This window comes from Mesorhizobium sp. M5C.F.Ca.ET.164.01.1.1 (genome assembly GCF_004792125.1).
Lineage (GTDB): Bacteria > Pseudomonadota > Alphaproteobacteria > Rhizobiales > Rhizobiaceae > Mesorhizobium > Mesorhizobium wenxiniae.
Genome location: NZ_SRTG01000005.1, coordinates 57,672 through 114,960, shown reverse-complemented (window position 1 = coordinate 114,960; position 57,289 = coordinate 57,672). Strand labels below are relative to the sequence as shown.

General features: G+C 62.6%; 56 protein-coding genes (2 of these 56 only partly in view). 20 read left to right on the top strand and 36 right to left on the bottom strand.

Annotated elements, in window-relative coordinates:
* Together EN807_RS24785 and EN807_RS24780 are read left to right on the top strand one after the other, a co-directional pair.
* On the top strand, positions 1–16 hold the final stretch of the coding sequence (locus tag EN807_RS24785) for a DUF899 domain-containing protein (protein WP_135937041.1). Its footprint begins 755 nt before the window's first position; only the last 16 of its 771 coding nucleotides appear in the window; its start codon lies beyond the left edge, outside the window; its stop codon occupies positions 14–16.
* Positions 17–53: 37 nt separating this feature from the next.
* A complete protein-coding gene (locus tag EN807_RS24780; protein ID WP_246684344.1) occupies positions 54–323 on the top strand; it encodes a hypothetical protein in 270 nt (89 codons plus the stop codon).
* Positions 324–362: 39 nt separating this feature from the next.
* On the opposite strand, the gene EN807_RS24775 is transcribed toward EN807_RS24780, so the two are convergent.
* Genes EN807_RS24775 through ehuB form a run of 5 tightly spaced genes read right to left on the bottom strand, consistent with a single transcriptional unit; the run spans position 363 to position 4,168 of the window.
* A complete protein-coding gene (locus EN807_RS24775; RefSeq protein WP_065006322.1) occupies positions 363–1,085 on the bottom strand; it encodes a GntR family transcriptional regulator in 723 nt (240 codons plus the stop codon).
* Positions 1,082–1,861, bottom strand: coding sequence for an ectoine/hydroxyectoine ABC transporter ATP-binding protein EhuA (ehuA, locus tag EN807_RS24770; protein WP_065006323.1), 780 nt, complete (start codon positions 1,859–1,861; stop codon positions 1,082–1,084). Before ehuA ends, EN807_RS24775 begins: the two co-directional genes overlap by 4 nt.
* Complete coding sequence (gene ehuD, locus EN807_RS24765) at positions 1,858–2,517, bottom strand: ectoine/hydroxyectoine ABC transporter permease subunit EhuD (protein ID WP_135937039.1); 660 nt, start codon at positions 2,515–2,517, stop codon at positions 1,858–1,860. The genes ehuA and ehuD overlap by 4 nt, the downstream gene beginning before the upstream one ends.
* Complete coding sequence (gene ehuC / locus EN807_RS24760; RefSeq protein ID WP_065006325.1) at positions 2,514–3,242, bottom strand: ectoine/hydroxyectoine ABC transporter permease subunit EhuC; 729 nt, start codon at positions 3,240–3,242, stop codon at positions 2,514–2,516. Before ehuC ends, ehuD begins: the two co-directional genes overlap by 4 nt.
* Positions 3,243–3,298: 56 nt before the next feature.
* Positions 3,299–4,168, bottom strand: a complete 870-nt coding sequence (gene ehuB, locus EN807_RS24755; RefSeq protein ID WP_065006326.1) for an ectoine/hydroxyectoine ABC transporter substrate-binding protein EhuB — start codon at positions 4,166–4,168, stop codon at positions 3,299–3,301.
* Positions 4,169–4,460: 292 nt separating this feature from the next.
* Between ehuB and EN807_RS24750 the strand changes: the two genes are divergently transcribed.
* The 6 genes from EN807_RS24750 to EN807_RS24725 all read left to right on the top strand — a co-directional run bounded on the left by EN807_RS24750 (position 4,461) and on the right by EN807_RS24725 (position 11,839).
* Entirely contained in the window at positions 4,461–5,603 is a 1,143-nt protein-coding gene (locus EN807_RS24750; RefSeq protein ID WP_246684341.1) for a M24 family metallopeptidase, read from the top strand.
* A 67-nt stretch (positions 5,604–5,670) separates the two neighbouring features.
* A complete protein-coding gene (locus EN807_RS24745) occupies positions 5,671–6,819 on the top strand; it encodes a Xaa-Pro peptidase family protein (RefSeq protein WP_135937037.1) in 1,149 nt (382 codons plus the stop codon).
* A gap of 10 nt (positions 6,820–6,829) precedes the next feature.
* Positions 6,830–8,086, top strand: a complete 1,257-nt coding sequence (locus tag EN807_RS24740; protein WP_065006328.1) for a sarcosine oxidase subunit beta family protein — start codon at positions 6,830–6,832, stop codon at positions 8,084–8,086.
* Positions 8,087–8,101: 15 nt separating this feature from the next.
* Entirely contained in the window at positions 8,102–8,398 is a 297-nt protein-coding gene (locus EN807_RS24735) for a sarcosine oxidase subunit delta (protein ID WP_065006329.1), read from the top strand.
* Positions 8,395–11,349: a sarcosine oxidase subunit alpha family protein gene (locus EN807_RS24730; RefSeq protein WP_065006330.1), complete on the top strand. Its 2,955-nt coding sequence runs from the start codon at positions 8,395–8,397 to the stop codon at positions 11,347–11,349. Before EN807_RS24735 ends, EN807_RS24730 begins: the two co-directional genes overlap by 4 nt.
* Positions 11,342–11,839 (top strand): sarcosine oxidase subunit gamma, encoded by a 498-nt coding sequence (locus EN807_RS24725; protein WP_065006331.1) that lies wholly within the window; start codon positions 11,342–11,344, stop codon positions 11,837–11,839. The genes EN807_RS24730 and EN807_RS24725 overlap by 8 nt, the downstream gene beginning before the upstream one ends.
* Positions 11,840–11,881: 42 nt before the next feature.
* Here EN807_RS24725 and EN807_RS24720 read toward each other — a convergent pair whose 3' ends face one another.
* The 10 genes from EN807_RS24720 to EN807_RS24680 form a co-directional block, all read right to left on the bottom strand.
* Positions 11,882–12,919 carry a phosphotransferase family protein gene (locus tag EN807_RS24720; RefSeq protein WP_189522572.1) on the bottom strand — a complete coding sequence of 346 codons (1,038 nt, stop codon included), beginning with the start codon at positions 12,917–12,919 and terminating at the stop codon, positions 11,882–11,884.
* A 169-nt stretch (positions 12,920–13,088) separates the two neighbouring features.
* Positions 13,089–14,300: an acyl-CoA dehydrogenase family protein gene (locus tag EN807_RS24715; RefSeq protein ID WP_135937036.1), complete on the bottom strand. Its 1,212-nt coding sequence runs from the start codon at positions 14,298–14,300 to the stop codon at positions 13,089–13,091.
* A gap of 189 nt (positions 14,301–14,489) precedes the next feature.
* Positions 14,490–14,939, bottom strand: a complete 450-nt coding sequence (locus EN807_RS24710; RefSeq protein WP_135937035.1) for a lipocalin-like domain-containing protein — start codon at positions 14,937–14,939, stop codon at positions 14,490–14,492.
* Between the two features lie 450 nt (positions 14,940–15,389).
* Complete coding sequence (locus EN807_RS24705; protein WP_246684334.1) at positions 15,390–15,677, bottom strand: SMP-30/gluconolactonase/LRE family protein; 288 nt, start codon at positions 15,675–15,677, stop codon at positions 15,390–15,392.
* Positions 15,678–15,709: 32 nt separating this feature from the next.
* On the bottom strand, positions 15,710–16,672 hold the full coding sequence (locus EN807_RS24700; protein ID WP_135937034.1) for a 3-keto-5-aminohexanoate cleavage protein: 963 nt from the start codon (positions 16,670–16,672) through the stop codon (positions 15,710–15,712).
* Positions 16,669–17,616 carry a 3-hydroxyacyl-CoA dehydrogenase gene (locus EN807_RS24695; RefSeq protein WP_135937033.1) on the bottom strand — a complete coding sequence of 316 codons (948 nt, stop codon included), beginning with the start codon at positions 17,614–17,616 and terminating at the stop codon, positions 16,669–16,671. Before EN807_RS24695 ends, EN807_RS24700 begins: the two co-directional genes overlap by 4 nt.
* Positions 17,617–17,626: 10 nt before the next feature.
* On the bottom strand, positions 17,627–18,433 hold the full coding sequence (locus EN807_RS24690; RefSeq protein ID WP_135937032.1) for an SDR family oxidoreductase: 807 nt from the start codon (positions 18,431–18,433) through the stop codon (positions 17,627–17,629).
* A 257-nt stretch (positions 18,434–18,690) separates the two neighbouring features.
* Positions 18,691–18,909, bottom strand: coding sequence for a hypothetical protein (locus EN807_RS36775; RefSeq protein ID WP_246684332.1), 219 nt, complete (start codon positions 18,907–18,909; stop codon positions 18,691–18,693).
* Positions 18,910–19,022: 113 nt separating this feature from the next.
* Positions 19,023–19,277 carry a hypothetical protein gene (locus EN807_RS36770; protein ID WP_246684331.1) on the bottom strand — a complete coding sequence of 85 codons (255 nt, stop codon included), beginning with the start codon at positions 19,275–19,277 and terminating at the stop codon, positions 19,023–19,025.
* Between the two features lie 133 nt (positions 19,278–19,410).
* Entirely contained in the window at positions 19,411–20,082 is a 672-nt protein-coding gene (locus EN807_RS24680; RefSeq protein WP_135937031.1) for a GntR family transcriptional regulator, read from the bottom strand.
* A gap of 145 nt (positions 20,083–20,227) precedes the next feature.
* Between EN807_RS24680 and EN807_RS24675 the strand changes: the two genes are divergently transcribed.
* From EN807_RS24675 to EN807_RS24635, 9 genes are all read left to right on the top strand, one after another.
* Positions 20,228–20,815 carry an amino acid synthesis family protein gene (locus EN807_RS24675; protein WP_135937030.1) on the top strand — a complete coding sequence of 196 codons (588 nt, stop codon included), beginning with the start codon at positions 20,228–20,230 and terminating at the stop codon, positions 20,813–20,815.
* A complete protein-coding gene (locus EN807_RS24670) occupies positions 20,808–22,616 on the top strand; it encodes an alpha/beta fold hydrolase (RefSeq protein WP_135937029.1) in 1,809 nt (602 codons plus the stop codon). Before EN807_RS24675 ends, EN807_RS24670 begins: the two co-directional genes overlap by 8 nt.
* Positions 22,613–23,665, top strand: coding sequence for an LLM class flavin-dependent oxidoreductase (locus tag EN807_RS24665; protein ID WP_135937028.1), 1,053 nt, complete (start codon positions 22,613–22,615; stop codon positions 23,663–23,665). The genes EN807_RS24670 and EN807_RS24665 overlap by 4 nt, the downstream gene beginning before the upstream one ends.
* Positions 23,662–25,137: an aldehyde dehydrogenase gene (locus EN807_RS24660; protein WP_135937027.1), complete on the top strand. Its 1,476-nt coding sequence runs from the start codon at positions 23,662–23,664 to the stop codon at positions 25,135–25,137. The genes EN807_RS24665 and EN807_RS24660 overlap by 4 nt, the downstream gene beginning before the upstream one ends.
* A gap of 65 nt (positions 25,138–25,202) precedes the next feature.
* The gene (locus tag EN807_RS24655; RefSeq protein WP_128204273.1) at positions 25,203–26,207 is read left to right on the top strand and encodes an ABC transporter substrate-binding protein; all 1,005 of its coding nucleotides are present in this window, start codon (positions 25,203–25,205) and stop codon (positions 26,205–26,207) included.
* A gap of 69 nt (positions 26,208–26,276) precedes the next feature.
* On the top strand, positions 26,277–27,137 hold the full coding sequence (locus EN807_RS24650; RefSeq protein WP_127313930.1) for an ABC transporter permease: 861 nt from the start codon (positions 26,277–26,279) through the stop codon (positions 27,135–27,137).
* Between the two features lies 1 nt (position 27,138).
* Entirely contained in the window at positions 27,139–27,939 is an 801-nt protein-coding gene (locus EN807_RS24645; protein WP_135937026.1) for an ABC transporter permease, read from the top strand.
* Complete coding sequence (locus tag EN807_RS24640) at positions 27,936–29,015, top strand: ABC transporter ATP-binding protein (RefSeq protein ID WP_135937025.1); 1,080 nt, start codon at positions 27,936–27,938, stop codon at positions 29,013–29,015. Before EN807_RS24645 ends, EN807_RS24640 begins: the two co-directional genes overlap by 4 nt.
* Before the next feature lie 465 nt (positions 29,016–29,480).
* Complete coding sequence (locus EN807_RS24635) at positions 29,481–30,377, top strand: arginase family protein (RefSeq protein ID WP_135937024.1); 897 nt, start codon at positions 29,481–29,483, stop codon at positions 30,375–30,377.
* Positions 30,378–30,433: 56 nt separating this feature from the next.
* On the opposite strand, the gene EN807_RS36765 is transcribed toward EN807_RS24635, so the two are convergent.
* From EN807_RS36765 to EN807_RS24590, 10 genes are all read right to left on the bottom strand, one after another.
* Entirely contained in the window at positions 30,434–30,817 is a 384-nt protein-coding gene (locus tag EN807_RS36765) for a hypothetical protein (protein ID WP_246684329.1), read from the bottom strand.
* 6 nt (positions 30,818–30,823) lie between these two features.
* Entirely contained in the window at positions 30,824–31,294 is a 471-nt protein-coding gene (locus tag EN807_RS36760) for an alpha/beta fold hydrolase (RefSeq protein WP_246684328.1), read from the bottom strand.
* 204 nt (positions 31,295–31,498) lie between these two features.
* Positions 31,499–33,370, bottom strand: a complete 1,872-nt coding sequence (locus EN807_RS24625) for a CocE/NonD family hydrolase (RefSeq protein WP_246684327.1) — start codon at positions 33,368–33,370, stop codon at positions 31,499–31,501.
* A gap of 20 nt (positions 33,371–33,390) precedes the next feature.
* The gene (locus EN807_RS24620; protein WP_135937165.1) at positions 33,391–34,383 is read right to left on the bottom strand and encodes an oligopeptide/dipeptide ABC transporter ATP-binding protein; all 993 of its coding nucleotides are present in this window, start codon (positions 34,381–34,383) and stop codon (positions 33,391–33,393) included.
* Between the two features lie 56 nt (positions 34,384–34,439).
* Positions 34,440–35,402 carry an ABC transporter ATP-binding protein gene (locus tag EN807_RS24615; protein ID WP_135937023.1) on the bottom strand — a complete coding sequence of 321 codons (963 nt, stop codon included), beginning with the start codon at positions 35,400–35,402 and terminating at the stop codon, positions 34,440–34,442.
* The gene (locus EN807_RS24610) at positions 35,399–36,295 is read right to left on the bottom strand and encodes an ABC transporter permease (protein WP_135937164.1); all 897 of its coding nucleotides are present in this window, start codon (positions 36,293–36,295) and stop codon (positions 35,399–35,401) included. Before EN807_RS24610 ends, EN807_RS24615 begins: the two co-directional genes overlap by 4 nt.
* Positions 36,296–36,323: 28 nt before the next feature.
* A complete protein-coding gene (locus EN807_RS24605; RefSeq protein ID WP_127313924.1) occupies positions 36,324–37,301 on the bottom strand; it encodes an ABC transporter permease in 978 nt (325 codons plus the stop codon).
* A gap of 58 nt (positions 37,302–37,359) precedes the next feature.
* Positions 37,360–38,970 carry a gamma-glutamyltransferase gene (gene ggt, locus EN807_RS24600; protein WP_127313923.1) on the bottom strand — a complete coding sequence of 537 codons (1,611 nt, stop codon included), beginning with the start codon at positions 38,968–38,970 and terminating at the stop codon, positions 37,360–37,362.
* A complete protein-coding gene (locus EN807_RS24595) occupies positions 38,967–39,827 on the bottom strand; it encodes an alpha/beta hydrolase (protein WP_135937022.1) in 861 nt (286 codons plus the stop codon). The genes ggt and EN807_RS24595 overlap by 4 nt, the downstream gene beginning before the upstream one ends.
* 12 nt (positions 39,828–39,839) lie before the next feature.
* Complete coding sequence (locus EN807_RS24590; protein WP_135937021.1) at positions 39,840–41,441, bottom strand: ABC transporter substrate-binding protein; 1,602 nt, start codon at positions 41,439–41,441, stop codon at positions 39,840–39,842.
* A gap of 121 nt (positions 41,442–41,562) precedes the next feature.
* Here EN807_RS24590 and EN807_RS24585 point away from each other — a divergent pair, with 121 nt between their 5' ends.
* A complete protein-coding gene (locus EN807_RS24585; RefSeq protein ID WP_135937020.1) occupies positions 41,563–42,465 on the top strand; it encodes an IclR family transcriptional regulator in 903 nt (300 codons plus the stop codon).
* A 14-nt stretch (positions 42,466–42,479) separates the two neighbouring features.
* Here the strand turns inward: EN807_RS24585 and EN807_RS24580 are convergent, their stop codons facing one another.
* The 11 genes from EN807_RS24580 to EN807_RS24535 form a co-directional block, all read right to left on the bottom strand.
* A complete protein-coding gene (locus tag EN807_RS24580) occupies positions 42,480–44,402 on the bottom strand; it encodes an adenylate/guanylate cyclase domain-containing protein (RefSeq protein WP_135937019.1) in 1,923 nt (640 codons plus the stop codon).
* Between the two features lie 15 nt (positions 44,403–44,417).
* Positions 44,418–45,245 (bottom strand): FecR domain-containing protein, encoded by an 828-nt coding sequence (locus tag EN807_RS24575; protein WP_189522571.1) that lies wholly within the window; start codon positions 45,243–45,245, stop codon positions 44,418–44,420.
* A complete protein-coding gene (locus EN807_RS35705; RefSeq protein ID WP_189522570.1) occupies positions 45,242–46,516 on the bottom strand; it encodes a tetratricopeptide repeat protein in 1,275 nt (424 codons plus the stop codon). Before EN807_RS35705 ends, EN807_RS24575 begins: the two co-directional genes overlap by 4 nt.
* A gap of 365 nt (positions 46,517–46,881) precedes the next feature.
* Complete coding sequence (locus EN807_RS24570; RefSeq protein ID WP_135937017.1) at positions 46,882–48,069, bottom strand: magnesium transporter; 1,188 nt, start codon at positions 48,067–48,069, stop codon at positions 46,882–46,884.
* Between the two features lie 347 nt (positions 48,070–48,416).
* Positions 48,417–49,229 carry an SDR family oxidoreductase gene (locus EN807_RS24565; RefSeq protein WP_135937016.1) on the bottom strand — a complete coding sequence of 271 codons (813 nt, stop codon included), beginning with the start codon at positions 49,227–49,229 and terminating at the stop codon, positions 48,417–48,419.
* Positions 49,226–50,227, bottom strand: coding sequence for a TIM barrel protein (locus tag EN807_RS24560; RefSeq protein ID WP_135937163.1), 1,002 nt, complete (start codon positions 50,225–50,227; stop codon positions 49,226–49,228). The genes EN807_RS24565 and EN807_RS24560 overlap by 4 nt, the downstream gene beginning before the upstream one ends.
* A 40-nt stretch (positions 50,228–50,267) precedes the next feature.
* The gene (locus tag EN807_RS24555; RefSeq protein WP_135937015.1) at positions 50,268–51,041 is read right to left on the bottom strand and encodes an SDR family NAD(P)-dependent oxidoreductase; all 774 of its coding nucleotides are present in this window, start codon (positions 51,039–51,041) and stop codon (positions 50,268–50,270) included.
* Positions 51,042–51,045: 4 nt separating this feature from the next.
* The gene (gene ugpC / locus EN807_RS24550) at positions 51,046–52,143 is read right to left on the bottom strand and encodes a sn-glycerol-3-phosphate ABC transporter ATP-binding protein UgpC (RefSeq protein ID WP_135937014.1); all 1,098 of its coding nucleotides are present in this window, start codon (positions 52,141–52,143) and stop codon (positions 51,046–51,048) included.
* 10 nt (positions 52,144–52,153) lie between these two features.
* Positions 52,154–53,056, bottom strand: coding sequence for a carbohydrate ABC transporter permease (locus EN807_RS24545; protein ID WP_135937013.1), 903 nt, complete (start codon positions 53,054–53,056; stop codon positions 52,154–52,156).
* Entirely contained in the window at positions 53,049–53,984 is a 936-nt protein-coding gene (locus EN807_RS24540) for a sugar ABC transporter permease (protein ID WP_135937012.1), read from the bottom strand. The genes EN807_RS24545 and EN807_RS24540 overlap by 8 nt, the downstream gene beginning before the upstream one ends.
* A gap of 60 nt (positions 53,985–54,044) precedes the next feature.
* On the bottom strand, positions 54,045–55,310 hold the full coding sequence (locus EN807_RS24535) for an ABC transporter substrate-binding protein (RefSeq protein WP_135937011.1): 1,266 nt from the start codon (positions 55,308–55,310) through the stop codon (positions 54,045–54,047).
* Positions 55,311–55,347: 37 nt separating this feature from the next.
* Between EN807_RS24535 and EN807_RS24530 the strand changes: the two genes are divergently transcribed.
* A complete protein-coding gene (locus tag EN807_RS24530) occupies positions 55,348–56,646 on the top strand; it encodes an ROK family transcriptional regulator (RefSeq protein ID WP_135937010.1) in 1,299 nt (432 codons plus the stop codon).
* A 124-nt stretch (positions 56,647–56,770) separates the two neighbouring features.
* Positions 56,771–57,289: the 5' portion of a hypothetical protein gene (locus EN807_RS24525; protein WP_246684325.1), read on the top strand. It continues 48 nt past the right edge of the window; the window shows 519 of its 567 coding nt (coding positions 1–519); the start codon lies at positions 56,771–56,773; its stop codon lies beyond the right edge, outside the window.

The window sequence follows — 57,289 nt, the reverse complement described above, 5'->3', positions numbered from 1 at the left end:
GTATGGCCAGGGCTGACATCTCGATGACACTCCACCCCAACCACACGCAGAAGATGCCGCCAGCAGACAGCGGATCTGCCCCAAGCGACAATGTCGCTGGCCGCGGCGCGGCCGACTGGCTATCCCTGGCGGCCGCGCCAGCATTCGCAATCATGGCGCTGCTGACGGCCGGTACCGGTGATGCGGGCATGATCTGCTCGGCCGCGCAAGATGCGTCACCGCTGAGTGGAATGGTCGTGATGTACTTGCTGATGAGCGCCTTCCATTCGGCGCCTTGGCTGAAGCTGGTCGCCAGCCGACGAAGCGCTGTCCGCCGGTCGTGATCCGGCGTTCGCCGATCAAGCGGCGACTTCGCGCAGCCCCTATGTGGCGATATTGGCCTCGCCTGCATGACGCATCATGCGGCGAAAGCTCATTGAGATATGAGCTCGTCTTATGTGCCCGATGGACTCCCAGTCGCCGATCTCGGCGGCGGCAAGGACCTCTTCCATTTCGCGGCGGAACGCAGTGAACTCCTCCACAAGGCCCAACTGCGGCATCATCTTCAGGACGACGCGTGCAACTTGAAAATACAGGCGCTCGCTGATCTCGCGCAGCGGCTGGTTGCCGGTCATCGCGGTGAGCTCATAGAAAAAATCCATGTTGAGGCGCAGGAAAGCGCGCTGATCGGGATTGAGCACATCGGAATCGCAGCGCGCAATGAGTGCCCTTATCCGGTCAAGATCGTCCGCCGTGCGCGGGATCGGCGAAAGCTTGCCGACGAGGAGCGCCAGTTCCAGGCGCAAGTGATAGACCTGCTGCAATTCCTCGATGTCGACGTCGGTGACGATCGTGCCGACACCATGGACGGATTGAACCAGCCCCTCGGATTCGAGGCGCGCCAGGACACGCCGAACCGGCGTGCGGCTGATCTGGAATTCCTGGGCAAGTTCTTCCTCGGAGAGATGGCTGCCCGGCGCGTAGTCGAGCAGGCAGATACGGTCGCGCAGTATCCGGTAGATACGCTCGAACCGCTCCCGCGCCGAGAGCGGGCGCGGCGGCGCGGCGGTCACGGCTATGGGCGTGGCATCCGTCTCAAGCGTCATCCGGCCTCCAGGACAGCGTGCAGGAACTGCCGCGTCCGCTCGTTCTTGGGGGCGCCGAACAACTCGCTTGGCGGCCCCTGCTCGCAGATCTTGCCGGCATGGAAAAAGCAGACGCGATCGGAGAATTCCTTGGCAAATCCCATCTGGTGGGTGACCATCAGCATGGTGAGGTCATGTTCCCTACCGAGTTTTCGGATGACTTCAAGCACTTCGCCGACGAGTTCGGGGTCGAGTGCCGATGTCACCTCATCGAACAGCATGATCTTGGGCCGCATGGCGCAAGCGCGGGCGATGGCGACGCGCTGCTGCTGGCCGCCGGAAAGCTGCGAGGGATAGTGGTCCTTCTTCTCCGACAAACCGACCATGTCGAGCAACTCGGCCGCACGCGCCTCGGCATCGGCCCGCTTCATGCCGAGCACGGTTATCGGGGCCTCTATGCAGTTCTGCATCGCCGTCATGTGCGGGAACAGGTTGAACGATTGGAACACCATGCCGATCTTGGCGCGGATCTTGCGGATGTGCGCGAGGTCGGCGGGAACAAGCTTGCCGTTCCTCTCCATGTGGGTGAGCGGCTCGCCTTCGACCCAGATGACACCGTCATTGATCGTCTCCAGCGTCATCAGCATGCGCAGCACCGTGGTCTTGCCGGAACCTGACGGGCCGATGATCGAGACCTTTTCGCCGCGTGCTATTTCCAGATTGAGCCCGTCGAGAACGGTCAGCGCGCCGTAGCGTTTCGAAACATTGTCGAAGCGGACCATCGGTTGTTCCATCATCGCATGGTCCTCCGGTTGAGCAGGCCTTCGAGGGAGCGAATGAGCGCGGCAGAAACCAGGCTCATGGCAAGGAAGAACAGGCCGACCAGCGTCATCGGCTCAGTGTAGCGGAAGGTTTCGGAGCCGATGATCTTCGCCGTCTGCATCAGCTCCAGTACGGCGATTGCGGAAAGCAATGGCGTCTCCTTGAACAAGGCAACCAGATAGTTGCCGAGTGCCGGAACGATCGGCGGAATCGCCTGCGGAATGATGATGTCGCGGAACGTCGTCCAGGCCGACAGATTGAGCGCGACCGAGGCTTCCCACTGGCCGCGATGGATGTTGTCGAAACCGGCGCGATAGACCTCGGAACAATAGGCAGCGTAGTGGATGCCGATGGCAAGCACCCCGGCGGTGAAGGCGTCGAGCACGACGCCGAATTTCGGAAAGACGAAATAGAGAAAGAATATCTGGATCAGCAGCGGGGTCGCACGGATCAGTTCGACCAGCACCGAAATCGTCCAGCCGGTCCACGGCACGGCGATGCGCACGACCGCCAGCACCAGGCCAAGCGAGGCGGCAAGCGCAAAGCCGATCAGCGTCGCCTCGATGGAGACGATGGCAGCGTGGGCGAGCACCGGCAGGATTTCAAAAGCAAATGCCCAGTCCCAGATCATGCTGCCTTCCCCCGCGCCAGTCCGAGCGAAGCCCGCCTTTCGAGAAGCCGCATGCCGATGGTCACAACCAGCGACATTGCCAAGTACATCAGAAGGACGAGGGTGAAGATCGGAATGGTCTTAAACGTGTTCTGATTCATTTGCTGCGCCTTGAAGGCGAGGTCCGAGAGCGTGATCAGCGAGACCAGCGCTGTCGATTTCAAAAGCTCGATGAACAGGTTGCCCCAAGGCGGAATCATGGCGACGAAAGCCTGCGGCAGGATGATCCGGCGCAACATCTGGGGGCGGCTCATGTTCAATGCGGTACACGCCTCCCATTGGCCGCGGGCGACGGACTGGATCGCGCCGCGCACGACTTCCGATCCGTAAGCTCCAACGTTCAGGCCGAGCGCCAGAACGGCAACCAGAAATGCGTTGAGCGTGACACCGAATTGCGGAAGCACGAAAAACAGCCAAAACAATTGCACCAGCGCCGAGGTGCCGCGGAAGATCTCGACATAGACCGTGGCCAGCCATCTGAGCGGCGCCGGGCCATACATCCTTGCCAGCGCCGCCAGCACCCCCATGACTATTGCCAGCAGGCTGCCGAGGATGGCGATCTCGACGGTCAGGACCGCGCCTTGCAGCAGTCCCGGCATAAACACTTTATAAGATTCCTGTGTTGCCAAGGCACCGATCACGACAAGCGCGACGACCAGCATGGCAAAGAGCGTACGGATTCCCATGCGGATTCCCCCAGGAAAAAAGGGGCGGCGCTTTCGCGCCGCCAGCAGTTGGGAACCTATTTGCCCGCGCAAAGCTCCGCAGTTGTCTTGTTCGGGAGGTAGTCCTTGCCGAAGCCGAGCGGCTCGACCAGCGCGATATGCTCCGGCGAACCGAGGAACGTCTTCAGCTCGGCGTTGAACGCCTCCTGCAGATCGGTATCTTCCTTGCGGAAGCCGAAGCCGCCATGGCCTTTCACCGATTTTCCGGCAACCTCGCCGAAGGGCTTGGTCGATTCGACGCCGTCGGCCTTCTTGGCCATGTCGGCGATCGAAAGAGCGGTCAGCGCAGCAGCATCGGCGCGGCCCGACTGGACGGCCGCGACCAGGCTGGACTGGTCGGGCAAGGCGACGATCTGCCCTTGGGCGACGCCTGCGTCCTTGGCATAGCCGCCCTCGACGGCGCCGGCCATCACGGCGAGCTTGAGATCCGGGTTGTCCTTGATGCTGGCAAAGTCCTTCACGCCCTTCGGATTGCCTTTTGCCACCAGCATGGCCTGACCGATGCCGTAGGACGGCTCGGAGAAGTTGATCTCGGCGCAGCGCTTCGGATTGATGAACATGCCAGCGGCGATGATATCGAAGCGGCCGGCCTTGAGACCCGGAATGAGCGAACCGAATTCGGTCAGCACGCCGTCAACCTGCGCGATGCCCATCTTGGCGAGCACCGCCTTGGCAACTTCCGGCGCTTCGCCGGTCAGCTTGCCGTCAGGCGTGGCGTAACCGAATGGCGCTTCGTTGGCGAAGCCGACGCGGATGTAGCCGTCCTTCTTGGCCCGTTCGAGGGTGGTTTCCGCATGAGCGGGCAACGAGGTCAATGACGTGGCGGCAAGCGCGAGGCAGGCGGCGGCTTTGACGACCATGCGGCGCGATATCGATGATTTGAGCATGCTTTTCTCCCATTGAACAACTGATGAATGGTTCCCAGGATGCGTCTTCTTCGAGATCGACACCCGCTTGGCAAGACGTATACAACTGCCCTAGACATCGTGCAAGCGAAGATATAAAAACGCTATGAACTCGGTGATAATTCATGGTCAAACAACAAATTATCGCCTAGTTGTGCACAATTTGAGAAAGTTGCCCCGTGTGAAAAGGGCAAAACAGCGTACCGGTAGGCGAGATTTCGGTGGCGAGCGCGAGCGGTTTCGGGACTTCACGCAAGCGGAGTATGCGCAGCGTCTGACCGGCGTGAAGAGACGCATGGAGAAGGCCGGCTTCGACCTCATCGTCTGTCAGGATCCCGCCAACATGTGCTGGCTTACCGGATATGACGGATGGTCGTTCTATGTTCCGCAATGCGTGGTCGTCCATCTGGAGGAAGACCGGCCGATCTGGTTCGGCAGGGCGCAGGACGCCAAGAGCGCACGCCTGACCACCGGCCTGCCGGAGACGAACATCGTGCCGTTCTCGGAACGGCTGGTGCAGCAGCCCGTCGAACATCCCTATGACGAACTCGCCCTGCTGATCCGGTCTCGTGGCTGGGGAAACGCCCGCATCGGCGTGGAGACGGACGCGCATTATTACACCGCGCGCTGCCATGCCCATCTCGTCAGCGGGCTGCCTGACGCGCACTTCGCCAACAACCACGATCTCGTCAACTGGGCGCGGCTGGTCAAATCCGAAGCCGAGCTGGTGCTGATCCGCGAGGCCGGTGCGATCTGCACGCACGCCATGAACCGCGCCATCGAAAAAATGCGGCCCGGCGTGCCCCAGAACCATGTCATTGCGGAAATCTATCACGCACAGGTCATGGGCGTGCCTGGAGCGGGCGGCGACTATGCGGCGATCTGTCCGCTGATGCCCATCGGCGAGGGCACCAGCACGCCGCATCTGACCTGGTCCGACGCACCGCTGCCTGACAGCGGCCTCGCCATTCTGGAGATCGCCGGGGTGCGGCGGCGCTATCATGCGGCGCTGACGCGGACCGTACATTTCGGCAAGCCGCCGCAAGCCATCCTCGACATGGCCAAGGCGATCGTCGAGGGCGTCGACGCCGGCCTCGAGAAGGCGCGCCCCGGCTACACCGCCGAAGAGGTGGAAGCCGCCTGGCAGGCAGTCTTGAGGAACAACGGGCTGAAGAAGGAAAGCCGCGTCGGCTATCCGGTCGGGCTCGCCTACCCGCCCGATTGGGGCGAACGCACCGCAAGTCTTCGCCCCGGCGACACCACCGAGATGCAGACCGGGATGTGCTTCCATTTCATGGCCGGCGTTTGGCTCGACGATTTCGGCATCGCCATCTCGGAATCCTTCGTTGTCACGGATCGCGGCGGCGAACGCCTCTGCGACGTGGCGCGCCAACTCATCGTCATCGACGGGCCATGAGGACGGGAAGCCGGAACTGACGAAAGATCATGCCGGCAACGAACCGGCAACCAGATGAGGACGCCTGATGGACCGTAATCCGTTTTCCGAAGCCGAAATCGCCGGGCGCCTTGTCAGGGTGCGCACGGCGCTGGCCGAGCGCGAGCTCGACGCGGCGGTCTTTGCTTCGCCGGAGAACGTCTTCTACCTCACCGGGCTCGATCACTGGGGATATTTTGCCCCTCATCTGCTGATCGTCCCGCTCGAAGGAAAACCTGTTCTGGTCACCCGCTCGATGGAAAAGGTGACGATCGAGAAACAGGTGACGGCAGCGGAATTCCGCGGCCATTCCGACAGCGAAACGGCGGCCGATCTTGCCGCGCGGATGCTTGCGGAACTCAGCCTGTCCGGCAAGCGGATCGGCCTCGAATACTGGACGGCTGGGCTCAGCCATGGGCTTGCCATCGCACTCCAGACGCAGGCCGATGCCAGATGGAGCGATGTCTCCGGCCTGATCGACAGGATGCGGCGGGTGAAGAGCGCAGAGGAACAGGCGCTGATGCGTCAAGCGGCACAAGTGACTGACGCCGCCGCAACCGCCGCGATTGCGGCGATCTCGGACGGCGCCTCCGAACAGGAGGTCGCGGCCCAATGCGTTGCGGCGATGATCCGCACCGGCGGTCATGCTCCGGGCTTCGGACCTTTCATCCGCCCGGCCGCGCGCCTGGGCGAAGAGCACACGACATGGGGCGACGGGATTTACCGCAGGGGCGAGCCGGTCTTCGTCGAACTGTCCGGCTGCATCTCGCGTTATCACGCGCCGCTCGGCCGGCTCGTTCGCATCGGCTATATCAGCGACGAAGATGCCGCGATGGCGGAAGTGACCGCCAAGGCGTTCGATGCCGTCGTCAAGGCACTCAGGCCCGGCGCCAGAGCGCGCGACATCTACGCCGCCTGGCAGGCCGTCGCCGACGAGGCCGGTCTTTACCACTATCGCCGCCATCACTGCGGCTACCTCGTCGGCGCCGGCCAGCCGCCATCATGGACCGGCGGCAATTCGGTGACCGGCTTGAGGCACGATTCCGACCTAAAGATCGAGACGGGGATGAGCTTCCATATCCTGTCGTGGCTGATGGGCACCGGTCGCGGCGATGACTTTGTCTCCAACACCGTACTTCTGACGGATGCGGGCGCCGAAGTGCTCACCCGCACGCCGGCCGGTCCGATCGTTCGATAGGCCCGCACGCATGGCGCGCTACTCGGCATTTTCGATTTTCCGCAACGCGCTGTCCGGCCAGAAGAACTGGCAGCGCGCCTGGCGGGCAGCGGAGCCAAAACCCTCCTACGACGTGATCGTCATCGGCGGCGGTGGACATGGCCTCGCTACCGCCTTCTACCTCGCAGAGAACCACGGCATCCGCAATGTCGCGGTGCTCGAAAAAGGCTATATCGGCGGCGGCAATGTCGGCCGCAACACCACCGTCATCCGCTCCAACTACCTGCTCGACGGCAACACCCAGTTCTACGAATTCTCGATGAAGCTCTGGGAGAACATGTCGCGGGCGCTGAATTTCAACGTCATGTTCTCGCAGCGCGGCCAGCTCGTCACGGCGCATTCGGCCGATCAGCTCGACGGCTTCAGCCACCGCGCCAATGTCATGCGACTGAATGGCATCGATGCCGATATCCTCGATCGCGACGACGTGCGCCGTCTCGTGCCCTATCTCGATTTTTCCGACACCGCCCGCTTTCCGATCCATGGCGCTATCTTCCAGGGCCGGGCCGGCACGGCGCGCCACGACGCCGTCGCCTGGGGCTATGCGCGCGCCGCGGACGGCCATGGCATCGACATTATCCAGAACTGCGAAGTGACAGGCTTCCTCCGCGACGGCGACAGGATCGTCGGCGTCGAGACGACGAAAGGCCGGACCGGCGCCGGCAAGATCGGCCTCGCTGTTGCCGGTCATACATCCGTGCTCGGTGCCAAGGCCGGCCTTGAACTGCCGATCGAAAGCCACGTCCTGCAGGCCTTCGTCACCGAACCGCTGAAGCCGTTGGTAGACCATGTCGTCGCCTATGGCGCCGACCATTTCTATGTCAGCCAGTCGGACAAGGGCGGGCTGGTCTTCGGCGGCAATCTCGACGGCTACAATTCCTACGCCCAGCGCGGCAACCTCGCCGTCGTGCGCGAGGTGGCGGAGGCGGCGATCGCGCTGATGCCGTGCATTTCGCGGGTCCGTCTGCTGCGCCATTGGGGCGGCGTCATGGATATGACGCCCGATGCCAGCCCGATCATCTGCCCGACGCAGATCGAGGGCCTCTATCTCAACGGCGGCTGGTGCTATGGCGGCTTCAAGGCGACGCCGGCTTCCGGCTGGTGCTTCGCCCACACGATCGCCACCGGCAAGCCGCATCCTTTGGTCGCAGCCTACGGGCTCGATCGTTTCCGCACCGGCCACACGCTCGATGAGGCTGGCGCCGGCCCTTCAGCCTGGCTGCAATAGGAGGCGGAAGACAAAATGCTGCGCATCGAATGCCCCTGCTGTGGTCCGCGCGACCATGACGAGTTCCGCTACGGCGGCGATGCCTCGGTCACGCGTCCGGCCCACGACGATCCCGATCCGGAGGCCTGGTACCGTTACGTCTATGTCAGGGCAAACCCGGCGGGCCTGCACCGCGAGTTCTGGCACCACGTGATCGGTTGCCGCCAATGGCTGGTGGTCGAACGCGACACGCGCAACCACGCCATCGCATCCGTCGACCTCGCCAGGAAATTGTCGGCCAGGAAATTACCAGTCAGGAAATCACCGGCATGAGTTCGAACCACAAGCGGCTGGCGATGGGTGGCCGTATCGACCGCGAGCAGCCGGTCGATTTTACCTTCGACGGCCGGAAGCTGGCTGGATATCGCGGCGACACGCTCGCGTCCGCACTGCTCGCCAATGGCGTCACCCTGGTCGGGCGCAGCTTCAAATATCATCGTCCGCGCGGCATCTTTTCCGCCGGGCCCGAGGAGCCGAACGCGCTGGTTACGCAGGGAATCGCAGGCAGGCGCCAGCCGAACCTGCCGGCAACGACGCTGGAACTCGCAGACGGCATGATCGTGGAAAGCCAGAACCGCTGGCCCGCGCTCGCCTTTGACGTGCAAAGCGTCAATGGCCTGTTCGCGCCGTTCCTTTCGGCCGGCTTCTACTACAAGACCTTCATGGGCCCGACGCGCCGCGCCTGGATGTTCTACGAGCATTTTATTCGCAAGGCGGCCGGGCTCGGCAGAGCCGGCACCGACCCTGATCCCGACCGCTACGACATCAGTCATTCCTTTGCCGATGTCGCAATCATCGGCGGCGGCCCGGCGGGATTGTCGGCGGCGCGCGCTGCCGCAGCGGCGGGCGCGCGGGTCGTGCTGATCGAACAGGATTTCCTGCTCGGCGGCCAGCTTCTGGCGGAGCCGTCCGACAGCGCAGCGGCCGTATGGTTGAGACAGGCCGAGGCCGAGCTGGAGAGCTCCGAAACCGTCACCCTGATGAAGCGGACAACCGCATTCGGCATCTATGACGGAAATGTCATCGGACTGGTCGAGCAACGCGACCCAACCGATCCGCAGCCAGCCGGCGAAGTGCTGCAGACATTCACCATGCTTCGCGCTCCCTCGATCGTTTTCGCCACCGGCGCCATCGAGCGACCAATGGTCTTCTCGAACAACGACCGGCCCGGCGTCATGCTTGCCTCGGCCGCCCGTACCTATCTCAACCGTTTCGCCGTCCTGCCCGGCAAGACAATAATCGTCGCCACCAGTAATGACGGCGCTTGGCGCGCCGCCTTCGACCTTGCCGATGCCGGCGCGGAGGTAACGGTTGCCGATCTGCGTGCAGCGCCGCCCGCCGCACTTGCCGCAGAAGCCGCACGGCTCGGCGTGGTGGTGCGGGCCGCAACGCGCATTGTCGACCTGCGCGGCGGCCATGCCGTCAGGCGTGTAACGCTCGACGGACCGGACGGCCAGTCCGAGGCCGCCTGCGACCTGGTCTGCGTGTCCGGTGGCTGGTCGCCAACCGTGCATCTCACCTCGCACCTCGGCGTCAAACCTCAATACCGCGACGACATTGGCGGCTTCGTACCGGGCGCGTTTCCGGCGGACCGGTTCGGCGCCGGCTCGATGATGGGAAATTATTCGACCGCCGATGCCATCGAGGACGGTCATCGTGCCGGCATCAAAGCAGCATCGTTCTGCGGCGAGTCGGCGCCGGTGCCCGCTCCGTCCAAACTCGATCTCCGCGAGACCGCCACAGCCCCGCTTCGCGAAATCCCTTCTCTCGGACGTGGAAAGGCCTTCGTCGATTTCCAGATGGACGTGACGACCGGCGATATCGAGCTCGCCCATCGCGAGGGTTACGAATCGGTCGAGCACCTGAAGCGCTACACTACGCTCGGCATGGGCACCGACCAGGGCAAGACCAGCAACTTTCCGGCGCTTGCCGCGATGGCTACCCTGCGCAACGCGACGATCCCCGAGACCGGCGCTACGACCTTTCGACCGCCCTACACGCCGGTCGCCCTCGGCGCGCTCGCCGGACGCGCCATCGGCCTTCATTTCAAGCCGATCCGCCGCACGCCGATGCTTGCCTGGCACATGGCGAACGGCGCCGAGATGCTGGAGGTCGGGCTCTGGATGCGGCCCTATTTCTACAGGCAATCCGGTCGCGACGTGAACGAAGCCTATGTTGCCGAAATGCGGAATGTGCGCCAGGCGGCGGGCCTGATGGACATCTCCACCCTCGGCAAGATCTACGTCCAGGGCCCGGACGCGGCGATTTTCCTCGATCGCGTCTACGCCAACGGTTTTGCCAAACTGCCCGTAGGCCGCGCCCGTTACGGCGTCATCCTGCGCGACGACGGCATCGTCTTCGACGACGGCACCACGACGCGGCTGGCGGAGAACCGGTTCTTCATGACAACCTCGACCGCCAAGGCCGCCGACGTGCTGTCGCGTCTCGAATTCCTGCTCGATACGGCCTGGCCGGATTTGCGCGTAGCCGTGACCTCGGTGAGCGATGAATGGGCGGCGATGTCGGTTGCCGGACCGAAAAGCCGGGCAATTCTGAGTGCGGCGTTTCCCACTCTCGACGTTTCTGACGCGGCGCTTGCGCATATGGGATTGCTGGAAAGCGAATGGGAGAGCCATGCGCTCCGCATCCTGCGTCTCAGTTATTCCGGCGAGCGCGCCTACGAGATCTATGTTGGCGCAACTGCCGGTGAACAGCTCTGGACCCACCTGCTCGAAGCCGGCAGGCCGTTCGACCTGAAGCCTTACGGCGTCGAGGCGCTTGGCGCGCTGCGCGTCGAAAGGGGCCATGTCGCCGGACCTGAAATCGATGGGCGCACGACGCTCGACGATCTTGGCCTCGGCCGCATGGCGGGCAAGCGTACCGGCTTCGTCGGCGACGTGCTGCGACGGCGCCCCGCCTTCCAGGCGCCCGACCGCCAGCGCCTGGTCGGACTGGAATGCATTGAGGAGGGAAAACGCCTTCGCGGTGGCGCCATCCTGTTTCTGCCGGGCGAGAAACCCTATGGCCACGGGCACGGGCGCGTTACCTCCGTCACCTTCAGCCCAGAACGCGGCCACTATGTCGGGCTGGCCTTGCTTGCCGGCGATGTCGCTAGCGAAGGAAGCGAGGTCGTGGCCGTCTATCCGATGAAAGCCGAAACGGTCCGTGCCCGAATCGTCTCGCCGGGATTCCTCGATCCGCAGGGGGAGCGACTGCATGGCTAGCCCGGATTTCAGTCTGTCCCTCGCCGATTGCCCGCTTATCCAGGTCGAGGGCTGGGACGGGACGCTGGGGCAATTCGAATCGAGCCTCTCGGCATCGCTCGGCACCAAGCTTCCAGCCTTGGTCGGAGAGACGGTTCGCCACAAAGGTCTCCTCGTCATCCGCGTCGCGCCTCGCCGTCTTTGGCTGGCTCTCGACGACGGTATTGAAGCGCCTTCGCTTGCCGTCGACCCGGATCTCGGCTGTTCGGTTTCTCTCGGCGAGGGTCGCGTGCGTTTCAGCATGGCCGGGGCGGACATCGCACGGGTTCTCTCCAGATGCATCGCCGTAGACTGGCGCGCGCCGGCGGCCGCCCCGGGCCGCGCCGTGCTGACATCCTTGCATCATGTTCCCGTGCTCTTCCTGCGCACCGGCGAGACCGCAGGCGAACTCATCGTGCCGCGAAGTTTTTCGCGAAGCCTCTCGGACTGGATTGCCGGATGGGATTGCTGACGCCTGCGGGTTGGGAAAGGGACCTGGGCCCGAACGCTCCCCTCAGGCAGCGCTCCACGGTCTTGCCCCTCGGATGATCTCTTGGGCGCGTACGGCAAAGCGACCGGCGAGAGGCCACTTGCCGGCGGCGTCGGCCGACGCCGCGCTGCCTGCCCGCGCCCGGTCGGCGATGCCGACGAAGATCACCGCGAAACGGAACAGCGAAAAAACCAGGTGGAAGCGTTGCAAGGGCGCAGTGGGTACAGCATGCGCGAAATAATGGTCGAGGAATTCGCGCTGGCTGGGGATGCCGAGTGCATCATGATCGAGGCCGAGGATCCCGCCATATTCGTCCGGGGTCGAATGCCAGGTCATCGAGCAAAAGCCGAGATCGGCGAGCGGATGGCCGATCGTCGACAGCTCCCAATCCAGAATGCCGATCACCTCCGGCTTGTCGGGATGGAACAGCAGATTTCCGAGGCGGAAGTCGCCATGGGCGATCGACACGCGCCCATCATCCGCGGGCATATGCTGCGGCAGCCAGTCGGCGACCGCTTCGAGTGCCGGAATTCTGTCGCTTGGCGATTCCCTGAGCTGCCTGGTCCAGCGGCCAATCTGGCGCTCGAAATAGTTGCCGGGCCGGCCGTAGTCGCCGAGACCAACCTCGTCGGGACGGACAGCATGCAACTTGGCCATCGCTTCTGCCATGCCGAAATAGATGCCGCGTCGCTCCGCGGGCGAACGGCCAGGCAGCGAACAGTCGTGGAAGACGCGACCAACCAGCCGCTCCATCAGGTAGAACGGCGTGCCGAGTGGCTCGGCGGCGTCGTGATAGATCACTGGCCGGGGCACCGGGACGTTGGTCGGTGCGAGCGCTTCAAGCACGCGGAACTCGCGATCGACGGCATGCGCCCCGCGCAGGATCGGCCCGGCCGGCCTCTTGCGCAGCACCATGCGATGCACACCATAGTCGACGAAGTAGGTGGGGTTGGACTGTCCGCCGCCGATCCGCTCGAGCGTCATTGCGGCATCGCCGAAGCGGTTCGCGAGAAAGTCCTTCAATACCGCAGGATCGAAATCCGTATTCAACGGCTGCGCCATCCTTTCCTCCCGAGACGCCAGCCTTAGAGGCCGTTTCGAGATTCGCTCTGGCGAGTCATATGATGGTGGTTTCGAGAACCGGAGCGCAGCGGACATTTGGGTCCGTGAGCACCGGAAGCGCAGAAAACGCCATCAGATGGCCGCCAGAGTAGAGTTTCCAAACGGTCTCTTATGCCTCGCCTTCGACAGTCCACTGCCAGAAGCCCCTCTCTTGCTCGTTGAGGAAACGGTTCAGTACCATCTTGTGGACCTCATCGGCACCGTCGACCAGCCGCGCCTGGCGAGCATAGCGGTAGATCCATTCGAGCACCGTGTCCTTAGAATAGCCACGCGCGCCATTGATCTGGATCGCCACGTCGGCCGCGTCATGCAGCACATTGGCGACCTGGACCTTGGCCATCGACACTTCCTTGCGGGCAAAGCCGCCGCGGTCCAGTTCCCACGCAGCCTTCATCACCAGGATGCGGCCGATCTCGATGCGCATGGCGAGGTCGCCGAGCTTCAGCTGGACGCCTTCGCGGTCGGCGAGACGCTGGCCGAAACCGTGGCGCTCGGCAGCGTAGGCGCGCGCGATCTCAATGCAGCGCTTGGACAGTCCGAGCCAGCGCATGCAGTGGGTAAGTCGCGCCGGGCCGAGCCGCACCTGCGTCACCTTCATGCCCCTGCCTTCGCCGACCAGCATGTCTTCGACAGGGATTTCGAGCCCATCGAACTCCAGCTCGCAATGCCCGCCATGCTCCTCCGGGCCCATGATTTCGATGCGGCGCAGGATGCGCCAGCCCGGCTGGTCCTTGTGGAACATCAGGGCCGACAGGCCATGGCGCGGGTCGTCCGAGGTTCGCACGATCAGGATGAAATGGCTGGCCTCCTCCGCGCCGGTGATGAACCATTTGCGGCCGGTCACCACATATTTGTCGCCGCGCCGCTTCGCACGCGTCATAATCATCGAAGGATCCGAGCCGCCGCCGGGGTGCGGTTCGGTCATGGCAAAGGCCGAGCGCACCTTGCCCTCGACGATCGGCTTCAGCCATTTTTGCTTTTGCGCCGGTGTGCCGAGCGCCTCCAGAACCATCATGTTGCCATCGTCGGGCGCTGCCGAATTGAACACCACGGGTCCGAAGATCGACCGGTTCATCTCCTCGTAGCAGACCGCCATGTCCATCTTGCCGAGACCGGCGCCGCCGGATTCGGGCTTGAGTTGCAGGCACCACAGGCCCGCCATTCGCGCCTTGGCGCGAAGCACCTCCAGCAGCGGCAAGGCGATGTTTCCATGCGCGTCATAAGACATCTTGTCGGCTTCGAGCGGCAGGATCTCGCGCTCGACGAAGTCGGCAATGCGGACGCGGTAATCTTCGGTCTGGGCTGGAATATCGAAATTCATGGGAAAAACTCACAGCGATGAAACGAGGCGGCGCCATCGACCATGGACGAGCTCGCCGAAAAGCATTGGGTCGCCACCTGATGGTGAAAATCTGACGGCTTTGTATCCAACACAGGCTCAGCTTTAGGTGGAGAACCGCCGTTCGACGAAGGTTCAACTGAACGGCTCAAATGCGGACCTTCCGGGCGTTCAATGCGACGACGTCGATGTAATCTTCTCAAATCTAACGGTATGAACGCAATCTTTCCCATCCAGCGGGTTCTGTGCCGGGGCCGATCTGTAGAGGAGCGTTCGACCGTCGGTCTCTAGATACCGGACTTGTTCGGTACCCTCCCAGCTTTGGTTCCAGCTCATGTCAATATGATGGACGATCCGGTCATGCTCGACAGAGTATGTCCCGGCATAGGCAAACATGGAATCGTAGAGTGCAACCTTTTCATTCGAAGTGGGGACTAGCGCCGCAGGCGTGCTGCGATCTGTTCGAAGGACGAAAACCATCATCCTGTCATCTGCTGAATAGGAGATTATGCCACGGGGATTCTGCCCCAGGGCATCGAGCACTTCGCCGGTTTCAAGGATCTCATAGACCCATGATGTCATTCTCCAAGATCCAAGTAGCAGCGTCTTCAGTTGCGACATGACAGCCCCCTAGAGAAGGACTTCGGAGCGTAGCACGAGTCCTTAGACGTTGCACGGGCAAGGCCCAAACACGCTCCGCCTACCTTTCAAATCGTTTGCATCAAACGAGTACTGGCCACTGTCGCCTGTGATCCTGGTCAGCGCCTCCGACAGCACATCGAGAAGGATCTGCGCGTCGGGGTGATCAGGATCCGTTTTTACAATGATCATGTGCTCGACGTCCAAACTGTAGCTGTGGCGACTTGCTGGCACGACTGGCGGCCATGGCTCAGATTGCCGGGAAGGAACGACCGCTGAGGGCTCAATCGAGCCGTCCGCGATGGTTGTTGCGGACGGCCAGAGTGGGTCGAAACCGGTATTTGGCTCCGATACCAGCATCAGATTTTCACCACTAGAAATCGAGCGAGCGTTCGTTTCCTTATTCGCCTCTATCCCTTTTTGCAGCCGCCGTCATCCGGCGAAGCGTGGTTCGGCAGCGCCTTTGATTCCAAGGCCGGTTATCGCGAACAGGCTGCCGCTTAGAACGCCATCGCCGGGGAAGCGCGGCAGCGGCGGTTTTGCCATCGAGGTCACGTACAGGGTGTCGAGCTTCGGTCCGCCTAACATCACGCTAGTGATCTTCTTGACGGGCATGTCGATGGTGCGATCGACGCTGCCGTCGGGTGCGTAACGCAGCAGCCGCCCGTCGTAGACAAGGGCATTCCAGGGAAAGCCTTCGGCATCGACGGTTGACCCCATCGGCGCCACCATGCGGCGACAGGCGAGCCGCCTCAGAACGCGACCTTGTCGCCGCCCTTCAATGACAGGATCTCGCGCGCCTCGTCGGGCGTCGCCACCTCCATGCCGAGGCCTTCGATGATCTTGCGGGCAAGTACCACCTGCTCGGCGTTCGATTTGGCAAGCTTACCCTTGCCGGCCCACAGACTGTCCTCCAGCCCGACCCTGATGTTGCCACCGAGGGCTGCCGACTGCGCGGCGATGCGCAACTGGCTGGCGCCGGCGCCGAGCACCGACCAGCGGAACTGGTCGCCGAACAGCCGGTCGGCGGTGCGCTTCATATGGGCGACGTCTTCGGGATGCGTGCCGATGCCGCCAAGCAGACCGAACACCGACTGCACGAAGAACGGCGGCTTCACCAGCCCGCGATCGGCGAAGTGCGAGAGATTGTAGAGATGGGCAATGTCGTAGCACTCGAACTCGAAGCGCGTGCCGTTGTCGTAGCAGGTCGCCAATATGTATTCGATATCCTTGAAGGAGTTGCGGAAGACCAGATCGCGCGTCGTTTCCAGATGCGGCCTTTCCCAGTCGAACTTGAAGGTCTCGTATTTGTCGACGAGGTGATAGAGGCCGAAATTGATCGAGCCCATGTTGAGCGAAGCGACTTCAGGCTTGAACTCGGCGGCCGGGCGCACGCGCTCCTCGACCTTCATGTAGGGACTGCCGCCAGTGGTGATGTTGATGGCGGCATTGGTGGCCTGCTTGATGCGCGGCAGGAACCGCGCGAACGCCTCCGGCGTCTGGTCGGGCTTGCCGGTCTGGGGATCGCGGGCATGCAGATGCAGGATGGCCGCACCCGACTCCGCCGCCGCGATCGCCTCGGAGGCGATCTGGTCCGGCGTGATCGGCAGATAGGGCGACATGGTCGGCGTGTGAATCGCCCCCGTCACCGCACAGGTGATGATCACCTTGCCTTTGGTCTGCTGGGCGCCGGGGTCGCGGCTTGTTTCCGTCATCTTCCAAACTCCTGATCCGATTTTTTCTTGTGCGCTGCCAGCGCCATCAGCCGGCGGTCGCGCCATACCTGCCGTTCGCCGAGTTCTTCCCGCGGCAGCCGCTTGCGGCGGTCGCCCTCTACCGTTTCGATGACCTCGCCGGCCCAGTCGACCCGGCGCAGCATTTGCGGGAAGATGTTGGAATAGATCGTCTGGTAGCGCTCGACATAGTCGCGTACGCCGCCCGGCGCGTTGAGGTCGATCGTTTCGAACGGACCCATGAACGACCAGCGCAGCGCCAGCCCATCGCGAATGCCGATATCGACATCCTCGACGCTGGCAAAGCCGTCGGCGACAAGTCGAAAAGCTTCCTCCAGCAGCGCGCCCTGCAGGCGGTTCATGATGAAACCGTCGAGCTCGTGCTTCATCACAAGCGGCGCGTGACCCGCGGCGACCAGGAAGGCGCGAGTCCTTTCGACCGTTTCGGGGGAGGTCCATGGCGCCGGCACGACTTCAGCGGCCGGGATGAGATAGGGCGGATTGATCGGATGCACGACCAGGCAGCGGTGCCGCCCATGCAGATGGTCGGTGAATTTTGACGGCAGCAACGCCGAGGTGGAACTGGCGATCACCGCTTGCGGACCGGCCAGTGCGTCGATCAGGGAGAACACCTCGCGCTTCACGTCGAGGTTTTCGGGCGTGTTCTCCTGGATATGGACCGCATCGGCCAGCGCCTCGCCCAGTTCCGCCACCACGGCGATGCGATCAAGCACGGCGTCGATTGCCTGTGCCCGCAGCAGATCGTTCGCGGCGAGGTCGCCCAGCACGCCGGCGATGTAATCGTGCGCGCCGGCCGTCGCGGCCGGCGACTGGTCCCACATCCGCACATCATGGCCAGCGCGGGCGAAGCTGATCGCCCAGGCCCGTCCGATGAACCCGCTGCCGACAATTGCTACCTTCAACATGGTCCGTTCCTCAAAGCGTTTCGACATTGCCGTCGACGCCGAGCGACTGGCCGGAAATGTTGATGCCCGCATCGGACAGCAGGAAGGCGACCATCGCGGCGACGTCATAGGGGCTGGTCATGCGGCGCAGCGAGATGTTCTGGAGATAGCGCTGCGTCATCTCCTCGTTCGAAACACCGACCTGCCTGGCCCGGTCGGCGATGACCTTGTCGATGCGTGGTCCCTCGATAATGCCGGGCAGGATGGCGTTGACCCTTATGCCGTGCGGCCCGAGCTCCTTGGCGAGGCTTTGCGTGAAACCGATGACGCCGAACTTGGCCGCCGAATAGGGGGTGCGGAAAGCGTAGCCGTGGCGGCCGGCGGCGGACGACATCGAGACGATCGAGCCGCCGCCCGCCGCCTTGATCAGCGGCACGGCACGCCGGGCGCAGAGGAACTGGCCGGTCAGGCAGATGTCGATGCAGCGCCGCCAGTCCGCCGGATCGATTTCGTCGACGCCGCCGGTCGGCCCGGCGATGCCGGCATTGTTGATCAGCGCGTCGAGCCCGCCGAGCTTTTCCTTCACGGTCTCGAACAGCCGGTCGACGTCGTCGTCGCGCGAAACGTCTGCCTTGATGGCATCGACCAGCGCGATCTTGTCCGGAGCAGCGGCCAGAGCCTCGTCCGAAACGTCGCAAACGACGATGCGCGCGCCGAGCCGCGACAGCGTGTCGGCAATGGCCAAGCCGATGCCGCCGGCGCCCGCCGTCACCAGCACGCGCTGCCCCTTCAGCCCGGTCAGAAAATCGTCCGCCGATGTTGGCGCCCCTTTACTCATTGTGTATCCCTTCTCATTGCAGCCGCCGTTCGCGCAGCGCCATGACAGCGCCCAGAACGACCAGGCCGTATAGAATTGCCCTTGTGGCATAGGGCAGCTGAAGTAGTGACGAAATCGCTGCCTCGCTGGTGGCTTGGCAAGCAGAAGCAGTTCTAACCTGCTCGGGCACGCCAATACTCTCGAGCTTCCAGATAAGCCGCCATGATTTGCATTGATCTCCACGAGCTAGCCATAACCGCGGCTAGCTCGCACAGTCCCTAAGGGCGCCCTGGAGGCTGCTCCTGCGGAAAATTGGTTTCGTCTATGATTGCCACGGCCTGTTTGATGCTGTCTCTCACCTCGAAACCGATCCAGTGTCCGTCCATCAGATGCGTTTGTCTGGCACAGGCGAGGAAATAGCTCCCGGCCTGCTGCGCAACAAAGTTGAGTTGCCTCCGCTCATTGATTTTAATTCCCTCCGGCGGATCGGTGTACACCCCCCAGATAGCATCCCTCGGCCGTCAACTTCACTGGCATCTCTGACTGAGCGTAAACCCTGGTCACCATCAGGCTTGCCGGAAAGACGAGGAGCCATTGAAGAACTCGATCTCTACCGACCATTCCGCTGGCACGACGACGGTGAGATTGCCGCCCCATAACCGTTGAAGTCAATAATGTCGGTCCGGATGTTGTCCCTGCGATACCGCTCGACTTGGTTCCAATCGGCAACAATCTCTATGGCCACCGTCTTGGCTGCAGGATCGTTCTTGATCCAGCTCGGGACGGGAGGCTCCCCAGCCAGCGCAATTCCAGGCAATAATCCCAAGGCGACGGCGAGAAGGACAAGGTGAGCAAAGCGCGCCATCGCAATCAGAGGCTCCTCCCGGCGGGGGCGGCCGAGCGCAAGCGACCATGTCATCGGGTTGGATGCGCGTTGGAATTGCCCGCATTGCGTCAATGTGAGGGCGACAGCGATTCCGTAATGTGAAGTTTCTGCTTCAGCTATTGCGAAGGGTCTGTTGCGCAATTCGCCAAGCCTGCTCCACATGCCGCCGGGCCGCGGCTTCGGCTTCATCGCCGTTGTGCGACTTGATCGCGTTCATGATGTCTGTCATTTCGGCAATTGCGGCATCGCGACGATTCACCGAAGCGATGGTCATGGAACGCAGCTGGTTGATGCGGACGTTCAGACCCTGGACGATCTCCCAGGCGATGCGCTTGTCGGCGGCATCGAAAAGCATTTCATAGAATTTTGTCGTCGCCCGCATCACCTCCATCGGATTGGCTGAGGCCCACGCCGTGATCAGCACATTCATTGCGCCCTCAAGCGCGGCGATCTGGTCCTGCGTCGCCGTGAGCGCACAGGCGCGCGCTGCGATGCCCTCCATCAGAGCGCGCAGTTCGTAAATCTCGTCGGTGCGGCTGAGATCTGGCCGGGCCACGGCAGGTCCGTGGCCCGGTATCATCTGGACCAAGCCCTCGGTCTCCAACTGCCGCAGAACTTCGCGCACCACCGAGCGGCTGACGCCGAGTTGGTCGCAAAGCGGCCGTTCGATCAACCTTTCGCCGGGTTGGAAGTGAAACCCCATGATCGCGTCACGCATGCGCTCCAGCGCCAGCGTTCTCAGCGTCTTGGTGGATCGTTCGATCCTGAGCGTGTCGTCGGCCAATTCGTCTACTCCCATCATCCGCAAACAAACAGATTCGATGATCCGTTGACAAGGGATTTGGTCTTCAATAGTATGGTATACCATAAGATGATGAGGCAAAAGGAACTTTCCGGATGCCTCAGCTCAATCGATCACCGAGGATTTGATGAAGCCGGCCATCCGAAAGATCGTCACCTACGTAGAGAACACGCTGGTTGAAGGCGGCAAGGTGGCCTCCCGGCCGCTGCGCCTGATCGGCGTGGCGGCAGTGCTCGACAATCCCTGGGCCGGACGCGGTTTCACCGAGGACCTTTCTCCCGAGATCCGCGCCTGTGCGCCGGTTTTGGGGGAGATGCTGACCCATGAAATTCTCGCAGTCGCGGGATCCGGCGAAGCGATCGAAGGCTACGGCAAGGCCGCAATATGCGGCACTTCGGGCGAGATCGAGCATGCCTCCGCGCTCATCCACACGCTGCATTTCGGCAACCACTATCGGCGTGCCGTCGGCGCCAAGACCTATCTTGCCTTCACCAACCTCCGTGGCGGGCCGAACACACCCATCATGATCCCGCTCATGGACAAGAACGATGAAGGCCGACGTTCGCACTACCTGACAGTGCATTTCCAGATCGGCGATGCACCGGCGCCGGACGAGCTGGTGGTGGCGCTTGGCGCCTCGATTGGCGGACGACCTCATCATCGCATCGGCGACCGCTATCAGGATCTCAAGGAGGTCGGCGACCTGCATGGCTGAGCTGACCGCCCCTGGCTGGCATCGCGGAACGGCGCCTGACGGCACTGGCTTCATCCGTGCCGGATCCGGCGCGCCGGTCCTCCTCATCCACGGCGTCGGCATGAATGCGGCGGTCTGGGGCCCACAGATCGAGCTGATGAAGGACAGATGGGATGTGATCGCGATCGACATGCTGGGACACGGCCGGTCGCCGCTACCACCCGAGGACGCCAGCCTTGCCGACTATGCCGGACAGGCGATCCGGCTTCTTGATCACCTTGGCTTGGGTGCCGTCTCAATCGTTGGCCATTCAATGGGGGCGCTGGTCGGGCAGGAAATCGCTCTCGATGCTCCCGAACGGGTCCGCAGCATCGTGTCGCTCAACGCGGTCTTTCGCCGCCCAGCGGCCCTTGCGCAGGCGGTGCGTGAACGCGCCGCCGAATTGAACGGCGCGAAAAACCCGTCAGGAACGGACGCAACGATCGCGCGCTGGTTCGGCAACCCGGTCCCCGGCAGCTTGGCAGAGGCCGCGAGGACGACGCGCGCGGCACTGCAAAGCGTCAACCGCGAAGGCTATGCGCGCACCTATCGACTTTTCGCCCATGCGGATGCGGCGCATGGCGATCGTCTCTCGGGTCTTGCGGTGCCGGCCCTGTTCATGACCGGCTCGCAGGACAGGAATTCTTCACCTGCGATGTCGGCAGCGATGGCCCGCCTCGCGCCGCGTGGTCGCTGCGTCGTTCTGGAGGGCGAACGACACATGATGGCCATAGCCTCGCCTGACGCGGTCACACGGCGCATTGTCGATTTTCTCGAGAGCAACGACAGCACAAGCACATCAGAGCTACGGGCGATGGACACAGCCTTCGACGCGGGCGAATTCAGGCGGGCGCTCGGTTCCTTCCTGACCGGCGTTACCATCGTCACTGCGATCGGGCCGGAAGGGGAGCCTCGAGGCTTTACTGCCAATTCGTTTACATCCGTTTCGCTCGATCCGCCGCTTGTCCTGGTCTGCATTGCCAAGAAAGCGCTGGGTTATCCTGTGTTTTCGACCTCGAAGTGCTTTGCCATCAACGTGCTCTCGGAGGAACAGAGAGCCGCGTCCGGCGTCTTCGCTTCGAAATCGCAGGACAAGTTCTCGGCTGTCGAATGGCGCTTCGGCCCGACCGGCAGCCCGCTGCTCGGTGGATCGGTGGCGACGTTCGACTGTGACATGGAGCAATTGGTCGACGCCGGCGATCATTCGATCCTGATCGGCCGCGTTCGCGAATTTTCCCACAATTCATCGCAGCCCCTCGGCTATTGCCGTGGCGCCTATGTCTCGCCCGGTCTCAGCCAGGAAGCGCTGGCGGCCGCGCCACCCGACATGGAGGTCGGCGCTATCCTCGAAGATGAAGGCCGCGTGCTGTTCTTCGAAACTGTCGATGGCTTTTTCGAATTGCCGGCGGGCCGAGGACTGGGGACGTCCGGCGATACACGAAGCCTCAACGGACGCCTCGCTGCGCAGGCCATCGAGGCTCATCTCGGGTTCCTGTTTGCGGTCTGGGATGATGCAGCAAGCCCATCGCGAACGCATGTCTACTACCGCGGCACGGTAGACACGCCCCACTCCAGCGATGGCCAGGTCCAGCTCGTCGACATCGACAGGATTGCCGGACTGAACATCGCCGACGCTGCTGTGCGCTCGATGCTTGCCCGCTACGTTCGCGAATGTCGGGAGGATGCGTTTGGAGTCTATGTCGGCAACGAGGTCGAAGGTGAAGTCCGTCCGCTCGCCAAGCCGGCACCCATGAACACTTCTAATCCGGGTGAACAGATATGAAGTTCTCGCTCTTCGTCCATATGGAACGCTCGGACTCGGCAAAGCCGCATGCCGAGCTCATCGACGAGCTTGAGGAACTGGTCCTGATGGCCGAGGCGGCAGGCTTCGAGACGGCCTGGATCGGCGAACACCACGGCATGGAGTTCACCATCTCGCCAAACCCGTTCATCAACATCGCCTATCTCGGCGCCAGGACGAAGCGCATCCGGCTCGGCACAGGAACGGTCATCGCGCCGTTCTGGCATCCGATCAAGCTTGCCGGCGAAGCAGCCATGACCGACGTCATCACGGGCGGCCGGCTCGACATCGGCATCGCGCGCGGCGCCTACAGCTATGAATACCAGCGCCTGTTCCCGGGGCTCGACGCCTGGGGCGCGGGCCAGCGCATGCGCGAGATCATCCCGGCTATCCAGGGCCTCTGGCAAGGCGACTTCGAGATGTCCGGGGAGTTCTGGTCGTTTCCATCGACCACCTCGTCGCCCAAGCCGGTGCAAGAACCGCACCCGCCGATCTGGGTGGCGGCGCGCGATCCCAACTCGCACGACTTCGCCGTGTCCAACGGCTGCAACGTCCAGGTGACGCCGCTCGCCTCCGGCGATGACGAGGTAACCAGCCTGATGGAGCGCTTCAACGCGGCGTGCGCGGCGCATCCGGACATGGCACGCCCCGATATCATGCTGCTGATGCACACATTCGTTGCCGAGGACGCCGCCGATGCGGAGCAGCTGACGAAGGACCTGTCGCTGTTCTACTGCCAGTTCGGCGCCTGGTTCCAGAACAAGAAGCCTGTTTGTCAAGGCATATTGGAGGCGCTCACGGACGACGAGATCGCAGCCATGCCGCAATATGCGCCGGACAAGATCCGACAGCACCTGGTTATCGGCGAAGCCGAAGAGGTGATCACCCGGCTGAAGGCGTACGAGGCGCTCGGCTACGACCAATATTCGATCTGGATCGACAGCGGCCTGCCACACGAGCGCAAGAAAAAGTCGCTGCAGCTGTTTGTCGACAAGGTGATGCCGGCCTTCCGGCATGGGAGGCCGCTATGACCCTTGCGGCCTTCAGGAACTTCATAGATGGGGCGTTCGATACGCCGACAGCCACCTTCGAAAGCACTGATCCATCCACCGGAGCGCCCTGGGCGACGATGCCCGCCGCAACCGAAGCCGATGTCGACCGCGCCGTCGAGGCGGCGCACCGGACGCTGCACTCCGCCGCGTGGACATCGTTGACGGCCACGGCGCGCGGCAAGCTGCTGGTGCGCCTCGGCGAGCTGGTCGTCGCCAATGCCGGCCGCCTGGCCGAACTGGAGACGCGCGACACCGGAAAGATCATCCGCGAGACCCGCGCCCAGATTGCCTATGTCGGCGACTACTACCGTTACTATGGCGGGCTTGCCGATAAGCATGAAGGCTCGGATGTGCCTATCGACAAGGCTGATATGGACGTCACCATCCGGCGCGAGCCGATCGGCGTCGTCGCTGCCGTCGTGCCATGGAATTCGCAGCTCTTCCTTTCGGCCGTCAAGCTCGGCCCGGCATTGGCGGCCGGCTGCACGGTCGTCTTGAAAGCCTCGGAGGACGGCCCAGCGCCGCTGCTGGCCTTCGCCGAACTCGTTCACGAGGCCGGATTTCCCGCCGGAAGCGTCAACATACTGACCGGGTTCGGGCACGATTGCGGCCGGCGCCTGACAAGTCATCCGCTGGTTTCACGCGTCGCCTTCACCGGCGGGCCTTCGACCGCTCGCGCGGTCGTCCGCAACACGGCGGAAAATCTGGCCTATACGACGCTGGAGCTGGGCGGGAAAAGCCCGGTTGTCGTTTTCGCCGACGCGGACCTGGACAGTGCGGCCAACGCGGTCGTGGCCGGGATTTTCGCGGCGTCTGGACAAAGCTGTGTCGCCGGCTCGCGACTGCTTGTCGAGCGGTCGATAAAGGGCGAGTTCCTGGACAGGCTGAAGCACAAGGCCGAGGCCATCAAGATCGGCGATCCGCAGGACCCGGCCACCGAAATGGGACCGCTGGCCACGCCACGGCAGCGGGAATGGATCGAGAAGATCGTCGCCGAGAGCGTCGCCAAGGGCGGGACGCTGGTCACCGGCGGAAAAAGGCCCGACGAGCATCCGCGCGGTTTCTACTACGCACCGACCATTATCGACGCCGAGGACACAGGACTGCCTTGCGTGCGGGAGGAATTGTTCGGTCCGGTGCTCAGCGTTCTCACCTTCGACACGGAAGCTGGAGCCCTGGCGCTTGCCAACGATACGCCGTTCGGCCTGGCCTCAGGCGTTTTCACCACCAATCTCGCCAAGGCGCACCGCATGGCGCGCGACATCCATGCCGGCGTCGTCTGGGTCAACACATACCGCGCCGTTTCGCCGCTCGTGCCGTTCGGCGGCTATGGTCAGTCGGGGCTCGGCCGTGAGGGCGGGCTCGACGCCATTCGCGATTACACGCGCTCGAAATCCGTCTGGATACGGATATCCGACGAGCCGATCCCGGATCCGTTCGTCATGCGATGAGGCAGCGCCGCGATCGCGCAATTTCATAACAACAAGAAACCAAGCAACCAACAGAGGAGAATGACATGAAACTGATTTTGACCGGCATTTTGGCCGGATTCTTGGCAGCCACTGCCGCGCACGCCGATGAGATGGTGTTCACCAGCTGGGGCGGAACCACCCAGGAAGCGCAGACAAAATCCTGGGCTGCTCCGTTCGAAGCCAGTTCCGGCATCAAGGTCCTGCAGGACGGCCCGACGGACTACGGCAAGCTGAAGGCCATGGTGGAAGGCGGCAGCGTCGCCTGGGATGTCGTCGATGTCGAAATGGATTTCGCCATCAAGGCGGCCAAGGACGGCCTGCTGGAGCCGATCGATTTCAACGTCGTGCCGAAAGCCGATCTCGATCCTCGCTTCACCACCGACCATGCGGTCGGCAGCTTCTACTACTCCTTCGTTCTTGCCTGGAACAAAGGGGCCGTGTCGGGCGAACCAACGGGCTGGGCCGACATGTTCGACCTGACGAAATTTCCCGGCAAACGCACGTTCTATAAATGGTCGGCGCCGGGCGTCATCGAAATCGCACTGCTGGCCGACGGCGTGCCGGCAGACAAGCTCTATCCGCTCGACCTCGACCGGGCGTTCAAGAAACTCGACACGATCAAGTCGGAAATCGTCTGGTGGGACAGCGGCGCGCAGTCGCAACAGCTGATCGCCTCCGGTGAAGCGGCCTTCGGGCAGCTCTGGAACGGACGTGTCTTCGCCCTCGAGCAGGACGGCGCCGATGTCGGCGCATCCTGGAATCAGAACATGACCGCCGCCGACGTGCTCGTCATCCCCAAGGGTTCGAAGAACAAGGCGAGCGCCATGAAATTCCTGGCCACAGCGACAAGCCCGAAAAGCCAGGCAATGTTTGCTGAAGCAAGCGGCTACGCACCCATCAACAAGGCAGCCAAGGCCGAAATGCCGGCCGATGTCGTCAAGTCGTTGCCGGACGCCTATGTCGACGGGCAGATCAACCTCGACATGAACTACTGGGCTGAAAACCGCGACACGATCGCGGAGCGTTGGTACGCCTGGCAGGCCAAATAGCCGCCGACCACACCCATGAACCGGCGGGGCGTCGCTAGGCGTCCCGCCTGAGCTGCCGGGATCATCGCCATGTCGGGCAATTTGCTTCATCGACAGCCAATCCTCCGAAGGCCAGATGGCGTCGGCGGCGCCCTGCCAGCGCTGACCCTCATCACCCTGTTCTTCGTGGTGCCGGTTGTTGCGCTGCTGTTGCGCAGCGTAACCGAACCCGTACCGGGCCTGCAGAACTACGCAATCCTGTTTGGCGACGGCACCTATGCGCGGGTCTTCTTCAATACCTTTCTGGTCGCCACCGTCGTCACCGCCGTCACCGTGATCGTGGCGTTTCCAGTCGCCTGGATGCTGGCGATCATGCCGCCTGCCCTCGGCTCGATCGTCTTCGGCATCATCATCCTGTCGATGTGGACAAATCTGCTCACCCGCACCTATGCCTGGATGGTGCTGCTTCAACGCACCGGCGTCATCAACCGGACGCTGATGGATATCGGCCTGATCAGCGAGCCGCTGCCGCTCATCAATAACCTGACCGGCGTCACCATCGGCATGGTCTATATCATGCTGCCCTTCATGATATTGCCACTGGTCGGAACCCTGCGCGCCATTGAACCGATGACGCTGCGCGCCGCCGCTCTGTGCGGTGCGAGCCCCTTCGAGGCCTTCCGCCGCATCCTGCTGCCATTGTCGCTTCCGGGCATCGCTGCAGGCGGCCTGATGGTTTTCGTCATGTCGCTCGGCTATTTCGTGACACCGACGCTGCTCGGCGGCACTTCCAACATGATGCTCGCCGCAATGATCGCCCAGATGATCCAGTCCTTGCTCAACTGGGGGCTCGGAAGCGCGGCGGCTTTCATCCTGCTTTTGGTCACCATGGCACTCTACGCGCTGCAGCTGCGCCTCGTCGGCGCCAAGCGCATGACGGGAGGCATCTGAGATGCTGCTCGACTACGACCGGCTGGGCTGGCTGCGTGCAGCACTTCTCGGCTTCACCGGCCTGGTTGCCGCGTTTCTGCTACTGCCGGTGGTCTTCATAGTGCTTCTGTCGTTCGGATCGTCGCGGTGGCTGGCTTTTCCGCCGCCCGGCTGGACGCTGAAATGGTATGAGGAGCTCTTCGCCGATCCGGCCTGGCTCGAAGCGGCGATGACCAGTGCGCGCATTGCTACTATGGCTGCGATCCTTGCCGTCGCCATCGGGCTCCTGGCTTCTTTCGCCCTGGTCAGGGGACACTTTCGCGGGCGCAACACGCTTCGCGGCCTTCTGCTGACGCCAATGGTGCTGCCGGTCGTGGTCTTCGCCATCGCCGTCTATGCATTCTTCCTGCGGATCGGGCTTGGCGGCACCACGGCAGGCTTCGTCATCGCACACACAGTCCTGGCACTCCCCTTCGCCATCATTCCCATCACCGCGGCACTCGAAGGGTTTGACAAATCCATCGAGGATGCGGCGATCGTCTGCGGCGCAAGCCCTTTCGAAGCAAAGCTCCGGGTCACCTTGCCGGCGATCAAGATCGGGATTTTCTCGGCGGCGATCTTCGCCTTCCTCGCCTCATGGGACGAGGTGGTGGTCGCGATCTTCATGGCCAGCCCCACCTTGCAGACCTTGCCGGTCAAGATCTGGGGCAGCCTGCGCCAGGATCTAAGCCCGGTCATCGCCGCGGCCTCCAGCCTCCTCGTTTTCCTGACGCTGAGCCTGATGATCGTAACCGCACTCATTCGGCGGAAATTGTCGACATGACCGAACCGTTCCTCTCCATTCGCGACCTGCGCAAGGCGTTCGGCAGCTTCGTCGCCGTGCACGATGTCACGATCGATATACCCAGGGGCCAATTCCTGACCTTTCTCGGCCCTTCCGGCTCTGGCAAGTCGACGACGCTCTACGCCATCGCCGGCTTTCAGCATCCGACATCCGGCGACGTTCTTTTCAAGGGCAGGTCCCTGCTGTCGGTGCCGTCACACAAGCGCAATATCGGCATGGTGTTCCAGCGCTACACGCTGTTCCAGCATCTCACCGTCGCCGAGAACGTTGCCTTTCCGTTGCGCGTGCGCCGCCGGCCGGACGCCGAGGTGAAACGAAAAGTCGCCGAGATGCTGTCGCTGGTGCGGCTGGAGAGTTTCGGCGGCCGATATCCTGGCGCGCTTTCCGGCGGACAGCAGCAGCGCGTGGCGCTTGCCCGGGCGCTCGCCTACGATCCGCCGATCCTTTTGATGGACGAGCCGCTTTCGGCCCTCGACAAGAAGCTGCGCGAGGAAATCCAGGCCGAGATACGGCGCATCCACCGCCAAACCGGCGTAACGATCCTTTACGTCACCCACGATCAGGACGAGGCGCTGCATCTTTCGGATCGCATCGCGCTGTTTCGGGACGGGCGCATCGAGCAGATCGGCACCGGCGAGGACCTCTATCTGAGACCGGCGAGCGAATTCGTAGCCAGTTTCATCGGAAATTCCAATTTCCTGCCGGCCGAGCATCTTGAAACCGTCAACGGCTCCGCCACGATCCGCCTGGCCGATGGCTCAGTTGTCTCGGGCGTCAGGATCGATCAGGACTTCAGCCATGGCCAGAAAACCAGGCTGATGGTGCGGCCGGAGGCGTTTCGCCTGCGACCCGGCCCGGCCACTGCCGGGCTTGCGGTCGAGTTCATCGACACCGCCTTCTTCGGCGAGCGGCGGCGCGTCATCGCGCGCACGGCCGCCGGTCAGGAGATCGACGTCAGGCCGACATCCGATATGGCGGAAGCACAGGAAGGCATCGCCTCGAGCAGACAGCAGATTTTTTTCGATCCCGCTGCCGCATTTCTGTTTCCAGCCTGATAAACGACAGTTTGACTTCAGCACGGCGTAACTCCCGCTAGGGCCTCGCCAGGTCTGAAGTGTTCATCGCCACATGCTGCAGCAACACATTGACGCACCAAGAACTGTCTTTCATGGTCAGAATTTGCGGTTTGACTTCAAAAGGGAATTGGCCGGGTTGAAATTTCCTCGGCTTTGTCCACTTTCGGTATCAATTGCCTGAGTGGTGCGACTTCCGGCGAAAACAACGCGATCGAATTGACGAGAAAAATACCGTCAGCGGTGCTGGAGGCAACGTCGAAGAGCGTGGCAGCCTGAAGCGTACCGAGAGGTGTTGCGTACCGAGGCTACGTCGGCTGCGAGGTGAGTTTTGGCCGCAAAAGCATCGCTTATGGGGCCGTGAGACGGGCAGCCCGGCCCGCAGCGCTCAGTGGCAGAGACCGCCGGCGTTGCGCCGGTTCTTATTCGCCATATCTGGAGCATCTGATGCCGAACCGACCCTATGCCATCCTTGAAGCGCCTTCTTCGCTGGGTCTCGCGACCGACGGCGTCGAGGCCTTGCCCGGTCGGCTGCTGGAACTGGGCCTCGCCGACCGCATCCATGCGCGCCATGCCGGGCGGCTGGCCGTCCCGCCGAAGGAACCGAAGCCCGACCCTGCCACCCTGACGCTCAATGCCAACGCGATCGCGGCATGGTCGCCCAAGCTCGCCAACGCCGTGGAGGAGGTGCTGGACGCGGGCGAATTCCCGGTGGTGCTGGGCGGCGACTGTACGATCGTGCTGGGCCCGATGCTCGCGCTGCGCCGGCGCGGTCGCTACGGCCTGTTCTTTATCGACGGCCACGCCGACTTCTTCCAGCCCGAGGCCGAGCCTAACGGCGAAGGCGCGTCTATGGACCTGGCCTTCGTCACCGGCTACGGGCCGGCGCTGCTGACCGACCTGGAGGGCCGCCGCCCGTTGGTGCGCTCCGAGGATGCTGTCGCCTTCGCATTTCGCGACCACGAGGACCAGGCCGAATTCGGCAGCCGGCCCTTGCCAGCCGAGCTCATGGCCTACGATCTGCACGCCATCCGCCGCTTGGGCGTCGAAGCCGCCGCCCGGGCGGCCGTTGGCCACCTGACGCGGCCTGAACTCGACGGCTTCTTCATCCATCTAGACGCCGATTGTCTCGACGATGCGATTATGCCGGCGGTCGATTTTCGCGTACCGGGCGGGCTGTCGTGGGACGAACTGTCGGCGGCGCTCCGGATCATCCTGGCGACCGGAAAGGCGGTCGGGCTCGAGGTCGCCATCTACAATCCGCGTCTCGACGTCGACGGCAGCGCCGGCCGTGGCCTTGCTGATGCCCTCGCCGTAGCTCTCGGCCCTGCCGCGCCTGCTTAGTATTGAAACCAATAAAAAAATTGCTGACGGCGGGCAAATCCGAAACCGTGACCCATTCACCTGGACCGGCCCTTTTCCCTGTTGATGAAATCAAGGATCAGGTGAGCTGCCGCTTCCGCACGGGTTTCGAGCAGGAGATGACCGGCGTCGAAGATATGGGCGTCCATACGGGGAAGCGCCTCGATCCAACTCATGGTTTCGGCGAGTTCGAAGAAGGGGTCATGGCGACCCCACACCATCAGTGCAGGCGGCTGGCAGGTTTGCAGATAGCTCTGGATCTCTGCGAAGCGGCGCACATAGTTTCCATAGTCCGCCACGAGGGCACGTTGTGCCTCGAGCCGTCCCGGCAGGCTCATCACGCGCCAGTCCTCATCCCAGTTTTCGGCAGCGATGGACTTTGCAATATCGTCGGGCAGGCCCCCGACATACTGATACCGCACCCCTTCCTAGGTCAGATGACCGGTGGCGGCGGCCTCATTCTCGGCGGTGGGGTTCGACCAATAGGCGATGGTGTCTGCCCATTGGCGGCCGAACCCACTGGTATGGGCATTGGCATTCTGGATGATCAGACCAGTCACCATCGCGGGCGCATACATCGCGACATGAAAGCCGACTGGCGCGCCGAAATCGTGAAGATAGATGAAGCGGGGACCGACGGAGAAGTGGTCGAGGACTTCGAGGATTGCCTTCCCCATTGCTTCGAAGGAGGTCGAGGCGAGGACATCGGACTCCCCGAACCCCGGAAGATCGGGAGCGATCACGAACAGGTCGTCGAGGAGCATCGGGGCCAGACGCCGGAACGTGCGCGCTGAGCTGGGAAAGCCGTGCAGCAGCAATAGGGCGGGACTGGAGGGATCCCCTCCGACATCCACCGCGAGACGGCTTCCGCCCATGACACGAAGATAGTGCCGGATCATCGCAGGCCTCCTTCTCTCGCCGAGCCATTGCTCGGTTCGCCCGCCGTTCTCCCGGATTTATTCTAAATCAGTGGGTTACGTGGCGCTATGGCGTGCTTGCGGATACGCCCGGACGGGCAAAAATCACTCCCAGTCGGTTGTACCCCCACAGCAGCCTATCTTTGCGCAAGCTTATCGGGCAGGGCTTAGAGCCGCCCGATTTGCTCATAATCTCTCCACGATCAGCCGCGATGGCCGTGTCCCATCGAGAAAAACCGTGTTGCGCGCCACTTGCCGGCTACGGCCGAGGCCCGCCGGCGCACCGGTATTCGGATTGACGTCGAACTTTGGAAAATTGCTCGAAGAGATGTCCAGACGCAGCCGATGGCCGGCACGGAACAGATTGGCGGTCGCAAATAGCTCGATGCGAAGCCGCATGATCTCCCCAGGCTTCACAAGCTCGGCTCTTTCGAATGAATGCCGGAAGCGGCAACGGAAAATCCCGTCTGTCAGGTTCAGGGCAAAGCCCGTCGGATAGTCTGCGCTCGGTGGGTAGACGTCGATCAGTTTCGCGGTGAAGTCGGTGTCGGTTGCATCGCTCGCCGCCCAGAGCTCCACCCCCACCCGTCCGAGCACGGTCAAATCGTCGGCAAGCGGCTCGGTCTCGAACGAGAGGACATCGAGACGGGCGGAAAGCGGCAAGCCGAAATTGCGGCAGCCGAAAAACCTGTCGTCCTCTCTCTGGTCGAAGCCGCCGCCGGCGAAGATCGGCTGACCGCTGGTCAGCGCGCCGCCGATGGTAGGGACGGGATCGGCGGGATCGAAATCATAGCTCAGCGCGACGGCGTCGGCCGCAGGAAAGGCCTCCGAGAGCCTGCCGTTGGGGTGCAGATAATAGCTTTGCTCCGTCACCTCGGGCAGCGGCCACCGCTTGGCTTTGATCCAGCGGCCGCCGTGATCGAGACGGCCCGTTTCATTTTTCGTGCCCTTTCCCCCGCCCATGACAAAAAGGCGGATCGGCTCCTCGTCGAGATCGTCCTCCGGCCCGCTCTTCAGCCAGCGATCGAACCAACGGCGACGAAACTCCAGCCAGCTTGCCGCCACATTGCCGCTGAGCGGAGCGTTCGGTCCGAAATCGACGTCGCCGGCAAAGGTCAGATTGCGGTCGCCGTGCAAGCCCGGTCCCATGATCAAGGCGAGCGGCCGTTTGCCATTGCTGGCAAGGCCAGCCAGATTCTCGAACGTCGTCGGGACATAGACGTCGAACCAGCTCGACATCAGAGCAATCGGAATGTTGGGAATGGCATCGTAGTAGCCCGCCGCATGAATGCCGACCTGCTTCCAGAAATCGTCGAAGGTCTCGTGCTGCCACTGCTCGAGCAGATAGGCCTCGTATTGCGGAGCCCAGCGGAGTGGCGAACGGCCCTCCGACCACGGCATTTTGCCGAACCAGCGATGCAGGTTTTCCGCTTCGAGCGCCTTTCGGGCCAACTCGTCGCCGGCGGCAACGGCGCTCTCGCGGGCTTCCCGGTAGGCCCAGGTCGCCTGCTTCAGCTCGAACGCGCCGCCTTGGCGGATGCCGCAGGTGAAGGCATTCGAGAACCCGCCGGAATCGAGGATCATGGTAGCAAGAGCCGGTGGCGCAAGGCACGCCGCCGCCATTTGGGTATGTGCGGCATAGGAAAGGCCCATGGTGCCGATCCGGCCGTTGCACCAGGGCTGGGCTGCGATCCATGCAAGCGTGTCGTAGCCGTCCGGACCTTCGGAGCGATATTTGACGAACTCACCTTCCGAGCCGTAGCGGCCGCGGCAGTCCTGATAGACGACGATGTAACCATGGCGCACGAAATGTTTGGCGACTGTCGCGCGATCCATCGGTTCGGTCATTCCGATTTCGAGCTCGGCGCGCGACGCCATCGCCTTGCCATAAGGCGTCCGCTCAATGATGGCGGGAGCTGGCCGGTCCAGCGCGCGGCCTTCCCTTGCCGGTCGGTAGATGTCGGTCGCCAATCTTACTCCATCGCGCATCGTCACCATGACGTCGCGGCAGAGGACCATGTCATCGGTCACGGACTGGAACGCCTGGAAGTCGGTCATCTCTAAAAATTCCAAGGCGATCAGGCGGCGTCGTTGAGGTGGCATGCGCTCTTGTGTCCGGCAGCAACCACCTTCAGTCGCGGCGCTTCGGTCCGGCAGCGAAGCATCGCGTGCGGGCAGCGCGGGTGGAAATGACATCCGCTCGGCGGCGAAAGCGGGCTCGGCAATTCACCCTTGATCGCGGCAAAGCCGCGTTTGGTGGTTTCGATCCGCGGCACCTCGGCGAGAAGCGCCTGCGTGTAGGGATGGTTGGCCCGTGCAAAGATCTCCTCGGCCGGAGCCTCTTCGACGATGCGGCCGAGATACATGATCGCCACCCGATCGGAGATGTGCTCGACCACCCCGAGATCGTGGCTGATGAACAGATAGGTGAGGTTCAGCCTCTCGCGCAGTTCCATGAAGAGATTTAGGATTTGCGCTTGGATCGAGACGTCCAGAGCGGCAACGGCTTCATCGCACACGAGAAATTCCGGCTGCACGGCGAGCGCGCGCGCAATGCCGATCCGCTGGCGCTGACCGCCGGAAAACTGATGCGGAAAGCGGTGCTTCAACACCGGATCGAGGCCGGCACGTCGGAACTGTTCATCGACAAAGGTGCCGAGATCGCCGCCGACCAACCCGTGAACGCGCGGGGCCTCGCCGACGATATCGGCCGCTTTGCGGCGCGGATTGAGCGAGGCATAGGGGTTCTGGAATATCATCTGCACGCGCAGCTTGGCTTCACGCCGCTCGGACGGCGGGAGCGCCTTCATATCCTTGCCGCGCCACGATACCGATCCTCTGCTGGGCGACAGGATGCCGGCGACGATCCGCCCCAGTGTGGACTTGCCGCATCCCGACTCGCCAACGAGGCCCAGAACCTCACCCCTGCGAACGGCGAGACTGACACCGTCGATCGCCTGCACCCTTGCCGCCGGTTTGGCAAGTTTGAGCGAGATCGCCAAACGAGCAGCGAGATCGGGCCGAGTGCCGAAGCTGTGAGAAATCTCGTTCAGCTCGATCAGCGGCGCCATCCCGCCAGAACCCGGTGAGGAGCTTTGAATGTTTGCCGCAACCGGAGTGGAAGAGATCATACGCGGAGCTCCGGCAAGGGATGGACGCAACGGTGCTCGCGCGGGCCAGCAACGTACAGCGGCACCGCCTGGGCACACACCGCATCGGCACGTGCGCAGCGCGGGGCGAAAGCGCATCCGGTCGGCAGCCGCGCAACACTGGGCGCCATTCCGGGGATCTGCCGAAGCCGCTCGCCGCGCTGGTTGCGGCTGGGAACGGAGTCGATCAGACCGGCGGTATAAGGGTGCAGCGGACGGGCGAGAACGTCCGACACCGGACCGGTTTCGACGATGCGGCCCGCATACATCACGGCGATCCGGTCGGCGAGCCGCGAGATGACGGCGAGATCATGCGTGATCCAGATCAGCGACGTGTTGTTCTGCGCCACGAGCTTTTGCATCTCGGCGAGAATCTGCGCCTGGATCGTCACATCAAGCGCGGTGGTCGGCTCGTCGGCAATGATGAAGTCCGGCTGGTGCAGCAGCGCGATAGCGATAACGACGCGCTGGCGCATCCCGCCGGAAAACTGATGCGGATAGGCCTGCAGCCGCTCGTCCGGGCTCGGAATCCCGACCATACCGAGCGCGTCGCGCGCCCGCGCCCTGGCATCGGTGCGCGAGACGTTTTCATGCGCCTGAACCGCCTCGATCATCTGCGTATCGATGCGCAGGACCGGGTTCAACGTCATCATCGGATCCTGGAAGATCATGGCCATGCGGCGCCCGCGCAGCGCACGCATCTCCTCGCGGCTGGAGCGGGTGATGTCGCGGCCGTCGAAGACGATCTGGCCGCCGACGATCGTCCCGGGCGGATCGACCAGGCCGATGATGGAAAAGCCAGTGACCGACTTGCCGGACCCGCTTTCGCCAACGAGACCCAGAACCTCGCCGCGCGCGACGCTAAACGAGACGCCGTCGACGGCTTTTGCTTGTCCGAAATGGGTCCTGAGATCGCGGACTTCGAGTACGGTCGCATTCATTCGCGCCCCCGCGGGTTGAGCACGTCGCGCAGCCGATCACCGACGAGGTTGATCGCAACCACGGTAATCAGCAGCGCTACGCCCGGATAGAAGCTGATCCACGTCATGCCGGAGAGCATGTACTGGTAGCCGTTGGCAACCAGCAGGCCGAGACTGGGCTCGGTGATCGGCACACCCAGGCCAAGGAAGGACAGGGTCGCCTCCAGCGAGATGGCGCGCGCCACCTGCACCGTCGCGATCACGATCAGCGGCGGCAGGCAGTTGGGCAGCAGATGGACGAACAGAATGCGCCATCGTGGAATAGCGAGCGACTCCGCTGCTTCCATGTATTCCTTGCGCCGCTCCACCAGCGCCGTGCCGCGCGCGGCACGCGCGTAGGTCGCCCATTCGACGATCACCAGAGCGAGTACAACGTTGAGGATTCCTTTGCCGAGAAAGGCGAGGATCATCAGCGCAACGAGAATGGAGGGGAAGGAGAGCTGCAGATCGACGATGCGCATGATCGCCGTCCCGGTCCGACCGCCCACATAGGCGGCGAGCAGGCCCAACGAGGCGCCGAACAGCGCTGCGAAAAGCGCCGAGCTGACGCCGACGCCGAGCGATATGCGCAGGCCATAGATGATGCCGGAAAGCATGTCACGACCCTGGTCGTCGGTGCCGAGCCAGAACGTCATGCCCGTCATCGATTGCGAGCCGGGCGGCAGGCGACTGTCCATGATGTCGAGCTGGTTCAGGTCGTAGGGATTTTGCGGCGCTATAAGCGGCGCAAGCAGCGCCAGCCCGATGATCGCGGTCAGCAGCACGAAACCGGTAACGGCGGCGGGCGAGCGGAAGAATGCCCGCACGAGCACTTGAAACGGCGCCTCCTCACCCTTTTCGGCCTCGACCGGCATCGGCGGCGGCAAGGTGTCGACGCTCATCTCACGATCCCTCGCCCTGGAGCCGCACCCGCGGGTCGAGTGCCGTATAGGTCAGGTCGACGACGAGATTGATGATGACGAAGAAGGCGACGATCGCCATCAGGTAAGCTGTGATGATCGGACGGTCCAGCACGTTGATGCTGTCGATGATCAACTTGCCCATGCCCGGCCAGCTGAAGACGCTTTCGGTGACAACCGAGAAGGCGATGATAGAGCCGAATTCCAGGCCGATGATGGTCACCACCGGGATCATGATGTTCTTCGAAACGTGGACGCCGATCACGCGCGTTTCTTTGAGGCCCTTGGCCCGCGCGAACTTGACGAAATCGAGCGGCAGGACTTCGGCGACGCCGGCGCGCGTCAGGCGCAGGATGAGGCAGGCGTCGAACAAGGCGAGGTTCACCGCCGGGAGGATCAGGTGGGCAAGGCCGTCTCTGGTCAGGAACGCCCATTGGACGCCGAACAGTTCGGCGGTCTGGCCGCGCCCACCGCTCGGCAACCAGCCGAGTTGCACGCCGAAAAACATGATCAGCACCAGCCCGACCCAGAAGGTCGGCAGCGAGAAGCCGAGGATGCTGACCGTCATGATGACGCGGCTCAAGATGCCGTCCGGCCGCAGCCCGGCATAAAGCCCAAGCGGCACGCCGACGACGATGGCGATGAGGATGGCAGAGACGGCCAGCTCAAGCGTCGCCGGCAGTCGCTGCAGGATCACCCTGATCGCCGGCTCGTTGTAGACGTAGCTCTCGCCAAGGTCGCCATGCAGCGCCGCCCAGAGGAAGCGGAGATACTGCTGCCAAAGCGGCAGGTCGAGCCCGAGGGCCTGGACGACGCGCGCGCGCTCGATCTGATCGGCGTCGGGCGAGATCAAAATGTCGACGGGGTCGCCGATGACATTGATCGCGATGAAGACGATGACCGTCATGGCGAACATGACCATCACGGCCTGGAGCAGCCGGCGCACGACGGCTGCGGTCATGGCATCGCTCTCCAGCCTGATTGCCGGAAAGGCTCGTCGGTCGTCTGTGCGCGGCACATCACGCCGGCACCGCCATCGCCATGCCGTCGCGCTGCGGATCGGCACCGCCGCGGCAAACTCCGTCTTCGATCTGGATGCCGTGAAGAGCGGCAAAAGCGTAACTTTGCCAGGAGCGCTTCACCTCGTAGCCCTTGCCCTCGATCTCTTCAGTGACATAGCGTGGAATGCGATTGGAGACGTCGATTGTGTTCGACACCGCCACGATCCTCGGGGCGGCCACCGCTTCGGGCATGCTCATTTCGAAATCAATGAGGTTCATCAGGCCCTGCGCCATGGACGGCGCGATATAGCTGCCGCCGGGCGCTCCCATGACGATCACGGGCCGGTCGTCCTTGAAGACGATGGTGGGCGCCGCAGAGCTGGCCCGCCGCTTGCCGGGAGCCAGCGATCCGGCCCTGCCCGGCCTTGGGTCGAAGCGGCTCATCGTTCCGTTGTACATGAAACCCAAGCCATCGGTGATCGCCCCCGACGGACTGCCCAGCGTGTGGGTCAAGGCGACGGCGCTGCCCTCCCGGTCGACCACCGAAATATGAGTCGTCTCGCGCGGCGACCGGTCGTCGACGCGCTCGATCCTGGCGCGCAGCCCAGCCTTGATCTCGGCGGCAAGCCCGCCGCAATAGTCGCGGGACAGCAGCCGCCCGACCGGCACATCAACATAGGCAGGATCGCCGAGGTGGCGGTCCTTGTCGATGGTCATGCGCTTCATCGCCTCTGCCAGCAGGACGATGTGCTCGGCACCGCCATGCTCCATGGCTCCGACATCAAAATGCGCAAGGATGTGGAGCAATTGCAGCATGGATATGCCGCTGGCGGGCGGCGGGCTGGTCGCGATATCGTAGCCGCGATACTCGCCCCAGAGCGGTTGCGCGGTAGAGAGCTCGTAGCACGCCAGATCATCCGTCCCGATGAGGCCTCGGTTGGCGGCCATGTCGGCGGCGATTTCTTCGGCGATCTCGCCCTTGTAGAAAATATCCGGACCGGCCGCCGCGATGCGCTCGAGCGTTTGAGCGAGATCGGTGTTGACGACGACGTCACCTGGCAGCTTCACCGTGCCGTCAGAGCGAAAATAGATTGCGCGCCCCGTGTTGCTGAAGCGCAGCTTGTCAATTGTCCGCACTTCGCCGGTATCGACGCCGTCCTGCGACCAATACCAGTGGACATGCGGGCGGACCATGAAGCCTCGCCTGGCCTGCGTGGCGGCGGGTGCGACGACGTCGGCCCATTCAAAAGTGCCATATCTCGCCAGCGCCTCGGCATAACCCTTGATACTGCCCGGCGTGCAGACGGCGAGGTAGCCGATCTCGCTGATGCCGCCTTCCAGCAGAAAGGCGAAGCCATCGCGAGACTGGCCGACCAGGAGGTCGCTCCACATTTCAGGCGATGCTTTGAGCGGCGCCCTGGCGTAGAATTCAAGCACCTCATGCACGCCGCGTCGCGGCATGTAGACCTGCATCGAGCCAAACCCCCCGATGCCGGCCATTTGAGGGTCGACGACGCCTTGCATGAAAGCGCAGGCGATCGCCGCATCGACGGCGTTGCCGCCGCGTTTGAGCACCAGCGCGCCCGCCTCCACCGCCTCCGGCTGCGGCGCAACGATCATTGCATTCATCTTGAGTCGTTCCGTCGTTCCTTGAGCGCCTGGGCCAGGAAATCCTTGACCGGATCGAGTACCGCGTCGCGTTCGTGGGATACCCCGGGCAACATATCAAAGCGTACGCGCACACCGGCTTCCTCGAACGATCGACACAACGTCCTGAGGCGTTCCGGCCTCGTTTGTCCTGCATCGTTGGCGCCCGGCATCCAATGGGTGCTGCCTTGGACATGCGTGATTTCCCAGGTCTCCAGGTCGGCATCGCCGACGATCATCTGGACCGGCACTTTTGCCAGCGCTGCGGCGTCGAAGGTGATGCCGAACTTCTCCGCCAGGTCGCGAATGCCCACCCACCAGTCCCGCGTGGGATCGAGCAAGGTCACCGAGCCTGGCGCACCGATCGACGCCGCCCAGAGCCTGTCGGGATGGAGGATGGCGAAGCGATGGGTGAAGTGCCCGCCGCCGGAAAATCCGAACATGGCGAAGCGGGTCCAGTCCTGACGGTATTTCGCGACAACTTCCTCGACTATGGCGAGCAGCACCTGATCGTAGCGGATGTCGCCCTCGATCATGTATTTGTATCCGCTGCGGGCGTCGTCGCCGAGAACGCCCATTGGAAACACCGGGCACAAGATGGCGCAGTCGTTCCAGCGTCCGAACTCGGCGAACGCGTCGCGGAAACCTAGGAACGAGGTGCGGCCAGTGCCATGGACGGCCACCAACAGGTCGACTTGGGCGCCTTCCCCAACCGCGGGCGGTACATACAGGCAATAGTGGAAGCGTGGGTCTGATTTGGAAGCAAAGATGGCGGTCGCGCCAAGATCGTATGTAGCGCGACCGCGATCCGCGACGGATCCCGTGGCGATGCTCGTCAAGTCTACAACTCCTCAGACAGTCTTGGCATTTATGGCCAGCGTATACTGGTCGGCCCGCGTCGTGAACTGAAGGTCCTTCCGGGCAGCCACGACGAGGACCTCATGGTGCATCGGAACCAGTGCGACGTCGTTGAAGACGATCTCGCTGAGTTCCGAGAGCATCTTTTCGCGCTTGGCATCGTCCAGCGTCCGCTTCGCCACTGCCAATTTGGCATCGAGATCGGGATTGGAGTAGCGGCCCGAATTGGCGATACCCATACCTGCATCCGGGTTCTGCGTCGCGACCAGCGCTGTCATCGGGTTAGAGGTTTCGCCCGTGTTGACGCCCCAGGAGTCCAGATTGATGCTGAACTCATGGGCATCCGCCTTGTCGGCATAAACCGACCAGGGCATGACCTCGACGCTGACTTCCAGGCCGATGCGGGAGAACATCTGGGCCACGGCCTGAACGATCTTCGAATCGTTGACGATACGATCATTGGGCCCGTGGATCGTCAGTCGGAAGCCGTCGGGGTAGCCAGCCTCGGCGAGCAGGGCCTTGGCTTTTGCAGCGTCGAATGGAACGGGTTTGATAGCAGCCGAGGTGCCCGGGGCGCCGGCAGGCAGAAACTGCGAAGCGACAATGGCATTGCCCTGCATCAAGCGCTCCACAATGGCGCTGCGGTCGATCGCCATGGACAGCGCCTGCCGCACGCGCAGATCCTTCAGCGGGTTGCGGTCGAGCGGCTTGCCGTCCTTGCCAGTGATGAAGGGCGTGACGTCCCGGAACGTGTCCAGGGAGAAGAAGACGACCCGGCTCGAGACGCCGCGAATGATGTGAAAGCGCTCGTCTTTTTCGACGCGAGCAACACCCTCGTAGGGCACCTGTTCAACGAGATCGAGATCGCCGGCGAGCAGGTTGGCAAGCCGCGCGCCGGCATCGGTGACGATGCGGAGTTCGACGTCCGGCAAAGCAGGCTTCGGTCCCCAGTAGTTTGGATTGGCGGAAAGCGCGACACGGTTGCCGGAAACATATTCCTTCAGAACATACGGGCCGGTGCCGATCGCCGCGGTGCCGTTGTTGAACTGATCGCTAGGGGTATCCTTGAACTTGGCGCGGATGATGCGAATGCGACTGAGGGAATTGGGCAGAAGCGGCTCCGGCTGCTTGGTTTCGATGAGAAGCTTGCCGGGTTGGGCCGAGGTGATCGAGTTGATGTTGCGCGTGTAGGTCCGGAACGACGCCGTGCTTTCGATGGTGTTGGCCCGGTCGAATGAGACGACGATGTCGTCTACGGTGAGCGGCTCGCCGTCGCTGAAGCGCACGTCGGGCCGCAGGTCGAACTCCCAATGGGTGTCGTCGACCACGCGCCAGGCCGTCGCGAGCCCCGGTCTGGAGATCGATTTTTCGTCGTTGATGACAAGCGTGTCGTAGATGTGGGTGGCAAGCGCGTTGTTCGGCGCATTGCTCTTCAGATGCGGGTCTAGCGTCGTCGGCGGAGCAGCCATGCCGATCCGCAGCTGGCCATTTGCCGCGGCCTGGGCAAGCCCCGTCCAGCTAATGCCTTGCAAAACAGCGGCACCCCCGAGCGCCCATTGCATCAGCGCACGGCGCGATATTGTCCGGTTCATCATTGGTTCTCTCCGTGTCCACTCTGGATAGTTCCGTCGGAGGAGTTCTTTTCCGCTGCCGCTTGCCATCATCGAGCCCAGCCTAGGATCCGCTGACGGTGCCGGCCTCCTTCCTGACAGCGAGTTGAAACTAAAGCTCCTCCGTTTGTCAATACAGATAAACTGCTGTTTTACTGGACGAGACAAATTTTCTCGTTTAGCCTTAAGCATGAGAGTTTTGGCAAGGAAACGAGAAATGACCGATCAAGCAGACACCCGGTACACAGTCGATTCCGTCGATCGCGCGATCAGCTTGCTGCAGACTGTGGCCGGAGAGGCCGATCTTGGCGTTTCCGAAATCGCGCGGCGTTCCGGCGACAGCAAGGCACGTGCTTTCCGGCTTTTGCAGACGCTGGTGCGACGCGGTCTGCTGGCGCGGTCATCGGATGGAAAAGGCTATCGTCTCGGCCTCGCCGCGCTGATGCTCGGCCACGCCGCCAGCGAACAGATGGACCTGATCCGCATTGCAAATCCTGTTCTGGAAGCACTCGGTCAGGAGATCGGCGAAACCACCCAGCTGCGAATCCGCGATGACCAGGAAAGCCTTTGCGTCGCCAAATGGGAGCCGAAGCGGGACCTTCGCGTCAATGCGATTGTCGGCCGCCGGCGTCCGCTACATGCCGGTTCGAGCAAGGCGTTCCTGGCCCATATGGATGATGAGGAGCGCGAGGCCATTCTTTCCGGCCCGTTGAAGCGATTCACCAAAAAAACTGTGACCGATCCTCGGCTTCTAAGGGTCGGGCTCGAGCAAATCCGCAAGGCGAAGTTTTTCGTCAGTCGCGGCGAAATCAACGACGATCTGATTTCGATCACCGCACCGGTTTTCGTGGCGCCGGGTAAGATAATCGCGGCGCTGAACATCGCGGCGCCGGAAAACCGGGTGCCGGAAGAGCGCATAAGCGAACTGGGCGACATGGTAGCCCGGGCCGCCCATCGTATTTCCGCCGCCCTTGGCTTTCGCTCGCCGGCCAATGAGATAGCGAGTTGAACCGGTGCCAAACGTCACACGACTTCCTTGGCGGATTGTGATGAGGGGTGTATCTCCGGAACGGTGAAAATCGACACCTCGCCCTTGAAGCCTTGGAGTTCAAAGGCGCCTGCCTGCACAACCGGCATCGATGCTCCTTGCGCAAATCCGGGACCAAGCACCAGAGGGATGCTCAGCTTTTTGGTCGTCGACTCGAGCCGTGCCGCGCGGTTCACCGGCGAGCCGATCGCGGTGTAATCGAAGCGCCGTTCGGAGCCGAAATTTCCTACGGAGCAGACGCCAGTCTCGATGGCGACGCCGATTTGGATAGAGGGGTGCCCGCGCGCGGTGAACGCGGCGTTTTCGCGCTTCACCCGTTCGATCAGGGCAAGCCCCGCTTCGAGCGCGCGCTCGCGATGATCTGGCTGGTCAAGCGGAGCATTCCAAAAGGCCAGCACGGCATCGCCCATGAACTTATCGATGGTCCCGTCCCGCTTGAGTATCTCATCGGTCGCAAGGCCGAGGAAGTGATTGACCACCTTTGCGATTTCTTGGGCACCGAGTTGTTCGCTCATCGTCGTGAAGCCGCGTATGTCACTCAGCAGGATCGTGATCTCGCGCTTCTCTCCGGACAGGATCGCTTCGGTATCTGAATTTGCGAGGCGCTGCACCACGGAGGGCGACAGATATTGGGAAAACTGCCTTGCCAGGGTGGACCGGCGCTGCTCGCTGCGCCTGTAGAGGACATAGCCTTCAAAGCCTGCTAGGAGGATCGTCGCAAGCGCCGGCTGTAGTGGGTCATAGAGCTTTCCCTGCAGGCTGTATTCGAGAGCACCGAACCCGAAGGGCGTGACAGCCAGGAGCGCCAGAGCGAGGGCGCCAAGCACGACACGCTGGGCGAGAACTCCCGAAAGTCCGATGAAAACGATGCCACTGAGGACCAACCACAGCCGCTCCAGCGTACGCGCTTGCGGCGGCTCTGCCAGGTAGCGCCCGGCAAGCATCTGGCCGATTGCATCGGCGTGGATGTCCACGCCTGGTCGCGCCGGACGCGTCGGGGTTGGCAGGTACTGCGTCAATCCCACGGCCGACAGGTCGACAATGGCGATGGCGTTCCGCAGCAGCGGATCGCCGCGGCCCGAAAGGATATTAATGGCAGATATGCGCGGCGTATTGGTGTCGGTTTCCCAGAGGCGGATGCTGCCCTGCGGCTCGAGTGGCACAATGGTCCCGGCCATCCTGAGCGCGTCAAACCCGGCGGCATTCATCCGGGCTACGTAGCCGTTCTCTCCGGCGTAGAGGCGCAGGAGTTCGAGCGCGAAGGACGGCCAGAGCTGAACGCCTTGAGCCGTATTTCGGAGCCAGAGCAGCGGCACATGGCGTAGTACGCCGTCAGGATCCGGCAAAGTGCGAATTGCGCCGAGGCCTGCAGCGGCGCTCGAGAAATCCGGAAGCGAGCCTGTCAGACCGGTGAAGCCAGGAAGCGTCTCGGGTACTTGCCCGACGATCGACCAGCCGGCTTTGGGCTCTGCTTCTGAAACCGTCGCCTCGTTGCCCAGGCTGACGGCGAGCGCCGTTCGGTTTTTCGCCAGCGCCGTTGCCAGCCGCTTGTCTCCGGCGATGCCCTCAGGCGAGATGTCAGCCTCGGGCAGCACCAGCGCAAGCCCGATTACCGCGGCACCGGACTCGGCGACACCATCGACCAGATCGGCCAAAAGGCCACGGTTCCAGGGCCATCGCCCATATGCCTTAAGGCTCGCGTCGTCTATCGAGACGATGACAACGGGATTACTCGTCGCCTCGCGAGGGGCGAGGAACTGGTAGAAGTCATACGTACGCTCGCGCAGGCGCGATAGCGGCCCGTCGAAAGCCAGATGGCAAGCGAGCAGCAAGAACACGACCACGAGACCGGATATTTTGCGCCTGGCAGCTTGCCGCCACTCGAACACGGGGCTCATGCCGGTCGGGCGGGTCTACCTGCAGTCTGGATAGCAGCAACCCTCACCCTCACACCCACCGTTATCCGCGCCGCCGCCCACGGGTGGCGTTAGGCTGTCGGGGAACTCCATGACCACTCCTGGCAATGCGCCATCGGTGGACTCGCAGACTTTGAGCGAGCCGCCGAGTGCCGACGCACAAATCGCGCTTACGTCCAATCCAGGACCCGGTGCGCCTGGCAGACCGGTGCCGGCTATCCGGTCGATGCTGTCCAATATCGGGAACGTGTCGATTCCGCCGTAGCCGGTCAGCAGCTTGCCATTTTCCGATGTGCAGGCGTAGCCCGGGTTTGTGATGACCAGCCGTTTGCCATTCATCGTGCAGGTCATGCGGCCGGCGCGCAGTATGCCGACGGTCTGGCCGGCTGCCACCAGCACTTCGATGATGCCGCCTCTGGCCCCGAGCACCATATGCGGCGTCGCAACCTGCATGACGCCGCCTTTCGAAATTTGGCCGCCATAAAAACGGGCCAGGCCGCTGTTCATCCCGACGTCGATCTTTCCCGATCCGGAGCCCGGATTGTAGACGAATTCATCGATCGTCAGGCTGGTGTTCGGACCAATCTTGGCGCTCGATTCGTCCCGGAACACCAACATTCCAAGACCAGTGGGATTGCTGCGCAACTGATCGCCGAGTTCGACGCCGGCACCGACACTCATCTTCCCGCTGTCATTGCGGACGATGTTGGTCTGGTATGCCGTCATCGACCCGACCGTTTCAGCGGCGGAAGGTGTCGCAAAGGCAAGGCAGGCGACAAAAATGGCGATCTGGCGGTACGGGGTCCTCATCGCGGCCTCTTTCAATTGAGCGTCAACGTGTAGCTCATGAGCATTTCGAACGATTTTCGGTCGCGGCTGGCGATGTCGAAGTTGGTTTCGCGATAGGCGAGATCGACGCTGATCTTCTGCGACTCCGTCAGCTGAAAATCGCTTTCCGAGGCAATGCGCCAGAAGTCGCTCCTGATATTTGTGCCGATGCCAACGGACAGATCGGGAGTGTCGCTGTGGCCGGCCGAGAAGGCGACCTGGTGCGACCATGCGAAAAGATCCGGTACGTTCATCAACAGGCCGCCGTAGCGGATCTCGCCCATGTAGCTGTGGCCGATTTCGCCAGATCCGGAGGCGAAGTCATTCGAGCCGACCAGGCGCAATCCGAGCGCCTGGCCCTTGCGGAAGCGGTAGCTGCCGCCTGCCTCATAGAAAACCCTGCTATCGGCGAAAATGCCTTGCGAGGCGCTTAGATCGATGTAGCCGCCGCCTGCAAAAAGCGTCGTCTCGACGGTCGGGCGCACAAGAAAGCGTCCACTGAGGCCGATGCCGGTTTCGTGGATATCGCTGTCGAAACGATCTGTAACGGTAAACGCCGAAAGCAGCAGGCGCAGCGAATCGATCCCACTGTTGGGCAGCCCCTTGTCCCAGGTGATCGCGGCGTTGCCGTGGATGAAAGTCTCCTTGCTACCCGGAACCGACAGGTCTGGCGTGAAGAAACGCTGTGTCGCCGTCAACGACCCTGAAAGAACGAGAGCGTCGGCACTTGGCGTGCCGAGGTCCCATCGCACAAAGCCTTCCGCCCGCCCATAGGGCGAGACGAAGCTGTCGTCGTCCTGCGCCCCGCCGGGCTCAAAATCGGTGAATGCGCTGAACACGCCGCCGGTCAGGGCGAGTTCCCAGGTGACGCCACGCAACGCGCGCTCGATGCGGGCAAGCAGGCGAACAGCTTCCTGCTGCTCACTTGCCGACAGGCCGCCGACTTCGATGCCGTACTGCACCTGCCGCCGGGCCAATTCATAGGAGCCGACATGATAGTACAACCGGCTGGCCGCAAGCCGGGCGCGGGCATCGCGGGGATATTTGATCAGATACTGCTCGATTGAGGAGATCGCCTGATCGTACTGCCCGGCGTTGACGGCAACCGTGACGAACTGGGCGAGCGTTCCGTTGTCGGCCGGACTGGCGATGCGGGCTGAAAAAGCATCGTCATAGGCCGAAAAAAGACCCTGCGCGCCGGCCGGCAATAAGCCGCTATAGAGTAGCGCCGCGGCGCAGCCGACGATAGTTCGAAACGAAGATTGCATGCCGAGAACCACCCCAAACCCGACCAGTGCGAAGGACTTAGCACGACCACAAGAAAAAAGGCGACTGAACTTTGACGAAATCGTCCGAGTTTTCAACAGCTGTTGCAGCCGCGCAACAAACCATCTGTTTATTCGTGCTTCGGCTACGCCGGTTGGCCAAATATATTCTCAGCGTTGCTGCACTTCGAGCAAGTATTCGCTACAAATGGCAACTAAGCCAAATCATAATCAGCCGTGGATTGCGCAGCCGACAAGATCAATATTGTTTGAGCGATTCTGCACGGATCTGGTCGCCGCATGACGCTTCAGGGTCCAGAAATCCCGCCAACGCCATCTTGATGTCGGCACGCGTCCGCGGACGCGACCTAAAGCACGAGCATGGTGGCCAGCCCCAGCATCAGGCCCATGCCTACGATATCGGTCACGGTGGTTAGGAAGATCGCCGAAGCTACGGCCGGATCGGCGCCGACACGCCGCAGGCCCAACGGGATCAGCACGCCGGAGATTCCGGACATGAGGCACGATCCGGACATCGCGAGCAGGATCACAAGCGCCAGCATGGGCGCCTGGGATGCCGACTCCGGTTGCCGCGACGCGTAGAACCACATGGCCGCAGCCGCCACCAGACCGACGAGCAAGCCGTTGGCGATCCCGAGCGCTCCCTCCCTCAGCACCAGGTGCAGCTTCGGTCGTTTGTCCACATCCCCTAAGGCGAGGCCACGCAGCGTAATAGCCAGCGCCTGGCAGCCGGTGTTTCCGCTCTGTCCGGCCAAAACCGGGAGGAACGCCGCCAAGGCGACGATCTTCTCGATCGTGCCTGTGAACGAGCCGACCACGAAAGCGGCTATGAAGGCCGTCAGCAGGTTGAGCTGCAGCCACGGATGACGTTTCAAGAAGGCTGAAAACAGCGGCGTGAAAGAACGCTCCTCCTTCTGGACACCCACCATCTGGCCAGGCTGGGCAGAAATCTCGATGATTTGCTGCTCGAACAGCCGCCAGCCGCGAACCTGCCCGAGCAGCCGGTTCTCCGCGTCCACCACGGGATAGACAGGGTAGTGACGGCGTACCGCCGCCTTGCAGGCTTCGCTCAAAGGCATATCGACGTGAAGGGCGAACGGTTTCGGCAGCATAATCTGATCCACCGTCGCGTCGGCCTCGCTCAGCATCAGATCGCGCAAGACCACCAGGCCAACCAGTTTATCGCCCTCGTCCGTTATGTAGAGGTAAGTCAACTCGGTCGGCACCTGCGCGCGCCTGACGGCCTCGACCGCGGCGGCTACCGTCGTCCCGACAGCGACGCTGGCGGGGATCGGGTCCATCAGCTCGACGATGGCCTCGGGGATCGCGAGATCCTTTCCGTCGGCATGAGATTTGATGGGCCTCCTTTGCGATGGCAAATACTCCGCCACCTTCCGGGCGTGCCTATCCGGTAACAACTTTAGTGCATCGCGGATGAACTCGGGAGACTCTCGGGCTAGCAATTCAGCCGCGTCGTCAGGTGCTCGAGCACGCAGCGTGCGCACCAACTTCTCAACGTCGTTCTCTTGCCTCATCTGTTCCCCCAATCTTCAATGTTGCGCCCCTGAGCTTATAGACGGGACCGGCTCGCTCTGCCCAGGCGCACGGTGGCCCAAGCGCCTCGATCCGGAAATCTTCGCCTTCTCAGGGGCGCCGAGTAGACCGACCCAGACAAATCCGAGCCATTGCGTGGGTGCATACAGGCGGGCTGTAACGTCAGCGTGTCGCCAAGAGAATTGTCGTGTTGCCGAAATTCACCGTCGGTTCCTGGGCTCCGCGAGCACGTCGCAACCCAGCGGCGAAGTAAGGTCGGCAATGGGCCCGTGGCCCTGCTCATTGGGGTGCGCTCAGCCCGACAGTTCGCGGTGTGAGCGGCCGCGCTTTAACCTGGGAAGATGGTAAAACCGCCATCGACGCGAATGACCTGTCCATTGATGAAGCGCGCGCGCGGACCGGCGAGGAAGGCGACGGCTTCGGCGATCTCTTCCGGCTCGGCATATCGGTTCAGCGATTTCTTGCTCGAGTCCATACGCTCCGGATCGACGACGCGGCTCGCCTGGAAGCGTGCCGTCTTGGTGGCGCCGGGGCTCACCGCATTGATGCGCACGCCATCGTCGATCAATTCCTTGGCGAGGCAGCGCGTATAATGGACGACGGCAGCCTTAAGCGTGGAGTAGACCACCTCCGGCGAGCATCCGATATGCGCTGCCGCCGAGGCAATGTTGATCACCGAGCCTGAGCCGCGCTTTACCATAGGCGGAATGAACGCCTGGCAGACCAGCATCGTACCGATAAGATTGTTCTCGGTCAGAATCTTGATGTCATCATAGTCGATGTCGAGCGCGTTGTTGGGACTGGGCTTTACCCCCTTGGCGCCGATATCGCCGCCGGCGCAGTTGACCAGAACATGCACATCGCCGAGGTCCGCCTCGATCTTCCTCTTCATTTCGGCGACGGCTTGCCTGTCGCCGATGTTGCCGGTGACCGCGGTCACCCGTGTCCCATGCTTTTCCAAACCCCTGGCGGATTCGCCGAGGTCTGCGAATTCGCCATATTGGGATGGCCGGGTCCAATCGAGATCGTGAATCGCGACGTTTGCGCCAAGTTCGGCCAAGCGTTCGGCCATCACACGGCCGAGGCCGCGTCCCGAGCCAGTCACGAAGGCAGTCAGGCCGCTGAGTTCTCGGGCAGTCATGCTGATTTCTCCATTGCAATGAAATCGAACTTCTTCATGTTGGCGGCGCTGCGCCGGATCATGTCGAGCTCATACGAAACGAGCGCGCCGTCATCGTCGCGCTCCCATGGCGTCCGGTAGTCGGCGTCGTCCGCAAGGCGGTTCACGCGCGCAGCACTCAGGCAGGCCGCGAACTCGCGCGCGGTCTTCGGCGCATATCCGTTCCACCAGTCGTCGGTGAGACAGCGAACGTGACGGGCCTCCAGCGCGCCTGGCTCAAGCACGGCCGTCAGCGTATCATGGTGCTCAGCGAGGATGGCTGCCAGTTCGGCGAATGGCACGGCGCCATCGCCGATCGCGCAGCGGACCAGACGGTAGCCCTCATCCGTGAACTGCACGCGATAATCCTTGAGGTGAACGTGGCGGACATGCGGCGCGATCCGCCGGGTGAAGGAAAGCGGTGCCTCGCCGACAGGGAACGCGTTGCCTGAATCGTAGGTGATGCCGACACCCGGCCCGCCGAGTTCGCAGAACGCGACCAGTTCGTCGCTGCCGAAATCCTGATGGTTCTCGATGCCGAGCACCCTGCCCTCAGCAGCCGCACGCGGTCCCCATTCCGTCAAGGCAGCGCGGATCGTCGCGTTGAACTCGCCCCATTTCCCGCCCCAGACGTTGCGGTCGCCGCACAGGACTGGGGTCAGTGCGATACGGATCGTTGTCGCCTCGAGCAGGCGCGCAGCCCGAAATGCGTTATCCAACGGGCCTGCCACGAGAAGTCCGCCACTTACCACCGGGACGATGTCTAGCGCGGTCAGACGCCTGCGCAGGTCGACGACCTCGGCGTCCGGCAAATCGGTCAACCACGGTTCGTAGATCTCGAGCGTGCGTGCGCCGAGTTCCTGCGCGAGCGCTATGAAGCCTTCCAGCCCCGCCCCATCCGGATTGTGCCGCGGCGTACCGCGGCCCTGCAGGCCGAGATGGTAGGTCAGTCCGTAAGGGTTGAGGCCGAGACGAAGCATCAATTTGGTAGTCCCTTTGAAAGATGTGGAAACGATCGCATCAGCGCAGACCGGCATCGACGGTGATGGACTGTTTCGTGATCATGCGGCTGTCATCGGCGGCCAGGAAGAGCACGGTCCGTGCAATCTCCTCGCCCAGCAGGACGCGGCGGATCAATTGTCGCTGCACCGTCTGGTCGATTGCGTCCTGCGTTTTGAACCACAGCTCGCGCTGCCGCTCGGTGATAACAGCGCCGGGTTCGACTGCATTGACGCGGATGTTGTCGGATCCGAACGACCGCGCCAGCGCGCGCGTCAGCGCCACCACAGCGCCCTTGGCGGTGGCATAAGCCACCATCTGGTCCGCGCCGAAACGCCAGGCGATGGAAGAGAAGTTTATGATCGAGCCGAAGCCGAGTTCCTTCATATGCGGATGCACCGCCTGCGCGGCGAAGAACTGATGCCGGAGATTGACGTCGAAGCTGCGATCCCAATATTCGGCTGTCACCACGTCAACCGCATGGCGCTGATCATCAGCAGCGTTGTTTACCAGAACGGCGACCGGACCAAGCCGCGCGCGCACGCCTTCGACCGACGCCTGCAGCGCAGCGACGTCGGTCACGTCGCAGTGCAGGTAGAACGGGGCCTGCTTGGCGGTATCACCGAGCTCGCGCACCAACGCCACCGCGGGTTCATCCTGCACATCGAGAAAGCCCACGCGGGCGCCATTCGCCACGAAAGCACGGACCATATCGGCCCCGATCCCGGAGGCGCCGCCGGAGATCAGCACGACGCGATCGGTCAAGCTCGGATAAGTCGCGAATTGTTTGGACATCAGATCACAGAAGCGCCTTGGTTGTTGGATCGAACAGACAGGCGCGCGACATGTCGATGCCGAGCGTTATCGTCTCGCCCATGATGGGAGCGTCATCCGGCTCGAAACGGCCAGTGATCTCCAGGTCGCCTAGCCTGAGGACGGCAAGTGTCTCGGCCCCGGTCGGTTCGACCAGTTCGACCGGCGCCTGCATGGACTCGACAGCCGGTTTGCGCGACTTCAAGTCCGTCGTGAAGCGGTAGATATGTTCGGGCCGAACACCGAGCACCACATCCTTTGGCGCACCGGCGGGCAGCGGAGCGGCAAGGGCAAGAGTGGCGTCACTGCCGTCAGCGGCGCGCACCGCGATGCTGGTTGAGCCGGAAAGCCGGGCGGGGATGAAATTCATCGCCGGCGATCCCATGAAACCGGCTACGAACATGTTGGTCGGCCGGTCATAGATCCGCTTCGGCGTGTCGAACTGCTGCACCGAGCCCTGGTTCATCACCGCTATGCGGGACGCGAGCGTCATCGCCTCAACCTGATCGTGGGTGACGTACACCGTCGTCTTGCCGACGCGGTGGTGAAGCTTCTTGATTTCGGTGCGCATGTCCACGCGCAGCTTGGCGTCGAGATTGGACAGAGGCTCATCGAACAAAAACAGCTTCGGGTCGCGTACCAGGGCGCGCCCCATCGCAACGCGCTGCCGCTGGCCACCCGACAATTGCCCGGGCTTGCGGTTGAGCAACTGCTCGATCTGCAGGAGTGCGGCAACCCGCTTTACCGCTTCTGCCTGCTCCGCTTTGGGCACGCCTCGGCTTTCCATGCCGAAGGTGATGTTCTGGCGCACCGTCATGGTGGGATAGAGGGCGTATGACTGGAACACCATCGCTATGTCGCGGTCCTTGGGCTGCACGGAGTTCACCAGCCGGTCGCCAATCCAGATCTCACCCGACGTGACGGTTTCCAGGCCGGCGATCATGGCGAGCAAGGTTGACTTGCCGCAGCCGGAGGGACCGACGAGGGCGATGAATTCCCCGGTCCGCGCCTCGAGATTGATGCCGGCCAGAATCTCGAGGCCGCCATAGCTCTTGTGAAGGTCGCGGATCATCAGCGCGGACATGGGCGATGCCTCATTTGATGGCGCCCTGCGTCAGGCCGCGCACGAAGTATTTTCCACCGAACAGGTAGATCAGCAACGGCGGCAGCGCGCCGATCAGCACGGCTGCGCTCATCACATCGTAAGCACGGGCGGTCGTGCCGCCGGCAGTGAGCGCGACCAATGCCGCCGTAATCGGCTGCTGCTGGCCGGAGGTGAAGACGACCCCGAACAGATACTCGTTCCAGATGCCCGTGAATTGCCAGATGACGGTGACGATCAAAATCGGCGGCGACAGGGGCAGGATGATCTTGCGGAAAATCCGCCAGAAGCCGGCGCCGTCGATGCGTGCCGCCTTGATGAGGTCGTCCGGTATGCTGACGTAGAAATTGCGGCAGAACAGGGTAGTGAACGAAATGCCCTGGACGACGTGAATCAAGACCAGCCCGTATGTCGAATTGGTTAGGCCGAGTTTGCCGAGCAGGAACGCCCACGGCATCAGCGAGATCTGGCCCGGCATGAAGACGCCGAGCAGCATCAGATTGAACAGAATTTCCGAGCCCTTGAAGCGCCATTTCGACAGCACATAGCCGTTCATGGCGCCGAGAAGCGTGGAGATGACCGTCGCGGGGATCGTCATCCAGAGCGAGTTGAAGAAATTGCGCTTCATGCCTTCACAGGTGCCGCTGACGCAGTAAGTACCCCAAGCCTCCACCCACGCGTCGAGGCGGAAGCTGCGCGGCAGCGAGATGAGGCCGTTGCGGGCAATCTCCGACTGCTCCCGCAACGAGTTGAAGACCACGACCAGCAGCGGTGCCAGGTAGATGACAGCGAAAAGCGTCAGCACCGCATAGGTAAGAAAGCGGTTCCAGAAATATCGCCGCGTAGCCGCCGCCGCTTCGGGATCATGCCGGGGGTTGGGGGCAATTTCAGCCATTGCGGCCCTCCGCCCGCCTGCGCCAAACGATCCACAAGGAATAGGGCACCAGCACTACCGCAAGGGCGGCGAGCATCATGATCGCAGCAGCGGCACCCTCGCCGATCTGCCCGCGCTGGAACATCAGGTCGTAGACGTAGATCGCCGGGAATGTAGTGGACACACCTGGCCCGCCCCGCGTCAACGCCGCCACCAAGTCGAACGTCTTGATGGCGAACTGGATCTGAATGACCGCCACCGCCAGAAAAATCGGGGCGATCGTCGGCAGGATGACCTTCCGATAGGTTCGGGAAACCGACGCACCGTCGATCTGGGCTGCTTTGACGAGATCCGGATCGACCGACCGCAGGCCAGCCAGGAAAAGCGCCATTGCGAAGCCGGACGACTGCCAGATACCGGTTATGATCACTGCATAGATCGCGGTGTTGCGGTTGGCCGTCAGGGCGAAGCTGAAGTCGGTCCAGCCGAGCCCCCGCACGAAGGCTTGGATGCCGTCGACGGGATTGTATAGCCAGCTCCACACCGTACCGGTGACGATGAAGGACACCGCCAGCGGGTAGAGGAAGATGGTACGCCAAACCGCCTCGCCGCGAACGCGCTGGTCGATCAGGATCGCGAGAAGCAGTCCGATGGCCATCGAGCCGACAATATAGAAGCCGCTGAACAGGAAGAGGTTGGTATAGGCGATGTTCCAGCGCCGGTTCGCCCAGAGCGAAGCATAATTGTCCAGACCGACGAACCCATAGGTCGGCATCAGCGACGAATTGGAGAGCGAGAGATACAGCGTCCAAATCGTGAAGACGAAGACGTAGATGAAACTCGCCGCAAGCGATGGCGCTAGCACCAGAATGGGCACCGTCGTGCCCAGGCGCTCCCGCCACGGGGTTGCGGGAGACGCAATCGGTACAGTCAGGTCATGTGTGGACATCGGCTGCTCCGGCGAAGTCAGGCCGGGAGCGCCGGCGCCCGGCCATCATCGGCAGCTTCTTCACATCTGCGCTTCGGCCGCATCAGCCATGGCACTAGCTGCGTCCTGCGCGGTCATATCCGGCGTCGCGACGAATTCAGTGACGGTATCCATGATCGCACCGCGCACCTTCTGCGGGATCGTCATGTTATGCGCCATCGAACGGACAAGCGTGCCGCCATCGATCGACGCTTGCAGGTCCTTCTGGGAGAGTTGCTGGCAGGGGTTGAAGCCGTTCGAAAGATCGACGTCGAGACGAGCCGGGATCGAGCCCTTGGTCTGATTGAAAATCGTCTGGAACTCGGGCGACAGGATGGTGCTGGCGAGCAGTTTCTGCCCCTCGACATAGTCCGGATCCTTCTGCTGGAAGAACACGACCGAGTCGGAATTCAGGATGAAGCCCGGCTTGCCCCAATCAGTCGGCGCCTGGGCGCAGACATAGTCGGTGCCCTCCTTGAAGCCGCCGGCCGTGAGCAGGCCGAGCGTCCAGTCGCCCATGATGTGAAAAGCGGCCTCGCCGCGGCCGACCAGATGCGACATGGTATCCCAGTCGCGCCCGTTCATGCCGGGGTCCATATATTTCGTCGTCATCGTGCGGAACTGTTCGAAGGCCTTGACCATGCCGTCGCTGCGCATTGCCTCGACGTCACCCTCGACGAAGGCCTTCTTGAAGAGATCGAGATCCATTCCGTAGACCACGACCTCGAAGACCGTCGAATCGGTCCAGTCGGCGGTCGAGTGCGAGATGCAGATTTTGCCTGACGCCACGATCTTGTCGCAGGCGGCATTGAAGTCTGTCCATGTCTTCGGCACTTCGGCGACGCCTGCTTCCTGCATGACCTTCGGCGATGCCCACAGCCAGTTGATGCGATGGATGTTCATCGGCGCCGCTACCCAGCTGCCGGTCGGCTTCATCACCGGCAGCAATTCGGGAGCGACGACCTTCTCCCAATTTTCCGCTGTCGCCAGTTCGTCGAGATTGGCTGTCATGCCGGTCTCGTTCCATTCGGCGATCTCGGGTCCCTTGAGCTGCACCGCGGGGGGTGCATTGCCGGCGATCACGTCGGCGCGCAGTTTCGCCAGCGTGTTGGCCGTGTGGCCCGCGATGGAGGTCTGCTGCCAGGTGCCACCCTTGGCGTTAAACATCTCGCCGAGCTTGGCGATAGCCTGGGCGTCCGATCCGGTCGCCCATTGATGCAACAGGTTGGTCTTGGGCTCTGCGAACGCGGCTCCCGCAACAAAGGTGTACGCCGTAGCGGCCGCAACGGCCGTCCTCAGGTATTCCATCGTTTCACTCCCATGATGTACGGTTCGTATCGACCGCTTGTGGACGCAATTTGAGCTCGTCGCAGACGGAAATGCAGTGATCTCCGTACTTTCCAAGATGACATATTTGAGCTATCAGTCAACGTCCTTTGTGCTCATCATGAACAAACCTTCGCTTAGAAATTGGCTGATCGACAGACCCTCCGCATCACCGGAGAGCCTGATCGTTCTATGTCTACGTGAGCGCGGCGTGCTTTCTGCGTCGCAAATTACCCGCATCACCGGTTTGGCGCGGTCGACGGTTTCGACCGCCCTCAATGGCTTGAGAAAGTCCGGAATGGTGATCGAATCCTCGACCCACCATGACGGGATCAGGGGTATCGGCAGGCCTGCGGCAACATTGACGCTCAATCCCGCTGCGGGCACCTGCGTCGGAATCCACCTAGGCCTCGATGAGATGCGGTGCGTCGTCGCTGACGTCTCGCATTCTGTCATTACCGAACAAACTATCCCGATGGGTCTGGACTACCAGCCGCAACAGGCGGCCCAACTCGCCAAGTCAGCAATTGCCCAATGCTACGAAGAGAACGGTCTGCCGATGGCGGGGCTCCTAGGGGTTGGGGTTTCCGTCTCGGGCCCTGTCAGCCGCGAAGGAGTGGTGCAGCGTGCGAGTATTGTTCCGACCTGGGCCGGGGTCAACATCCGCGATGTGTTCGGGCCGGTTCTCGAACAGCCGATTTTCGCCGATAACGAGAGCAACTGCTCGGCCATTGCGGAGCTGATGTGGGGCGCGGCCGTCGGCCAAGATGATTTCGTGCTGTTCAAGATCGATCTGGGCGTCGGCGGAGCCATTGTCCAGCATGGCCGGCTGGTGACTGGCATCGCCGGCGGCGCCGGTGAATTCGGGCACATCAGCGTCGATCCCAGCGGCGATCTTTGCCGGTGCGGCAATCGCGGATGCCTCGAGCTTTATGCGAGCTTTGCCCGGCCGCTCGAGCAGATTTCGCGCATCGTGCGGCGGCCGGTCACGATGGACGAGGTGATCATGATGGCTGAACAGGGCGACGTCGGGGCGCTGCGGATGATCGAGGACACCGCCGACTTCGCCGGCCGTGGTCTTGGTCTGATCGGCTCGGTGATCAATCCGCCACTCATCATCATCGGTGGCCGCATGGCTTTGGCGGGCGATATTCTCCTGGCACCGCTGATCGCGTCATACGAACGCCACACGCTCATCAAGTCCCGCGATGTCGCGCCCGCCCTGCGCACGCGGATAATTGTTGGCAAGCACACGGAGAACGACGCATTGCTCGGCGCAGTCGGCCTCGTGCTGCGACACAACAGCCGACTGCAATGATCTGGCCTTGCTCGCCGAATAGCGCCGACCGATTGCCCCTTACTCCCACTCGATTTGACCGAGTACCGGAACCCCGTGTAGCAGCCGCCTGCTACCAGCGACCCGAATTTTGGCGCTATGTGATATGATTGGCGAACTTCACGGAGGCGGTGTAGAGTTCACCTCAAAACAAGATGAGCCGTACGAACGGCAACGCCGAGCGAATCTGGGAGGATTCATGGTCGAGATTATCTCCAAGCGGGATGGCCCGCGGCGCGAGGACGTGCAAGTCAAAAGACTGATCGAGCAGAACCGCTCGACTATCGTTCGCCTTGCCGACCAGATCAGCGGCGGCGGCTACTCGGCATCGAGGAAGCCACGCCAGCAACCGAAGGCGGAAGGTCTGATCATCCATGTTGGCGGCAGTGCCGCGCATGTGGCTGAAGCCAAACCGTCCATCCATGTCACCATGAACGGTCGCGTGATCTCGAAGGATCAGAACACGGGCCGCCAACTTCATCACATCGGCGATATCCGCAACCGGGGCGGCGACCAGACCTTCGTCCTGGCGACCAAGCAGAATGGCTTCTTCTCGCCGGTCGACGAAATCATCGCAGAAGCGCTTGCGGACCTGGACGGGTCCCGCCTCGCCTCCACCTATACC

Bases quoted from the DNA above. Each gene is read 5' to 3' on its own strand.
- EN807_RS24645 (WP_135937026.1), top strand. From the start codon at position 27,139: ATGCTGCTCGACTACGACCGGCTGGGCTGGCTGCGTGCAGCACTTCTC.
- ehuA (WP_065006323.1), bottom strand. From the start codon at position 1,861: ATGATGGAACAACCGATGGTCCGCTTCGACAATGTTTCGAAACGCTAC.
- EN807_RS24690 (WP_135937032.1), bottom strand. From the start codon at position 18,433: ATGAGTAAAGGGGCGCCAACATCGGCGGACGATTTTCTGACCGGGCTG.
- EN807_RS24590 (WP_135937021.1), bottom strand. From the start codon at position 41,441: ATGATGAACCGGACAATATCGCGCCGTGCGCTGATGCAATGGGCGCTC.
- EN807_RS24640 (WP_135937025.1), top strand. From the start codon at position 27,936: ATGACCGAACCGTTCCTCTCCATTCGCGACCTGCGCAAGGCGTTCGGC.
- EN807_RS24545 (WP_135937013.1), bottom strand. From the start codon at position 53,056: ATGGCTGAAATTGCCCCCAACCCCCGGCATGATCCCGAAGCGGCGGCG.
- ehuC (WP_065006325.1), bottom strand. From the start codon at position 3,242: ATGGGAATCCGTACGCTCTTTGCCATGCTGGTCGTCGCGCTTGTCGTG.
- EN807_RS24580 (WP_135937019.1), bottom strand. From the start codon at position 44,402: ATGAGCCCCGTGTTCGAGTGGCGGCAAGCTGCCAGGCGCAAAATATCC.
- EN807_RS24745 (WP_135937037.1), top strand. From the start codon at position 5,671: ATGGACCGTAATCCGTTTTCCGAAGCCGAAATCGCCGGGCGCCTTGTC.
- ggt (WP_127313923.1), bottom strand. From the start codon at position 38,970: ATGAATGCAATGATCGTTGCGCCGCAGCCGGAGGCGGTGGAGGCGGGC.
- EN807_RS24665 (WP_135937028.1), top strand. From the start codon at position 22,613: ATGAAGTTCTCGCTCTTCGTCCATATGGAACGCTCGGACTCGGCAAAG.
- ehuB (WP_065006326.1), bottom strand. From the start codon at position 4,168: ATGCTCAAATCATCGATATCGCGCCGCATGGTCGTCAAAGCCGCCGCC.
- EN807_RS24655 (WP_128204273.1), top strand. From the start codon at position 25,203: ATGAAACTGATTTTGACCGGCATTTTGGCCGGATTCTTGGCAGCCACT.
- EN807_RS24675 (WP_135937030.1), top strand. From the start codon at position 20,228: ATGAAGCCGGCCATCCGAAAGATCGTCACCTACGTAGAGAACACGCTG.
- EN807_RS24730 (WP_065006330.1), top strand. From the start codon at position 8,395: ATGAGTTCGAACCACAAGCGGCTGGCGATGGGTGGCCGTATCGACCGC.
- EN807_RS24725 (WP_065006331.1), top strand. From the start codon at position 11,342: ATGGCTAGCCCGGATTTCAGTCTGTCCCTCGCCGATTGCCCGCTTATC.
- EN807_RS24695 (WP_135937033.1), bottom strand. From the start codon at position 17,616: ATGTTGAAGGTAGCAATTGTCGGCAGCGGGTTCATCGGACGGGCCTGG.
- EN807_RS24660 (WP_135937027.1), top strand. From the start codon at position 23,662: ATGACCCTTGCGGCCTTCAGGAACTTCATAGATGGGGCGTTCGATACG.
- EN807_RS24540 (WP_135937012.1), bottom strand. From the start codon at position 53,984: ATGTCCACACATGACCTGACTGTACCGATTGCGTCTCCCGCAACCCCG.
- EN807_RS24535 (WP_135937011.1), bottom strand. From the start codon at position 55,310: ATGGAATACCTGAGGACGGCCGTTGCGGCCGCTACGGCGTACACCTTT.
- EN807_RS24605 (WP_127313924.1), bottom strand. From the start codon at position 37,301: ATGACCGCAGCCGTCGTGCGCCGGCTGCTCCAGGCCGTGATGGTCATG.
- EN807_RS24610 (WP_135937164.1), bottom strand. From the start codon at position 36,295: ATGCCGGTCGAGGCCGAAAAGGGTGAGGAGGCGCCGTTTCAAGTGCTC.
- EN807_RS24565 (WP_135937016.1), bottom strand. From the start codon at position 49,229: ATGACTGCCCGAGAACTCAGCGGCCTGACTGCCTTCGTGACTGGCTCG.
- EN807_RS24780 (WP_246684344.1), top strand. From the start codon at position 54: ATGCCGCCAGCAGACAGCGGATCTGCCCCAAGCGACAATGTCGCTGGC.
- EN807_RS24615 (WP_135937023.1), bottom strand. From the start codon at position 35,402: ATGAATGCGACCGTACTCGAAGTCCGCGATCTCAGGACCCATTTCGGA.
- EN807_RS24740 (WP_065006328.1), top strand. From the start codon at position 6,830: ATGGCGCGCTACTCGGCATTTTCGATTTTCCGCAACGCGCTGTCCGGC.
- EN807_RS35705 (WP_189522570.1), bottom strand. From the start codon at position 46,516: ATGCAATCTTCGTTTCGAACTATCGTCGGCTGCGCCGCGGCGCTACTC.
- ehuD (WP_135937039.1), bottom strand. From the start codon at position 2,517: ATGATCTGGGACTGGGCATTTGCTTTTGAAATCCTGCCGGTGCTCGCC.
- EN807_RS24700 (WP_135937034.1), bottom strand. From the start codon at position 16,672: ATGACGGAAACAAGCCGCGACCCCGGCGCCCAGCAGACCAAAGGCAAG.
- EN807_RS36770 (WP_246684331.1), bottom strand. From the start codon at position 19,277: ATGGCGCGCTTTGCTCACCTTGTCCTTCTCGCCGTCGCCTTGGGATTA.
- ugpC (WP_135937014.1), bottom strand. From the start codon at position 52,143: ATGTCCGCGCTGATGATCCGCGACCTTCACAAGAGCTATGGCGGCCTC.
- EN807_RS24735 (WP_065006329.1), top strand. From the start codon at position 8,102: ATGCTGCGCATCGAATGCCCCTGCTGTGGTCCGCGCGACCATGACGAG.
- EN807_RS24705 (WP_246684334.1), bottom strand. From the start codon at position 15,677: ATGGGGTCAACCGTCGATGCCGAAGGCTTTCCCTGGAATGCCCTTGTC.
- EN807_RS24670 (WP_135937029.1), top strand. From the start codon at position 20,808: ATGGCTGAGCTGACCGCCCCTGGCTGGCATCGCGGAACGGCGCCTGAC.
- EN807_RS24710 (WP_135937035.1), bottom strand. From the start codon at position 14,939: ATGTCGCAACTGAAGACGCTGCTACTTGGATCTTGGAGAATGACATCA.
- EN807_RS24555 (WP_135937015.1), bottom strand. From the start codon at position 51,041: ATGTCCAAACAATTCGCGACTTATCCGAGCTTGACCGATCGCGTCGTG.
- EN807_RS24775 (WP_065006322.1), bottom strand. From the start codon at position 1,085: ATGACGCTTGAGACGGATGCCACGCCCATAGCCGTGACCGCCGCGCCG.
- EN807_RS24570 (WP_135937017.1), bottom strand. From the start codon at position 48,069: ATGAGGCAAGAGAACGACGTTGAGAAGTTGGTGCGCACGCTGCGTGCT.
- EN807_RS24560 (WP_135937163.1), bottom strand. From the start codon at position 50,227: ATGCTTCGTCTCGGCCTCAACCCTTACGGACTGACCTACCATCTCGGC.
- EN807_RS24625 (WP_246684327.1), bottom strand. From the start codon at position 33,370: ATGACCGACTTCCAGGCGTTCCAGTCCGTGACCGATGACATGGTCCTC.
- EN807_RS36760 (WP_246684328.1), bottom strand. From the start codon at position 31,294: ATGATCCGGCACTATCTTCGTGTCATGGGCGGAAGCCGTCTCGCGGTG.
- EN807_RS24715 (WP_135937036.1), bottom strand. From the start codon at position 14,300: ATGAATTTCGATATTCCAGCCCAGACCGAAGATTACCGCGTCCGCATT.
- EN807_RS24635 (WP_135937024.1), top strand. From the start codon at position 29,481: ATGCCGAACCGACCCTATGCCATCCTTGAAGCGCCTTCTTCGCTGGGT.
- EN807_RS24650 (WP_127313930.1), top strand. From the start codon at position 26,277: ATGTCGGGCAATTTGCTTCATCGACAGCCAATCCTCCGAAGGCCAGAT.
- EN807_RS24620 (WP_135937165.1), bottom strand. From the start codon at position 34,383: ATGGCGCCGCTGATCGAGCTGAACGAGATTTCTCACAGCTTCGGCACT.
- EN807_RS24720 (WP_189522572.1), bottom strand. From the start codon at position 12,919: ATGGCGCAGCCGTTGAATACGGATTTCGATCCTGCGGTATTGAAGGAC.